Origin of the sequence: Shewanella sp. SM68, from assembly GCF_025653925.1 — a bacterium.
Taxonomy (GTDB): Bacteria; Pseudomonadota; Gammaproteobacteria; order Enterobacterales; family Shewanellaceae; genus Shewanella; species Shewanella oncorhynchi.
This window is the reverse complement of the sequence record NZ_JAKKRU010000003.1, coordinates 230,685-288,355: the sequence shown is the minus strand read 5'-3', so window position 1 is coordinate 288,355 and position 57,671 is coordinate 230,685. Positions and strand designations below refer to the sequence as shown.

Here is a 57,671-nt window from a genome sequence, read left to right as displayed (position 1 = left end):
AAATCAACTGCCTGTGCGCTACATACGCCACCTCGTCGATACCTACTTCTTTGAAGACTATAACGAGCTGCAGGAATTAAAGCGTGAGATCCAAACCGCACTCGAAAAGTCCCGCGCCTTTCTTAAACAAAATCTGCAAAAAAGATTACAGGAAGAAGCCGAAGCAAATCGCTAATCTTGCTAAGAGTTACTATTGAGAGCATTTTTAGCCGTTGCAGTGGCAAGAACTGAGGCCGGTAATGGATTATCTCATTGTGCAGAAATATTAATGCTATAAATGATTAACGACAGAAAACGGAAATAGTCTGTAAGCTAAAATATTGAATAATATAAATTGAGTAGATATATAGAAGTACAACGGAAATAAACAGAGGGACTGTTGAATTGGAGGTTCCCCTAGAGCCGACACCCCGGCACACGAGTCGCTTGCTGCGGTTGCTCCCTTCCGGGCCTGGCCGAGTTCACAAGTTATCATTGCGGGGGGACCCTAGGGTCACCATAACTTCGAACATTACTTTGAATGACATAAACCAAAGCATTGCTTGAACGCGGAGGATTATCCCCCATGGACCCTATGGGATCAAGCGCTAATCGATAAGATCTCTTAATATCCCACCTAACTGCACAATCTATAAGCAAATGGAGTGATTGAAATGATAAAAGCCTGCAAATGCAGACTTTTATATATGTTTTACTGAATCTCTTATCATAAAAATCAGCAGGCTACACCGCAATCATCGCCAAAGGTGGTTACAACTTGATCAAATGGCGATTTTGCTCAATTATCTTAGCCCCAACACCAGAGACATTGGCTAAGTCATCTATAGCATTGAACTTACCATTTTTAGTGCGATAGTCGACAATCGCTTGAGCCTTTGCGGCACCAATCCCTTTGAGTACGAGTAACTGCTCGGCTGAAGCGGTATTAATGTTGACTTGAGCGGCATCTGGCATAGCTTTCTTCACATCCGATGCCATTTCACCCGCTTCAGTTTTAGCCTGTACTTTCACGGCGGCCTTGGTTGGGGTTTCTGTTGCGATTGCTGGGCTTGCCAAAAAAGCCGTTAATGCTATGGCACTCATAAAAGCTGGTATACGATTTGTGGTTTTCATAACAATTCCTCTATTCCATGATTTGCGGCCTTTCGTCCTACTTCCGTGGCCTCAAATCAAAAATAGTCTAAGCTGTCCCGAAATACCAAATCGGCGTCATAAATATTCACTATCGCTAAACTTCTGTCTTCAGCTCAATGAGCCAGTGCTTGACTATGATAAAAAGATGCAAAAAGCATCCTTTTATCATTCAAATAGCTAACGGTCTTTAAAATAACAACATTCATTAAGCTAATCGAGCTAGCGCTTGGTTCAAGTCGGCGATGATGTCGTCACAATCTTCTAAACCAATAGAGATCCGCAGCAAATTATCACCAATCCCAGCCGCCGTTCTTGCCTCTGGCGTATAAGGTGAATGCGTCATCGATGCAGGATGTTGGATAAGGGATTCAGCGTCACCTAGACTCACCGCAATTGAGAACAACTTTAGATATCCGACAAAGGCCATAGCTTCTTCTAAATTTGCCGCCAGTTCAAACGCGATAACACCACCAGCACGTTTCATCTGCTGGCCAATGAATTTATGCCCTTGATGAGATTTAAGCCCGGGATAATACACACGTGTAATGCTTGGATGTTCCGCCAAAAACTCTGCCACGCGCTGGGCACTATCGCAATGGCGCTGCAAACGCACATCTAAGGTTTTAAGGCCGCGTAAGATCAGCCAAGCATCATGTGGCGATATCACAGCGCCAATATCCTTTAAAATTTCATACTTCACTTTATGGAGCTGTTCTTCACTGCCACACACTATCCCCGCAATCACATCGCCATGGCCATTCAGATATTTAGTCGCACTGTGGACCACCAAATCAATGCCAAAATCCAGCGGTCTCTGCAGTAATGGCGTCATGAAGGTATTGTCGACAATACTGACCAACTGATGACGTTTGGCAATATTCGCAATTGCAGCTAAATCAAATACCTGCAAATGCGGATTGACAGGGGTTTCACAGAAAATGACCTTAGTATTGGATTTGATCGCCGCTTCTATTTCTGTTACCGATGAAAAGTCCACTAGGGACACTTCAATACCAAAGCGAGCAAACTGAGTCGTCATTAGCGCATAAGTACAACCGTATACGGCATTCGACGCCACTAAGTGATCGCCCATCTGCAAATTAGCCAGCAATGCGGCGGATACTGCGCCCATACCAGAAGCAGTTGCGGCTGCGGCCTCTGCCCCTTCTAAAATCGCCATTTTACGTTCAAGCTCGGCAGTTGTCGGATTACCTAAACGCGTGTAAATATACCCCGACTCATTACCCGCAAATCGCTCACCACCTTGCTGTGCAGACTCAAACACAAAAGTCGCACTTTGGTAAAGCGGCGTCACTAAGGCACCAAAGGCCTCTCGCTCATGGCCGCCATGAATAACCTGTGTTGCCGCCTTCCACATCTTGCCTGACTCATCTTGCATACCTAGCTCCTTGTCATTGGCATTGAGCAGTTCCCGTTCTTGATTGATTGTTGGTGTGGAGCGCTCAATGCCCGCATTATGGATAATCTAATAGATAAGTTAATGAAACATTAGCCCTATCGAATAAGCCCTACCATAACGCGGCCAAGCACTTAAGCCAGTAGCATGACAAAAATAGCAGCGATCAAAGGTGTAATTAACTTGTTACATAGCACTTTTACGTCGCACTTCGTCATTCTCTTTATCTGCAAGAATCATAAAAAATGCGCCAAGGAACAAGTCCATTAGCGCATCTACTTTCGGCTATTTGAATCGTTTAATCATATGATATTCAATAGCATCTACTCTTTAGACTTATCTTTAGATGACCGCGATACCCTATCATCAACATCGGCGAACTGGCCTTTTAATGCGTCGCGGCCTTCCTTGGTAAACAGCTTGCCTGAAAACTGCTTAAGTTCGATCAACAATTCCTGATGCACTTTAGACAATTTAGGCCTTTGCTCCTCCCTAAACACAATCGGCCGACACAGCGCCATGGCTTGATATCCAAGGCGCGCCGTTAACATGCCGCCCCCTAAACCTTGGGCCAAGCGAGCAGATAATTTACCTGTCATTTCAACCGATAACAGCTGTGTCCCTAAATCAGTGACTAACTCACTAGTGCCCGCATAAATAATATTAATGATGATACTGCGGATAAGTTTAATCCGGCTCCAATAACCTAACTCAATGCCATAACAACGGGCCACATCGCGCAGCATACGTTGATTACGCCAGAGGATAATCGCCATATCGAGCACTGCTAACGGACTGGCCGCCAGTAGCACTGCCGACTCGGCAGCATATCTTCGCACGACTTTTTTGGCCAGTTCATCCCGCTCAGTCAGCACTAAGTCCTCGAATAACAATACTTTCTCAGCATCATTATGCTCATCTTTTAATGAACGGCGAAGTTGCTGCAACCCTTTGCTGTCGCCATAGTGGCAAACGATATTATCGATAAAGCTGTCTGCTTCACCCATTTGCATGCTCTGCGCTAGCCTTGCACCTGTTTCTTGAGTATCGGCGACCTGTTTGAGTCGCTTGAGCTTACGGTATTCACTGACTGCGCCCGCCAATGCCCACGCACTGACAACCCCAAGCACCACACCATAAAAACTGAACAACCAAGGGCTCTCAAGCCAAGCATCCCTCAGTCCTAATCCTGTTTGAACTACTACGAGCAGCAATAAACTCGCTACTGCCAGACGAGCGAGCCAAGACCAACGGCGTGATTTTACAAGTTGAGGCGATACCGATTTAGCATCGATCATTTTTGGATGGGATGACAGCGTTTCATCCATCAATTCCTCAATATCAGCAGCCACTTCTTGCACTGGCGTATGCGGATCAAAGGCTTTCGCCCCTTTGAGCTCCTCTTTGCTGGGTTTGAGCTCCACGACTTCTGGGTCAAACAGCTGCTGCTTTTTCAGCGGCTTATGTTCAACTGAGTGTGCAAATGAGTTCGCAGAAGAATTAGAAGCCTGCTCGTTAGCGTTATCCGATAGCTTTAGCGTCATTCCAACTTATCTCCCAGTAAGTACTGCAGCAAATGATCGAGACGAATATGGTCAAAGTGCACTTGAGATGGGTCAACATTGGCATTGCTCGGCGGTGCAAAGCCGACAAAGTTAAACCCTTGTTCACGCCAAAAATCGGGCTCAGGTAAGCGAGTGGGCACTTCGCCTGGAAACAAGGTCAGGGCTTTACCGTTGAGTCCCATCCCCTGCACGACTTCCACCTCGCCCTCTTGGGTCGTTACCATGCCATGGCGAGTCGCTTTAATGGCGCTAATCGCCATCGTCTCCACTTTACAACCATCGAAACTGGCAAAATGCTGGCTGTGTTTCAACATATCGGTCAGCAGGGACAAAACATGGCTCTGCTGATCGCGAGTCACATGGTCAACCTTGCTCGCGGCAAACAATAAACGGTCGATGCGGGGGGCAAATAAACGCCGTAAATAACTCGATTGGCCAAACTGAAAGCTTTCCATAATGGCATTGAGCGCCGCGCCCATATCCTCAAATTGCTTTTTACCGCGATTCAACGCACTAAAACAGTCAACGAGTACTAACTGCCGATCAAAACCGGCAAAGTGGTTTTTATAGAAAGGCTTAACCACTTTAGCCACGTATTCTTGATAGCGTTTTTCCAGTACATGGAATCCACTGTGTTTATCGCTTTGCGAAAGCTCAGCAAACTTTTCATCATTAACCAATAACAGGGGGAAAAAAGCCAATAAGGGAGCACCCTGCCATTCACCTGGCAATAACATGCGCCCAGGTTGCGCTTGGTAATAACCTTGCACGTGCACTAAATCATTGAGTAATAGCTGATATTGATCGGCAATTTGCTTTAATTGCTGTTCATCGGCGTTCGCGGCTAAATCCAATGATGTCAAAGATTGCTCAAACTCGGCATACAAGGGAGAGCTTTTAAGATTCTCGATGCGAACTTGTTGAGCACGGCACCAAGTAACGAAGTCTTGGCGCAACATAGGTAAATCGAGTAACCATTCGCCAGGATAATCGACTATGTCCAAATACAAGGTGGCGGTATCAGAAAACTTGGCCAGTAAGCCCTTCTTAGGTTGGTACTTAATCGCCAATCGTAACTCAGAAATAGTACGGGTAGAGGCTGGCCAGGTCGCAGGTTCGGAAGTGAGCGCTAACATGGCGCCTTGATAATCAAAACTGGCGATTTCAAGATCCGGCTGCATGGCACGCTTAACACCGAGCAAACGCTGATCGCGGCTCACCTGCCACAGTGGCAAAGCGCTGTTGTTGCGGGCGTGGGGTAAGGTTGAGACAGGTCCAGAATTGAGTAACTGATTGACTAACCCCGTGATAAATGCGGTTTTTCCCGCACCAGAAAGCCCAGTCACGGCCAAACGTAAATGCCGGTCTGCGGTGCGATGTAGCAGGGATTGGCCCTTTTGGGTTAATTTATGGAGCGAGGCATCAAGCATTCCCATAGAGACTTCCCTTATGTCGAATGATGTTAACTTATGTCAAGTGATGTTGACTATACACTGGAATGGAGCAGAGATTAAGCAACAAGGGCGGACATGGCCGCCCTTTAGAAGGGTTACAAACTATTGATTTGTCTTTTTAAATCAAAGTTGTCAGAGGTGACATGGCGTTCTAAATTTTGTAGCCTGACTTCCAGACTTCGAAATTGACGACTCACGTCGCTTAGCGCTTGCTTTGCGGGTTCTCCCGACTGCCACGGCTTCTTCTTCACCTCGATATCGTCTCTATCGTAATGCTTTTGCGGCTTGATGTCTAAAATCACCCACAAAGCGACATAGATGATAAATACCACACCTGAGCCGCCGAGTAAGAAGATAGACACAGTCAGCACTCGCACTAACCAAGTTTCAATCGCAAAGTACTCGGCAATCCCTGCACATACACCCGCTATTTTGCCTGACTGGGGAATGCGGTACAAAGTACGGCCATTAGATCCTCTCATGTTTCCCCCTCCATTCGGGCGATTCTGTATCCAGAATGGCCTCTAAGGTCTCGATACGCGCCGCCATTTTATCGGCCTTGGATATCAAATCATTGAGTTGTGAAAACTCTTCCTCAGTGAGTCCCTGGCTCACTTGTCGCTTACTGCGATAATGAAGAACTAACCATATTGGCGCGACTATCACCATGAAAATAATAATCGGCGCCATTAGCACGTCCATATCCATAACTCACCTCTGAATTGTTATTCTTTTGACTTAATTGGCGCTTTACCTTTTACCTTGGCTTTGAGCGCTGCCAGTTCTGCATTCACAGAATCTTCCGCTTCTAGCGCCGCAAACTCATCGGCTAAGGTCTTCTTGCTGCCAAGATCGTAAGATTCAACTTGGGCTTCTAAGCCTTCGACACGGCGCTCATATTGCTCAAACTTGAGCATAGCATTGTCGATCTTGCTTGAATCTAGCTGCTTTTTCACTTCTAAGCGTGATGACGCGGTTTGAGTGCGCAAAATAATGGTCTTTTGACGCGCTTTTGCATCGAGCAGCTTTTCTTGCAACATGCCCACTTCATCTTTCAAGCGTGCGATATGTTCATCGATGACGGCTAACTCTTGATTCAGCGTATCTGCTAAACCGGTCGCTTTTTGTTTTTCAACTAAAGCGGCTTTCGCTAAGTCTTCACGGTCTTTGGACAGTGCCAGTTCAGCCTTATCTTGCCAATCTTGCACTTGCTCTAACACGCGGTTGATACGACGTTGCAGCTCTTTCTTTTCAGCTAACACTTTAGCTGAGGTAGAACGCACTTCAACGAGTGTGTCTTCCATTTCTTGGATAATCAGTCGAACCATTTTTTCTGGGTCTTCGGCTTTATCCAGCAATGCGCTGATATTAGAGTTAATGATATCGGCGAAACGAGAGAAAATTCCCATAATCCTATCCTCAAATTGATGTTGGTCTCGTATAAGGTAATACACTAACCGTGCCAACTTTAACTTCTTATTTAAATACAGCAAGTTAAACAAAATATTAACTTTTACTTCCTTTTACGCTTCAAGCCACTTATTATCATTTTCACCAAATTTTAGCGCGAAAGACTAAAAAATATCGTGGATAATAAATTTCAGCAAGACAACCTTATCGGTCAATCCAACGCCCTACTCGAAGTGTTAGAACATGTGTCGCAAATAGCGCCTCTGTCTAAACCCGTACTGATTATTGGTGAACGTGGTACAGGTAAAGAGCTTATTGCCGAACGCTTACATTATCTGTCTAAGCGCTGGGATCAAAGTTTTATTAAGCTAAACTGTTCATCTTTGAGTGAAAATTTACTCGAGAGTGAATTATTTGGCCATGAGTCAGGAGCCTTTACTGGCGCCAAAGGCAAACACGAAGGCCGCTTTGAGCGCGCCGACGGGGGCACCTTATTCCTCGACGAATTAGCCAACACTTCAGGACTTATCCAAGAAAAGCTCCTACGCGTTATTGAATATGGCGAATTTGAGCGGGTCGGCGGCAGTAAAACCGTGCAGGCTGATGTTCGGTTAATCTGCGCCGCCAACGAAGATTTACCATCACTTGCTGACGCAGGCGAATTTCGTGCCGACTTGCTCGATAGACTCGCCTTCGATGTAATCACTCTGCCCCCACTGCGTTGCCGCCCAGAAGACATAATGACGCTGGCGGAATATTTCGCCGTTGGCATGGCGCGCCAATTAAAGCTGCAGCTGTTCAGCGGTTTCAGCGCCCATGCGGTCGAGCAATTAATGACCCACGACTGGCCGGGTAATATCCGTGAACTTAAAAACGTTGTAGAGCGCAGCGTTTACCGTAATGGCGGTGAAAATAGGCCCATCGATCATATTACCCTCGATCCCTTTGCTTCACCGTATCGGCCTAAAACGCGGATCAAGACCCGCGAACGTCAAATCACCTCAGTCGCGCCAACAACTATTGCCAGTACGCCACAATCTGCGCCGACATTTGAGGCTGAAGTGCAAGTCAATACTGAGTATTCAACGAATTGCTTTAATTTTCCGCTGGATTTTAAAGAGCAAACTGAGAAGTACGAAATGGATCTGATCCAGCAGGCACTCTCAAACAGCCAATATAACCAAAAGAAAACCGCCGACATGCTCGGATTAAGCTACCACCAACTGCGTGGCATCCTTAAAAAGTACAATTTACTTGATAAAGCATAAGCAGATTGCCCACGGGGGAGATGCACTGCTAAAATAGCCGTTCATAGTCGATAAAATAATGATTTATAAATGAGTGTGCTAATTAGACGCCTGTGCCTAACAACTGCAGTTTCTTGCATGAGTTGGTTGTTGGTCGCGTGTGGCCCCCAACGACTCCCTTCTGGTTTGGTGTATTGCTCCGAAGGGAACCCTGAGTCTTTTAATCCACAATTGGTGACATCTGGCACAACAATCGATGCCACCTCGCATCAAATTTATAGTCGCCTAGTGGATTATGACACCCAGTCAGGCAAGCTTGTCCCTGCCTTGGCGACGAGTTGGACCATGTCTGATGATGGCTTAAGCTATCGTTTCACTCTCAGGGAAAACGTTCAGTTCCAGCATTCGAAGCGTTTTTACCCAACTCGCCCCTTTAATGCCGACGATGTGTTGTTCTCCTTTAATCGTATTATCGATACCCAGCATCCTTATCATTTTGTCTCCCGCACGGGTTATCCCTTCTTCCAAAGTATTGGCTTTTCTCAGCAAGTTAAAGGGATAGAGAAGATAAACGATCATGAAGTGGTCTTTTACTTAACCCGCAAAGACGCTTCTTTTCTGTCGAATTTAGCCACCGACTTTGCGGTGATCTTATCAAACGAATACGCGCAGCAGCAGTTAGCTTTAGGTCATCCTGAAAACGTCGACCACTTTGCCATTGGTACAGGACCGTTCACCTTAGTGCAATACGCTAAAAACGAATATATCCGCTATCGCCGTAATCCCGATTTTTGGGGAGAGCCAGCAAAAATCGATATGCTGGTATTTGATATCACGCCCAAAAGTACAGTTAGGCTCGCTAAGCTTATCGCCGGGGATTGCAGCGTTTCTGCGCTGCCCAAAGCAGGTGAACTACCTGTTATCAAACAGCATCAAGAATTAAACATCGAATCACAACCAGGTCTTAACGTGGCATTTTGGGCCTTTAATACGCAAAAGCCACCGTTAGATGATGTTCGCGTACGTCGTGCACTGGCCTATGCTGTTGATAAACAAAATATCCTGCGAGCGGTTTATCAAAATACTGCCATTGAAGCCACCGGCGTTCTGCCGCCAGCATCATGGGCCTACGAAAATAACAAAGGACTTGTCGATTACAATCCGCAAAAAGCACGCGACCTATTAAAAGAAGCTGGTATAAAAAATCTCAGCATCAATATTTGGGCCATACCGGTTGCCCGCGCTTATAACCCCAATTCGTTGAAAACGGCCGAATTAATTCAATCCGATTTAGCAAACATCGGCGTAAAAGTGAATATCGTCAGTTACGATTGGAGCGTATTTAATCAGAGACTGAGCCGCGACGACTATGATTCTGTGCTGATTGGCTGGAATGCTGATAACAGCGATCCCGATAACTTTTTTAATCCGCTGCTGAGCTGCGCAGCAATGCAATCAAACAACAATCGTTCTCGCTGGTGTAACCCTGAGTTTGATGCCATCTTAAACAGCGCAAGGGAAGTATCAGATCAAGCGGAACGTAAAGTGATTTATCAACAAGCAGAAGCCTTTTTAGCTGAACAAGTACCTATGCTGAGTCTGGCCCATGCCAAACGTGTAGCGTTAACTCGCAGTGATATCAAGGATATGCAGCTTACGCCTTTTGGTGGGATTTCCTTCACCCATACTAGCCAAGCACCACAGGAGGCGAATTAATGTTTACATACCTACTGCGTCGCCTCAATTTATTTCTTGCTACTTCGTTAGTCATGGTGGGTGTCTTATTTTACGCTACAGGCTTGTTTCCAGTTGAGCGCACCTATGCACTCACTGGCATACATACACCGACGGCGACCCAACTGGTTCAAATAGAACAAGACTACAAATTAGATAAAAACCAAGCGTGGCAATTTATCGCTTACCTACAACAAAGGCTTAGCGGTAATTTAGGGATTTCAGTCACGTCACATCAAGAAGTCGCCGAAGAACTCAGTGCCGTCCTGCCCGCCTCCTTCGAACTTGCTGTGATGGCGGGCATTATCGCAATTTGCTTGGGCGTGCCCTTAGGCGTGCTCGCCTCCCAGAGTCAACATAAGCTCACCCAAAATACCATTATGGCGATTACCCTAACGGGCTACTCTGTACCCGTATTCTGGTTAGGTCTGTATCTTTCGCTTTGGTTTGGCGTCGATCTTGGTTGGTTACCAATTTCGGGACAAATCAATTTGCTCTATGAAATCAAGCCCGTCACTGGCTTTATGCTAGTGGATACCTTGTTGTCAGAGTCTGAATACGGCATGTCGGCATTTAAAGATGCCCTGCTGCATATCATTTTGCCTGCCACAACACTGGCCGTGTTACCTTTTACTGTAGTGGTTCGTAGCACCCGTTCGGCAATGGTGAATGTGATGAATCAAACCTTTATCCGCGCCGCCGAAGCCAGAGGCATGCATGCTGGCACGATTATACTGCGCCACGCCCTGCCCAATGCGTTAATTCCCGTACTTAAACATTTAGGGCTAATGCTTGGCTCATTTGCCAGTTATGCCATAGTGGTTGAAATGATTTTCTCTTGGCCTGGTGTAGGATCTTGGCTAGTTTCAGGGATTTACCAACGGGACTATACTGTTATCCAAGGTGGGATTTTGGCCGTGGCCCTATTGATTATCTTCCTAAGTATCTTGATTGAAGTGCTGCACACAGCCTTTAATCCACTGAGCAGAAAAGACCTTTATGCCACCAGTTAAAATTTATCAAGAAGATCAAATTGCCTCTCCGACTATGCGGGTTTGGATTAACTTTTCGGCTAATCCTTTCGCCTTAGCGGGTCTATGGACGATTGCATTTCTGCTCTTGCTAACCCTGTTTGGCCCTATGATTGCGCCCTTTCCGCCAGAGGCACAAGATCCAAGAGCCTTGCTATTGCCACCCTCTTGGGACCCTTCAGGGACAGTGGCGCACTTTTTAGGGACTGACGATCTCGGCCGCGATATTTTCAGCCGATTATTACACGGCGCGCACTTGACCTTTGGCATGGCGCTGCTGATCGTCGTTACTGCATTATTCACAGGCTTTATCATAGGGTCGTTGTCGGGCATGATGCGGGGCTTAAAATCCAGTATTCTTGGTCATTTGCTCGATGCGCTGTTATCAATTCCTTCATTATTAATGGCCATTTTAGTAGTTGCTGTAATGGGACCAGGGCTTGAAAATGTGTTCTGGGCCGTCGGGATAGCCTTAACCCCACAATTTGTGCGCTCCATACACCAGTCAGTGCATGAAGAATTACAAAAAGAATATGTCACAGCCGCGCGTTTAGATGGCGCGAACTCGATGCAAATTTTTTGGTATGTCATTATGCCAAACGTGTGGGAAGTGGTGATAATTCAAACCACACTTGCCATTTCAGCTGCTATTTTAGATATCGCTGCCCTAGGTTTTTTAAGCTTGGGCGCACAGGCGCCGAGTCCAGAATGGGGTGCTATGGTTGCCCAAGGGATGGATAATTTACTAACCGCGCCTTGGGCCGTAACTATCCCAGGCTTAGCGATTCTTTTCAGTGTGCTTTCCATTAACTTGGTTGGCGATGGCCTACGGTCGGCGCTTGCGCCCATCAGAAACTAACTTATGCCCTTACTCGACGTACGAAATCTAACGATTGAACTCGATACGCCCCACGGTAGAGTGCGGGCGCTAGAAAAAGTCAGCTTAACGCTCAATGCGGGCGAAATTCATGGGCTAGTAGGTGAATCTGGCTCAGGACGAAGTTTGTTAGCCAGAGCGATTTTAGGCATCCCCGGACCCAACTGGACTATTACTGCAGACCGCATGATGTGGGATGGCAATAACTTGATGGCCATGAGCTCAAAAGAGCGCCGTAACCTGATGGGGTCAGACATGGCGATGATCTTCCAAGATCCGTCTGGCAGCTTAGATCCAGCACAAACCGTCGGCAGTCAGTTAATGCAAGCTATGCCTAAAAATCCCAACGCCTATTTTTGGCAACGGCGCAGGCATGCACGGCTTACAGCACAGAAATGGCTGCATAAAGTCGGGATCAAGAATCCGCGGCAGGTGATGTCTAGCTACGCATGGGAATTATCCGAAGGCGAATGCCAAAAGGTGATGATTGCGATGGCGGTTGCTAACCAGCCTCGCCTCTTGATTGCAGACGAACCCACAAGCTCGATGGAGCTCAGCACTCAGGCGCAAATTTTCAGATTATTATCCCAATTAAATCAATTACAAAACGTATCGATTCTATTGATCAGCCACGAGCTGGAAACCTTAGCCCAATGGTGCGATCACTTATCCGTACTCTATTGCGGTCAAGTCATGGAATCTGGGCCGACGGACGAAGTGATTAAGCAGCCTTATCATCCTTACACTAAGGCGTTACTCGAAAATATGCCCGACTATTCAGGCTCAGGTGGTCACAAGGCGATTATGCCTACCCTACCGGGTTCTGCGCCCGCCTTACAGCATTTGCCAATTGGTTGTCGTTTAGGGCCACGCTGCCCTGAAGCACAAAAAAAATGCGTTAATCAGCCAAATTTGAGTCATATCAAAGACCGCTATTTTGCCTGTCATTTCCCTTATCACGGCGAAACCCATAATGACGACCCCACTGCTTAAAGTTAATGACCTTTATAAAAGATATGATACTGGTTATAAGGGCTTTTCCCGCCAATATAACGATGCATTAGCGCCCGTATCCTTTGAACTCGAACGCGGTGAAACCTTAGCGATAGTGGGTGAGGCGGGTTCAGGTAAAAGTACCCTCGCCCGCATTTTAGTCGGTGCAGAGCCCCGCAGCGGTGGTGAAATATTTTTCGAAGGTGAAGCCTTAGACAGCCGCAATGTGAAGCAAAGATGCCGCTTAATTCGGATGATTTTCCAAGATCCGAATACTTCACTGAACCCGCGCCTAACGATTGGTCAATTACTCGATGAGCCGCTGCGTTTCAACACCCAAATGTCAGCGCAATCGCGACACACCCAAGTGGTCGATACCTTACGAAAAGTAGGTTTATTACCCGAGCATGCGGAGTTTTATCCGCACATGATTTCCGAAGGGCAAAAACAACGAGTCGCAGTAGCACGAGCCTTAATGCTCAATCCTAAAATTATCATTGCCGATGAAGCCTTAACCGCATTGGACCTTTCGGTGCGTTCGCAAATTCTTAATTTGCTGTTAAAACTGCAAAAAGATCTCGGCTTGTCTTATATCTTCGTGTCCCATAATCTCAATATTATTCGCCATGTCAGCGATAAAATCATGGTACTGCACAAAGGTGTAATGGTTGAAAAAGCTGATACAGAACAAATATTTAACTCACCAAAACATGAATACACCCAGAGGTTGGTCCAAGAGCAGAGTCTGTTTGTTCACAAACGCTAAACTGCTCCAACCACTTAAATAATCAGGTGAATTGGCTAAAAATAGGTGCCATTTACCCGCCGAAATATTTATCCTATTGGTCATTTTGATAGAAGAAGCTTAAATATGATTATCAAACCAAAAATTCGTGGATTCATTTGTACCACTACACATCCTGTCGGTTGTGAAGTAAACGTTCAAGAACAAATCACCTTAACTAAAGCAAAAGGCAAGATCGCTAACGGCCCGAAAAAGGTATTAGTAGTCGGTTCATCAAGTGGTTATGGTCTGTCTTCACGTATCGCAGCCGCTTTTGGTAGCGATGCCGCAACGATTGGCGTGTTCTTCGAAAAGCCAGGTACTGAAGCGAAACCAGGTACTGCAGGTTGGTACAACTCTGCCGCTTTCGACAAATTTGCTAAAGCGGAAGGTTTATATTCTAAAAGCATTAACGGCGATGCCTTTAGCCATGAAGCTAAACAAAAAGTCATCGAGCTTATCAAGCAAGATCTTGGTGAAATTGACATGGTTGTTTACTCACTGGCATCACCAGTGCGCAAACTCCCTGATTCAGGTGAGCTTATCCGATCAGCTTTAAAACCTATTGGAGAAACTTACACAGCAACTGCCGTTGATACCAATAAAGACTGCATCATTGAAGCCACCGTTGAGCCAGCAACTGAGCAAGAAATTGCTGATACTGTAACCGTTATGGGCGGCGAAGATTGGGAACTGTGGATCAAAGCCTTATCTGAAGCCGGTGTATTAGCCGATAACTGCAAAACCGTAGCCTATAGCTATATAGGTACAGAACTGACGTGGCCAATTTACTGGCACGGCGCCCTTGGCAAGGCCAAGATGGATCTGGACCGCGCAGCAAAAGCGTTAAATGAACAACTGTCAGCCACTGGCGGCAGCGCAAATGTTGCAGTGCTAAAGAGCGTTGTGACTCAAGCGAGTTCGGCCATTCCTGTCATGCCTTTATATATCGCTATGGTATTCAAGAAAATGCGTCAGGAAGGTCTCCATGAAGGTTGTATGGAGCAAATCTATCGCTTATTCAGTGAGCGCCTATTCCGTGCCGATGGTGCAAAACCTGAGACCGACAGTGATAATCGCTTACGTTTAGATGACTGGGAACTGCGTGAAGATATTCAGCAACACTGCCGTAATTTGTGGCCACAAGTGACCACAGAAAACTTATCAGAATTGGCTGATTACCGTGAATACAAAGCTGAATTTATTAAGTTATTTGGTTTTGGTATCGAAGACATTGATTACGATGCCGACGTTAACCCATACGTTGAATTTGACGTTATCGAACTCTAATCAACTCGATAGCGAATCACTGCTTATCACAAACGTTAAACGCCACTTTTTAGTGGCGTTTTTATTTATAACTCCCAGATTAAGATGCGCTACACTAGCTGCAGTTGACCCCTAATAATCCCTCAATAAGGAAAATCAATGAAAATTAGCGCAAGAAACACCCTCAGCGGTACAATCAAATCCATAGAAATGGGCGCTGTAAACAATGAAGTGACAATAGAACTTGCACCCGGTGTCGTACTGACCTCTGTGGTGACTAAAGCTTCCTGTGAGCGCCTAGGGCTCAAAGTGGGTGATTCGGCTTATGCCCTCATCAAAGCCAGCAGCGTAATGATTGGCGTTGATGATTAACCATTCAATTCAGTAACGTGGCGATTGAAGTAATGGAATATGGAGTCTGACAGTGTTGCTATAGCGGATATCCTTCGAACTTCATTGGTAAACTTTATCGAATTAAAAAACAAAAAGGCCAAGTGAACTCACTTGGCCTTTTCTATTTAATCAGTCGGATAGCAAATTTAATTCACTATCCTCACTGAAATTATTCTTCTACAGGGTAAAGCACCTTGGCATTGGCTTTAAGCGAATCGATCAAGCCACGGTAGTCTGCTTCACTGTATTGTGCGTTCAGACGTTGTTTAAGTGCATTAACTAGCTCATCACTCACGCCTTCTGCAGCGTTGACTTTATCCAGTGCAACCACAGCATAACCGTTTGCTAAACCAACGGTATCGACAACAGGAGTTGTACTTGGTGTTGGCATTTGGAACGCTTTGCCTACAATCGCAGCATCAACATCTTGCGCGCCACGGCCTAGTTTCGCTTTAGACACTAAACCAAGATCAGTTGCACCCGCTTTAACTTGTGCCATCAGTTCCTGTGCTTTTGCACGGGCGGCTTCGTTTGCTTGATCTTGCTTCAAGCGCTCAGTGATGTTGGCTTTCACTTCAGCTAAGGCCAAAGTACCCGCATCGTGATGTTCTTTCACTCGGATAACAACCACATGGTTAGGTTCAAGCTCAATCACTTCACTGTTTAAACCTTTCAGCATCACAGTTTCAGAGAAGGCTGCTTTAACTAAGTCAGGCTTGTTTAGCTCAGCAGGTGCGTTATCGCGAGAAAACAGTGCTGTAGTCTTAACATCAACGCCAACAGCTTTTGAGGTTTCAGATAGTGTATCTGGCACTTCATAGCTGGTATCCGCTAATTTACTTTGTAAGCTATAGAACTGGTCAACCGCTTTCTTATCTTGCAATTGAGCCACTATCTTAGCTTTCACATCAGCAAACGGTACAGTCGCGCCAGATTGCACATCTAATAGTTTGATAATGTGGAAACCAAAGTCTGTTTTAACCACCGCAGAATGTTGGCCTTTATTTAATGCAAATAAAGCGGCATCAAATGCGGGGTCCATTACACCAGGTTCAAACCAATCCAGTTTACCGCCCTGCTCTGCACTCAAAGTATCATCAGAGTTAGCTTTAGCCAGATCAGCAAAATCGGCACCGCTATCTAATTGCTTAGCGAGATCTTCAGCCTTGGCTTTTGCTGCCGCTTCATCGTTACCTGGCATAACCAAAATATGCGCGGCAAGACGCTTCTCGTTAGAAACATATTGTGCTTTATGCTCTTCGTAATACGTTTGTGCTTCTTCATCAGAAACTGGATTATTTTTTGCAAAATCAGCAGCATTCAGTTCAACATATTCTAAGCTCACCATCTCAGGGCTCATAAACTGCCCTTGGTTTGCGTCATAATAGTTTTTCACTTGCTCGTCAGTCACAACCGCTGTCGCTAAGAATGGTGCAGAATCGACAATAACATAGCGCACATCACGGGTTTGGCCTTGTAACTCAGCCAATTGCTTAGCTTCGCCAGGTAACACAAATTCAGTACCCACAAGGGCTGCAGTTAACTGACGACGGGTCATATCGACACGCATCATGTCTCTGAAAGTCTGTGGCTGATAACCTAACTGACGCAGAATCGCCTGATAACGATCGTTATCAAATTTGCCATCAGTTTGAAATGCTGGTTCAGCTCTCATTGCAGCAACAATTTGCTCGTCAGATACACGTAGACCCATAGCCTTAGCAGCTTGATCTATCAACTTGTCAGCCACTAAGCGTTCTAATACGCTCTGCTTAATGCTTTGTAAGTATTTTTCGTCAGCAGATAACGCAGCAAACATTTCACCTAGCTGTTGCTCCATGCGAGAGCGCTCGCTCTGGTACGCCTGCTCTAGCTCGGCTTTAGTGATCTTGTCACCGTTCACTTCTGCCGCAGGCACATCAGTTGTTGAACCTAAGTAACTACTGACTCCTGCAAATGCAAAAGATAAAATCACAAGTACGAGAATGCCTTTAGCAATCACGCCTTGCGAACCATCGCGGATCTTTTCTAACATCAGATTTCTCGCTTGTTGCGATTAACAAAATAAAAAGGCGCATCAGGTTGAGATGCGCCTTTCTGTAATTTATGGGGAATATTCAGACGCTACCACTGGTAAATTCTAAAACCCCGAGTAATGGTAGAAATTAAGCTTCATATTCCATTACTTTCAATTCGTAAAAAGCACTGATAAACAGTGCTTGTCATTACGAACGCCTTACAAAGGCTACGATATTAATGATTAATTAACAGCGTCTTTCAGTGCTTTACCAGCTTTGAATGCAGGAATTTTAGCTGCTGCGATTTTGATTTCTTCACCCGTTTGTGGGTTGCGACCAGTACGCTCAGCGCGTTCACGCACTTCAAAAGTACCAAAACCAACAAGAGAAATTTTATCACCTTCTTTCAGACCTTCGGTCACAGCAGCGATAAAAGAATCCAGTGCTCGGCCAGCAGCGGCTTTAGAAATGTCAGCACCAGATGCGATTTTCTCGATTAGTTCAGATTTGTTCATGTCATCCCCTTGAATGTAATTTTTTTGCGCCGCAACCAAATCCGTCTCTAGAGCGGTCTGCGGAGGCTTTTATAACAAGCTTGAATTCAAAGTTCAAGCTGAGTTCGAAAACCAAAGAATTAAAACTGGATACAGCTCAAAGCCAGTTGCGCCAAGGGCTTGGAGCAGCTGGCTCTCCACAGACCTAGGCTACCACAGGTCTGCGCTTTGTTAAGCCCCTTTTTTCATTTTTTTTAACGTGATAGCGCAATTTCTTGCGTTATGCCAAGTTTTTAACCACTTCGAAGCCTTCAACTGGTCTTTCTAGGGCCAGTTTTAACACTTCATCGACCCAACGCACGGGACGAATTTCTAAATCGGCAATCACATTGGCAGGAATTTCTTCCAAATCGCGCTCATTTTCTTTTGGAATAAGCACCAATTTTATGCCGCCGCGGTGAGCTGCTAGCAGTTTTTCTTTCAAACCACCGATAGGTAACACTTCACCACGTAAGGTTATTTCACCAGTCATGGCCACATCGGCACGCACTGGGTTACCCGTTAAGCTGGATACTAACGCGGTACACATAGCCGCACCAGCAGATGGACCATCTTTGGGTGTCGCACCTTCTGGCACATGCACGTGGATATCACGCTTCTCGTAGAAATCCGCATTGATACCTAATTGTTCCGCACGGGCGCGAACAACTGTCATCGCTGCTTGAATCGACTCTTGCATCACGTCACCAAGAGAACCAGTATAGGTTAACTTCCCTTTACCTGGTACTGAGGTTGCTTCAATCGTCAGTAAGTCACCGCCCACTTGAGTCCAAGCTAAGCCAGTCACTTGACCGATTTGGTTCTTAGACTCGGCTTTGCCGTAATCAAAGCGCTGCACGCCAAGGAAAGACTTGAGATTCTCTTGGTTAACAGTCACAGACTTGACCGACTTATCGAGCAAAATCATTTTCACGACTTTACGGCAAATCTTAGACAATTCACGCTCGAGTGAACGCACACCCGCTTCACGGGTGTAATAACGGATAATGCCAACGATAGCACTATCATCGACTTTAATTTCAGTGGCTTTTAAACCATTGCGCTCGATTTGCTTATTCAGCAAATGTTGCTTAGCAATATTCAGCTTCTCGTCTTCGGTGTAACCCGATAAACGAATGACTTCCATACGGTCAAGTAGTGGCCCAGGAATATCCATGGAGTTTGACGTTGCAACAAACATCACATCGGATAGGTCGTAATCGACTTCGAGGTAATGATCGTTAAAGGTCGCATTTTGCTCAGGATCTAACACTTCTAATAAAGCAGAAGCCGGATCTCCGCGCATATCAGAACTCATCTTGTCGATTTCATCGAGCAAGAATAACGGGTTTTTCACGCCGACTTTAGCCATCTTTTGAATGACTTTACCCGGCATAGACCCAATGTAAGTACGGCGGTGACCACGGATTTCCGCTTCATCACGCACGCCACCGAGGGCAACACGCACATACTTACGACCGGTCGCCTTAGCGATCGATTGACCTAGCGAGGTTTTACCCACACCTGGTGGCCCCACTAAACACAGGATTGGCCCTTTAAGCTGACGCACTCGGCTTTGGACTGCCAAATATTCCAAGATACGTTCTTTGACTTTTTCAAGACCAAAATGATCGGTGTCGAGTACTTCTTGGGCTTTGGCTAAATCACGTTTGATTTTAGAGCGTTGGCTCCAAGGCACAGCCGTCATCCAATCGACATAACTGCGAACAACCGTCGCTTCAGCCGACATTGGTGACATCATGCGTAACTTGTTAAGTTCGGCGAGGGCTTTCTCTTTCGCCTCAGCGGGCATGTTAGCCTCTTCAATCTTACGATTTAAGGCTTCAAATTCGTCATGGCCTTCATCTAGGTCACCCAGTTCTTTCTGGATGGCTTTCATCTGTTCGTTCAGATAGTACTCACGCTGACTCTTTTCCATCTGTTTTTTAACGCGAGTCCGGATACGTTTCTCAACCTGTAATAGGTCGATCTCCGATTCCATCATCGCCATTAGATATTCCAGACGTTCGCCGACGTTGACCATCTCAAGCACAGATTGCTTATCTTCAAGCTTAAGTGGCATGTGTGCGGCCATAGTATCGGCCAGACGCGCCGCTTCATCGATACCCGATAAAGAGGTCAAGACTTCTGGCGGTATCTTTTTGTTCAGCTTGATATAACCTTCAAACTGACCAATTGCACTGCGCACTAACACTTCTTCTTCTTTGTCTTCCAGCGGTTCTGATTCCAGATACTTAGCCTTAGCCACAAAAAATTCTGTTTCTTGGGTATAACGGGTAATACGGGCGCGACGACCGCCTTCAACCAGCACTTTGACTGTACCGTCTGGCAGCTTAAGTAACTGTAAAATAGAGGCAACCGTACCCACTTCGAAGATGTCATCTTTTGATGGTTCATCGAGCTCGGCATCACGCTGCGCCACTAAAATAATTTGCTTATCCTGCGCCATTGCCGTTTCGAGACATCGAATAGATTTTTCTCGTCCGACAAATAACGGAATTACCATATGGGGATAGACCACCACATCTCGCAGTGGCAGCACGGGGAGTTCGATATGCGCTTCACGCTCTTGGGTCATAGTTCGATTCCGTTTTGGTGAAATGGATTAATACTGGAGTATATTGGGACGCTTTATGGAGTTTCAATGGCTAATACGAAAAAAGGAGTCCATTGGACTCCTTGTTTTTCAGTTTATTAGCGATCAGTACAATTATTGTTCGCCTGATGCCACTTGGGCCTCATTGTGCTCGTAAATCAAGATTGGGGCAGATTCCCCTTTCACGACTGATTCATCCACAACGGCCTTCACCACACCGTCAACGGATGGGATATCGTACATAGTATCCAGCAGAATACTTTCAACGATGGAGCGTAGGCCACGGGCACCTGTCTTGCGAGACATGGCTTTGTGAGCAATCGCTTTAAGCGCATCTTCGCGGAACTCAAGCTCAACCCCTTCCATCTCAAATAACGCACTGTATTGCTTAGTTAGGGCATTTTTAGGTTGAGATAGAATTTGTACTAAAGCTTCTTCATCCAGCTCAGTCAGAGTCGCAACCACTGGTAGACGACCGATAAACTCAGGGATTAAACCGTATTTGACTAAATCGCCAGGTTCTACTTGTGATAAGGTTTCAGAGATCGTCGCCTTCTCTTTCTCGCCTTTCACCTGTGCACCAAAACCAATACCCGAGCCAACGTGCGCACGTTGCTCAATCACTTTCTCAAGCCCTGCAAACGCACCACCACAGATAAACAGGATCTTAGAAGTATCGACTTGTAAGAATTCTTGCTGTGGATGCTTACGGCCACCTTGTGGTGGAACCGCGGCAACAGTACCTTCAATCAGCTTAAGCAGCGCTTGCTGTACACCCTCACCCGATACGTCACGGGTGATTGATGGATTGTCTGACTTACGGCTAATTTTATCGATTTCATCGATATAAACGATACCACGCTGCGCCTTCTCAACATCGTAGTCGCACTTTTGCAGCAACTTTTGAATGATGTTTTCAACGTCTTCACCCACATAACCCGCTTCAGTCAGCGTAGTAGCATCTGCCATAGTGAAAGGCACATTGAGTGAGCGCGCAAGGGTTTCAGCCAGTAGGGTTTTACCGCTACCCGTTGGACCGATAAGCAAAATATTACTCTTGCCCAGCTCGATACCATCTTTAGGCGATGCATTTTTTAAACGCTTATAGTGGTTATACACTGCCACAGAAAGCACTTTTTTCGCTCTGTCTTGGCCAATAACATAATCGTCTAAATGTGCACGCAACTCATGTGGTGTCGGTAATTTATCGCTATCACGCTTTGGAGAGATTTCTTTAATCTCTTCACGAATGATGTCGTTACATAACTCAACACATTCGTCGCATACATACACTGATGGGCCAGCAATGAGTTTTCTGACTTCATGCTGGCTCTTTCCGCAAAAAGAGCAGTACAGCAATTTACCGCTGTCACCATTATTTTTGTTGTCGCCCATTAATTACCTCATTTGCAGTCTGCTCTACTGCCTGTCTTAAATTTGCTTAACTTTTACAAAGCATAGCTCAGTCAAAAGCAAAAATCAGCCGCGTTTCGTCATCACAGAGTCAACTAAGCCATATTCGACGGCTTGAGTTGCACTCATGAAGTTGTCACGATCGGTATCGCGTTCAATCACTTCGAGTGGTTGACCTGTGTGTTCAGCGAGCATTAGGTTAAGCTTATTTTTAATGCCTAAGATTTCTTTGGCATGAATAGCAATATCTGATGCTTGACCTTGGAAACCACCCAGCGGTTGATGGATCATCACGCGAGAGTTTGGTAAACAGTGACGCTTACCCTTCTCACCACCGGCTAACAAGAAAGCGCCCATACTAGCGGCTTGGCCGATACAGACAGTGCTAACATTCGGTTTGATAAACTGCATGGTATCATAAATCGCCATGCCTGCGGTGACTGAGCCACCAGGAGAGTTAATGTATAAAAAGATATCTTTATCTGGGCTTTCTGATTCTAAGAATAATAATTGCGCCACGATAAGGTTTGCCATGTGTTCTTCAACTTGACCTACCAAAAAGATAATCCGCTCTTTCAACAAACGAGAATAAATATCGTATGAGCGTTCACCCTTAGCAGTCTGTTCGATCACCATAGGCACTAAAGCACTTTGTATGTCTGACGCATTATGCATTATTCACTTCCCTAAATAAAAATGGCTCGCATGAGGAGCCTCATACGAGCCATTATAAATGGCGAACAGCTAATCAAGTCAAGCTTAGCTTATGCGCGACCGGTAGCCTTGTTCATAAATTCTTCAAAAGCGACTTGTTTTTCGGTCACTTTGGCAGATTTCAACAGTGCTTCAACCGCTTGCTCTTCTAAAGCAACGTTGCGCATGTTTTGCATCAGCTCTTTGTTGCTGTTGTAATAAGCAACCACTTCACTTGGATCTTCGTAGGCAGACGCCATAGAAGCGATCAAGCCTTGTACGCGTTCATCTTCCGCTTTCAGTTCGTTAGTCTTGATGACTTCGCCTAATAGCAGACCGATTTTAACACGACGTGCAGCTTGTTCAGTGAACAATTCAGCTGGCAGTTCTGGCATGTTAGCCGATTGGCCGCCAAAACGTTGCATGGCTTGTTGACGCAGAACGTTAACTTCGCCATCGATCAATGCTTTTGGCAAAGTGATATCGTTGTTAGCTAACAGGCCATTGATCACTTGCTCTTTCACGTTAGCTTTTAACGCTTGCTCAAGTTCACGGTTCATGTTTTTACGGATTTCAGTCTTAAGGGCTTCTAAGCCACCTTCGCTGATACCGAACAGAGCAGCAAACTCATCGTTTACTTCTGGCAGGTTAGCCGCTTGCACTTCAGTCAGCGTAATCGCAAACTTAGCCGCTTTACCTTTCAGGTTTTCAGCGTGATATTCTTCAGGGAAGTTCACGTCGATAACAAATTCTTCGCCCGCTTTGTGACCTAAGATACCCGCTTCAAAACCAGGGATCATACGGCCGCTACCTAATTGCAGTTCGAAATCATCAGCTTTGCCGCCTTCAAATTCTTCACCGTCAACTGAGCCAACAAAGTTCATTTTCACTTTGTCGCCATCAGCAGCTTCACGCTCAACAGCAGCGAAAGTCGCGTGTTGTTTACGTAAGGTTTCAATCATAGTGTCAACGTCAGCGTCAGTCACTTCAGCTTTTGGCTGTTCAACTTCGATTGCATCTAAGCCTTTCAGCTCAACTTCTGGATAGATTTCAAAGGTAGCGATAAATTCGAATTTTTCGCCATCAGTAGAACCAGGAACAAAAGTCGGTGCACCCGCTGGGTTTAACTTCTCAGCAATAATTGCTTCGATGAAGTTACGTTGCATCACTTCACCCATGATGTCTTGACGAATCGCTGCGCCGTAACGTTTGTTTATAACAGTAACAGGCACTTTACCAGGACGGAAACCTGGGATACGAGCACGCTTAGCTTCACGTTGTAAACTGTCTTTAACCAGCTTTTCAATTTGTTCAGCAGGAACAGAAATGGTCAGGCGACGCTCTAGGCCTTGGGTTGCTTCAACAGAAACTTGCATTGTTTTACCTCGAAATTTGTCTAACGTCCTTTGTAATAGCCGATTCATCAACTATTCAGGTATTCGTTTCTTGATCATTAAATTTGACTACAATGCCCACCACAACTGGCTTTAGGCACAGGTCGCTCATAGTTGATATCTATCAAGACGCGACATTATAGCCACCGTTTTCTGCAGAGTCGAGCCTCAACAGCCGAATCTGGGGTATAAAAAAAGCGACACAAGGTCGCTTTTTTTAATTTGTACTCAAAGTACTAAAAATGGGGTGACTGATGGGGCTCGAACCCACGACAACCGGAATCACAATCCGGGACTCTACCAACTGAGCTACAATCACCACTGAAACTGGTACGCCCGGCAGGATTCGAACCTGCGACCACCCGCTTAGAAGGCGGGTGCTCTATCCAACTGAGCTACGGGCGCATGGTTTACAGAATTTTCTGTATCCTAACCGATTTGGAAAGCATTTATGCTAACCCTATCACTCGCCTATTTGAGTCCAAATTATCTTTGAATTCATTGAAGCAAACGATAATAAAGTGGTCGGTGATAGAGGATTCGAACCTCTGACCCTCTGGTCCCAAACCAGATGCGCTACCGGACTGCGCTAATCACCGAAGGTCTTACATTTTACTTGGTATCAACTCAGAGGGTTTCCTCTGGTCCACTCTCATCCAAAATCTGGATGCACTATCGGACTGCGCTAATTACCTAAGGTCTTACATGACAGTTTCAGCGCAAGATGAACACATCTGCCTGAGAACGGAGCGCATCTTATCCCCTCACTTTACACCCGTCAACGATTTTTTTATCGTTCGACTCTAGGTGCTGAATTATCAGGCTAATCTGGTTTTTTTTATCCACTTGGCAACGGCTTTAACCATGACACAGTAGCTGTGCCCTGTTAAAATAGCCACGATTGCCAATCTCTGTGTTAACTACTGTTTTCACCATCGCCCATATAAAGGATATCCTACACCCATGACAGCCCAAATAATCGACGGCAAGGCGATTGCTCAATCCATCCGCACTAAGCTCAGCGAAAAAGTCACCGCCCGCAAAGAGGCTGGACAACGCGTACCGGGTTTAGCCGTAATATTAGTGGGAGCCGATCCGGCATCACAAGTTTATGTTGGCAGTAAACGTAAGGCTTGTGAAGAAGTTGGATTTCTTTCTCGTTCATACGATTTAGAAACAAACTGCACTGAAGATGAATTACTCAACCTGATTGATAGTCTGAATGATGATCCGACCATCGATGGCATCTTAGTGCAACTGCCATTACCCACGCATATCGAAGACTCAAAAGTCATCGAGCGTATCCGCCCAGATAAAGATGTCGATGGATTTCACCCGTACAACGTCGGTCGTTTAGCCCAGCGTATTCCGGTGCTGCGCTCTTGTACCCCAATGGGAATAATGACACTCATCAAATCCACCGGCGTTGATACCTATGGTTTAGATGCTGTTGTGGTTGGCGCATCGAATATTGTCGGCCGCCCAATGACCTTAGAGTTGCTGCTGGCTGGCTGTACCACCACTACTTGCCACCGCTTCACTAAGAATCTCGAGCAAAAAATCCGTCAGGCAGATCTCGTGGTCGTTGCTGTGGGTAAACCTGGCTTTATTCCTGGCGAGTGGATCAAGCCCGGCGCTATCGTCATTGACGTAGGCATTAACCGTTTAGATAACGGCACCTTAGTCGGCGATGTGCAATATAACATTGCAGCGCAAAATGCCAGCTTTATCACTCCAGTCCCCGGCGGTGTTGGCCCGATGACGATTGCAAGCCTATTAGAAAACACCTTATATGCTGCCGAGCAGTATCATGACTAGGTTCTAGGTTCTAGGTTCTAGGTTCTAGGTTCTAGGTTCTAGGTTCTAGGTTCTAGGTTCTAGGTTCTAGCAAGCATAAAAAAACCTGCATGATGCAGGTTTTTTATTTACTGAAGATTTTCTTGAATTAAAAATATAGCGAATAAGCTTATTTCTTACGCCAAGTGGTGCCACTTGGACCATCTTCAAGCACAACGCCCAAAATATCTAAACGATTACGCGCCACATCCGCAGCAGCCCAATCCTTTTCGGTACGAGCACGGTTACGCTCAACGATTAAGGCTTCGATTTCGGCCACTTCATCGTCACTACCGCCGCCTTGAAAGAAGGCCTCTGGCTCTTGGCTTAATAGACCTAACACATCCGCTAATTGCTTCAAGGTGACCGCTAACGCAGATGCCTGTGCCATATCGGTCAGTTTTAAACGATTGATCTCACGCACCATGTCAAAAAGGACTGAATAGGCTTCAGGTGTATTAAAGTCATCATCCATCGCCGCTTTAAACTTAGCGACAAACTCTTCTGCAGGCGCCGCAACGACAGTTAAGTCGACATCTTTAATCGCCGTATACAAACGCTCTAAGGCTGAACGCGCTTGTTTCAAGTTATCTTCTGAATAGTTCAGTTGGCTACGATAATGGCCCGATAATAAGAAATAACGCACAGTTTCAGCATCATAGTGACCAAGCACATCTCGAATGGTGAAGAAGTTGCCTAAGGACTTAGACATCTTTTCACGGTCAACCATCACCATGCCAGTGTGCATCCAATAGTTGACGTATGGTGTGTCATGGGCACAGCAAGACTGGGCGATTTCATTCTCATGATGTGGGAACTGTAAGTCAGAGCCGCCGCCATGGATATCAAAATGCAAACCTAAATGTTTGCTGTTCATGGCCGAACATTCGATATGCCAGCCAGGACGACCCGGTCCCCATGGAGATTCCCACGTTGGTTCGCCAGGTTTAGACATTTTCCACAACACAAAATCCATTGGATTTTGCTTGGTTTCGTCCACTTCAACCCGAGCACCGGCTTGCAGTTGATCTAAATTCTGGCCCGATAAACGGCCATAATCAGGATATGAGGCCACGCTGAAAAGCACATCACCATCGCTCGCCACATAGGCATGACCACGGGCGAGTAATAACTCAACCATGTCGATGATTTCAGCAATGTGAAGGGTCGCGCGCGGTTCAAAATCGGGGCGCAACATATTTAAGGCATCGAAGTCTTGGTGCATTTCACCAATAAGACGCTCGGTTAAGGCTTCACAGCTTTCGTTATTCTCGTTAGCGCGCTTGATGATTTTGTCATCAACATCAGTAATATTGCGCTGAAAATTCACTTCATAACCCGCGTAACGCAGGTAGCGCACTATCATGTCGAAGGAAACAAAAGTACGGCCATGACCAATATGACAGAGATCGTATATGGTCACACCACACACGTACATCCCAATTTTCCCGGGATTAATTGGCTTAAATTCCTGTTTTTGGCGGGTAATACTGTTGTAAATCTTCAACATCGATATTCTCTTCAATGATACATTCAGGTGTAAAATCAAGGAGTCAGTCTATCACGGCCTGACAGGTTTTGAATACTGCACTTTGCGCGCAATCCGAGATAAGTTAGAATCGCGCCACTATTTACACTGAGTATGAAAACATGATCACATTACACACTAATTTGGGCGACATTAAACTGCAACTGAACGCTGAGAAAGCGCCGTTAACAGTAGCAAACTTCATGAAATATGTTGACGAAGGTTTCTTCGACGGCACTATCTTCCACCGTGTGATAGACGGTTTCATGATCCAAGGTGGTGGCTTCAACGAAGACATGAGCCAAAAGCGTTGTAACGAGCCAGTGAAGAACGAAGCCAATAACGGTTTATCAAACCGTACTGGTACTGTCGCTATGGCGCGTACTTCAGATCCACATTCAGCTACTGCGCAGTTCTTCATTAACGTGAACGACAACACTTTCCTCGATTTTAAATCAGAAACCTCACAGGGCTGGGGCTACTGCGTATTCGGCGAAATCGTTGAAGGCATGGACATTATCGAAAAAATCAAGGCCGTTAGCACTGGCAACCGTGGTATGCATCAAGATGTGCCATTAGAAGCCATTGTGATTGAAAAAGTCAGCGTCGCGGCATAATACGGCGAATGCGAACTCTATTTATAGGCGATCTGCACCTGAGTGCAGATCGCCTTGATATCACCCAAGCGTTCACTCGCTTTCTCGACACTGAACTCGATGATGCTGACGCCCTTTATATCCTAGGCGATTTGTTTGAAGTCTGGGTTGGTGATGATATTGCCTTGCCTTTTGCCCTAGACATCGCCGAAAAACTCAAGCAAGTATCACAAAAGTTACCCGTGTATTTTATCCATGGCAACCGTGACTTCATGCTAGGCAAACAATTTGCGCGCGCCGCAGGCATGCAAATTTTACCCGAAGTCACTCGCCTCAATTTATACGGTGTCGACACTGTAATTTTGCACGGCGACAGCTTATGTACTTTAGATAAGGCCTACCAACGCTTTCGAAAACTGCGCAGTTTATCGCTGTCTCGTTGGCTGTATGGTTGTTTATCCAAGAAAACCCGTCAGGGCATTGCTGATAAAATTCGCAGCAAGAGCAAGAACAGCAATAAGCAAAAAAGCTACACTATCATGGATGTAGAGCCCAATGCGGTCGATGTGTTATTTGCCAAGACACACACTAAGCATATGATCCACGGTCATACCCACAGACCAGCCATTCATCAACTTGCTAATGGCTGTAAGCGTATAGTGGTTGGCGATTGGTATGAACAAGGCAGTGTGCTCAGTGTGAGCGCTGAAGGGATTAATTTACAGTCCTTACCCTTCGACCCTATGATGACCTAAAGGCATTGGCTTAAGTAGGCCTCATTTAGTGTTACTTAAGCTTAAATAGCTTAAATTTTTAGCTTTAATAGCTTGAAAATACTGTGATTAACGGTTTTTTAGAACCGTTAATCGTTTCAGCTATATGGACTTAACTCTACTCGTTTGGGGAAGCAAAACCGTTCAAATTAATTTAATAGAGGCGACCCACTGTGGAAACGAAACTCATCATCCTGCGCCAAAATCAACTCCGCTTCTAACTCGCCAAAGTACTTCACTCGCTCACTAATATCCTCAGGTGAAACCAACTGAGCTAACGCAAGATAATCTTGATAATGTCGCGCTTCAGAGCGCAGCAGTGACACATAAAACTTACTCAGCTCACCGTCTAAATAAGGCGCGAGTTTAGCGAAGCGCTCGCACGAGCGAGCCTCAATATATGCCCCTACAATCAACTTATCCCGCAAAATATCTTTCTCATGGGTTGTCACATGACTCATCATCCCCTTGGCATAACGACCCGCGCGAATATTGCGGTAATCAATACTGCGCTTGTGCATTAAATCCAATACTTGTTCAAAATGATGAAACTCTTCTTTAATCAAGCGGATTAAAGGTGAAACTAAATTCGCAGCAAACTTAAAGTTGGGCTTAGGTATAAGGTCAGTTACCAACTCATTCTTTTTCACATCACGGGCTAAAAAACTTTCCACATCATGTTCTTGCGAATAAATAAACTCTTCATAGGGTTTAGCCCACGCCAACAGAGCTCGACCACTATCTTTATCTAACGCATATTTTCGTAGCAAAAAAATCGCTGTCTGAGCGGCTTTTAACTCACAGTTACAATGGTCGATCAGCAACTCATCCAAGGAATCTGATTTTATCGCAACATCAATCCAAGTTTGCGGTGTTTCACAGTGAAGAAATGCGTGGATGGGGGCAAGAAGTTGCAGCATGGACTCACTCAATATCATTCTGAATATCGCACTATTTTACGCATATTTACTCATAAGCTATAGCATTAGGCTTAAGTAAACTTGACGCGCTGAACTTTTTGTTCAATAAATAATCTACACTCTAAAGAACTGAGATCCTGATCACACAGCCTCTCACTTCTCTATGTGTAACCAATCGATGGATAAAGAGACAGGACACTATTTTAACCTCGATTGTAGAGCTGTTATCAGCTCGTCTGACGTTTGGCGAGCCATTCATCAATGCTGAACAAGGATAATTATAATGATACTGAATCACTTAATGGGGCTATACACTCATCCAAAACAAGAGTGGCAAACAATTGAAAAAAACCATGAGGCACTGAAAAGTAGCTTGAGCCATGTAGTACTTATCGCCTTAATTCCGGCGGTGTGCAGCTATATAGCTACAGCTTACATTGGCTGGAATCCTGGCGCTGGCGATCCTATTTACCTTACACCACAAAGCGCCCTGTTTATGTCCGCAGGCATGTATTTAGGCCTGATTGCAGGTGTATTCGCCCTTGCCTATTTAGCCTATTGGATGGCAAAAACCTTCGATGCTAACCCAACTTACACCCAAGCATTAGAGCTCGCGTCCTACACTGCAACCCCATTGTTTATGGTCGGTTTAGCCGCATTATATCCAGTGCTATGGTTTATCATGATAGTGGGGTTGATTGGTTTAGCCTACTCAGTGTATTTACTGTACGCGGGGGTGCCTATCATTATGAATATCCCTGAAGAGAAAGGTTTTATCTACGCCAGCTCTATGGTGACTGCAGGCTTAGTACTCTTGGTGGGGCTAATGGCAACTAGTGTCATTTTATGGAGCTTAGGCTTTGGTCCTATGTACCAATAACCATTTTAATTCATCACAAATTTAATCAACAGCAACTCAAGCTCTGCGTCGCAATTGATTTGTAGCAGAAAATAAAAAAGAAGGCCGTCAAGGCCTTCTTTTTTGAGTTGAATTAACGCTCTGAGCGATTTAGCAGATCTGTTTGACTCATTCAGTCAAACAGATCCACTTAAGCAAAATCACTCGAAAGAATCACGCAGCGCTACGGTTAAGTTAAACACTAAATTATCCGACGATGAATCTTTGCTGTCAGCGCAGAAATAGCCTTCACGCTCAAACTGATAGGCTTGTTCCGCAGGTGCATTCACTAAGCTTGCTTCTGCAAAACCTTGTACAACGATCAATGATTCAGGGTTTAACACTTCATCCACAGTCTCTGCCGCAGCAGGATTAGGATCGGTAAATAAACGCTGATAGAGACGGAATTCAGCAGGCTTGGCTGTAGATGCCTCAACCCAATGGATCACGCCTTTGACTTTACGGCCATCTGCAGGGTTTTTACCTAAAGTTTCAGGATCATAAGTACAGTAAACCGTCGTGATATTACCTTCGCTGTCTTTGTCACAACGTTCAGCTTTAATCACATAGGCATTACGTAAACGCACTTCTTTGCCTGTAACTAAGCGTTTGTATTGTTTGTTGGCTTCTTCTTTAAAGTCAGCCACATCGATCAATATTTCTCGGCCAAAGGCTAATTCACGCGTCCCCATGCTCTCATCATTTGGATGAGCGGCCGCTTGAATGTACTCAAGTTCACCTTCAGCATAGTTTTCAATGATGACTTTCAATGGACGTAATACGGCCATCGCACGCGGTGCATGTTCGTTCAATTCTTCACGAATACACGCATCTAACATGCCGACTTCAATCATATTCTCTTGCTTAGTCACGCCGATACGTTGGCAGAACTCACGAATTGAAGCCGGTGTGTAACCACGGCGACGTAAGCCTGCAATCGTTGGCATACGTGGGTCATCCCAACCTGACACGAGTTTACGGGTCACAAGGTCGTTCAGCTTACGTTTAGACATCAAGGTATATTCGAGATTTAAGCGGGAAAACTCGTATTGACGAGTACGATTCGGCGCTTGAAAATCGTTCAAATTATCCAACACCCAATCATATAAACGACGGTTGTCTTGGAACTCTAATGTACATAAAGAGTGGGTAATATGTTCTAACGCATCAGAAATACAGTGCGTGAAGTCGTACATTGGGTAAATGCACCACTTGTCACCTGTTTGATGATGATGGGCAAAACGAATACGGTAGATGATAGGATCGCGCATACACATGAATGGCGATGCCATATCAATTTTGGCACGCAATGCGCACTCGCCTTCTTTAAAACCACCGTCGCGCATCTTAGCGAATAAGGCGAGGTTTTCTTCGACAGATGTGTCGCGGAAAGGACTGTTTTTACCTGGCTCTTTTAACGTACCACGGTATTCGCGGGTTTCATCAGCATTTAAGAAACACACATAAGCCAAACCTTTATTGATCAGTTCAACCGCATATTGATGTAACTGATCAAAATAGTTTGATGAATAGCGAACATCCCCATCCCACTGGAATCCAAGCCAACGCACATCCGCCTGAATAGAATTTACATAATCAATGTCTTCTTTTTCAGGATTAGTATCGTCAAAACGTAAATTACACAGACCGTTATAGTCTCGCGCTATCCCAAAATTTAAGCAGATAGATTTAGCATGACCAATATGAAGATAGCCATTCGGTTCCGGCGGGAAACGAGTCTGTACACTCGTGTGCTTACCGCTTTGTAAATCTTCATCTATGATATTACGAATAAAGTTACTCGGACGTACTTCAGTGTCCACATGACTCATGGAATTCCTCTTTGCGAACAATGGCAATTTTAAGAAAACCAGCATGATCCTACAGATCACCACTAGTTACAATGCCTAGGGTTAAAAACTCTGGTTTTTGACTGTCTGGGGTTATAACCGCGATAGTAAAACAATAAAAGCAGCCATGAAAGCTGCTTTTATCTTTGACCTAACTAAGCTGACATTTATTATTCAGTCACGCCGACTCAGTAAATCTTACTCGGTGATAATGCGGATCCCAGGAATAATCTGCTGGCTTCTTTTACCTTTACGTTTCAACCACAGATAAAAAGCGGCTAATGCAAACAAGAAGAAACCAATCCACAGACTTGATTGAACTGGGTGCTGCGTAAAGGTAGCAGCTTGATAAACTACCGTTGCAGAACCATAAGCCAGTGAGAAAGTCCACGTTGCAGCAAACGTCGCCCACCGAGAACCAAACTCATGCACTAAGGCGCCCATTGCCGCAACACAAGGAGTATAAAGTAAGATAAACAGCAAGTAGGAGAAAGCCGCAACTTTACCACTAAAACCTGCTTGTAAAGCACCGAAAGTCGATGTCGCAACACCTTGTTCTTCAGCAACGGTTTCTTTATTGGTTAAATCACCGACCGACAGTTTAAGCGGATCTTCAAGATCTAAACCAAACAAGTTAGCTGGAATCGTTGCCAGAGCCGCATTAAAGCTTTCGCTCAATGGTGCAAGCTCTTCATCTGTCGGCGCCGCGCTGCTGTATAGACTATTTAAGGTACCAACAACCGCTTCTTTAGCGAAAATACCCGTGATAATACCGACGGTTGCAGGCCAGTTATCCTGCTCTATGCCCATAGGCGAGAAGATAGGCGTGATTTTTTGACTCGCGACACTCAGCAAAGATGCTTGGCTATCTTCATGGCCAAATGTACCATCAACACCAATAGCATTAATGAAGTTCAATAAGGTCACGACTAGAACAATCGTTTTACCTGCGCCTAATATAAAACTCTTAGTGCGTTTACCTGTACGAACCATAACAGCTTTCAGCTTAGGTAGTTCATAACTTGGTAGCTCCATCACCACTGCACTACTGCTGCCGGGTAATAAAGTGCTTCTGAGTAATAAACCCGTACCGATAGCGGCAAAGATACCAATAATATACAGCAAGAAGACTAAATTCTGACCTGAATCGGGGAAGAAAGCAGCCGCAAATAGTGCATAAACCGGAAGACGTGCACCACAGGACATAAATGGTGCCATCATCCCTGTCACAATACGCTCACGCTCACTGCCTAAGGTTCGCGTCGCCATAATTGCAGGCACAGAACAACCAAAACCGACAATCATAGGAACGAATGCTTTACCAGGCAGGCCAATACGACGCATTAAACCGTCAACCACAAATGCAGCGCGCGCCATGTAGCCAGAACTTTCGAGGATCGACAAACCGAGGAAAAGCGCCGCAATAACAGGAATAAAGGTTGATACGGTTTGAATGCCTTGGCCGACACCGCCCGCTAAGATAGTGACCAACCAAGCCGGAGAGCCCATGCTCGTCAAGAATGAACCGAAGTGATCGACAAACAATGCGCCAGCAAAAACATCAAAGAAATCAATAAAAGCACTGCCAATATTAATGCTGAACATAAACATCAAATACATCACAAACAAGAACACAGGAATGCCAAGCACAGGATGTAAAACGAGTTTATCTAATTTGTCACTGAGGGTGAGGAACCCTGACTCTTTCACTGAACCTTGAAAAACTTGTTCAACGAAATTAAAGCGCGTGGTCGCCACCATCACTTCAATATCATGGCCTTGCTGAGCGATAATCTGAGTACAGGAATTCACTTCATCCTGCAGTTCAGCATTTTTACAGCTACCACAACCTGAACCATTACCTAGCATAGCCAAAGCGCGGCCGCGACTTAATTGGGCATCTTTACTGCAGAGTAACTGCACGCCCGCTTCAATTTGTTCATCATAGTGAAGCACTAATGGGGCTTCTGAGACTCGGCCTTGAAGTAAATCGAGTACCTGTGCCTGCACTTTAGCGACATCGGCAGGATCTCGCGAACACACGCCAATCACAGGGCAACCCAGCTCTTGGCTCATTTTCTTTAAATCGACTTTAATCCCACGTTTGACAGCCGAATCAATTTTATTCAGCACCACTACCATAGGGATAGCGAGTTCACGTAATTGGGCTGTGAGATATAAGTGACGTTCGATATTAGTGGCATCGACTAAATTGATAATGCCATCGACACGTTGCTCGGCAAGGTATTGCTGCGCAATTTGCTCATCAAGTGAACAATCGCAACTATTACCCGCAGGAAGAAGGTCGTAAATACCCGGTAAGTCTGTCAGATAGACGTCAGCACCGTTTAAGGTGAAATGACCAGTCTTTTTTTCGACCGTAACACCAGACCAGTTACCCACTTGTTGATTTGCGCCTGTTAGCGCGTTAAAGAGTGTAGATTTACCCGCGTTAGGGTTTCCTACTGTGACGCAATGAAACTGCTTAGCCATTCGTCTTTTCCACCTCAATGATGTCTGCCAAATCTCTGCGCATACAAAGTTTACTACCACGAATATCCAGTTCGAGACCAGAGCCCATAGGTGCGTATCGGATCAATAAAAAACGCGTATTTGGCGTGATCCCCATGGACAACAACTTGCGCTTCACGGTTTGTGGCAGCGCCAAACGCCCCACTTCAGAAATAAGACCGCGATCGCCGGGACTGAGTTCGCTTAACTTCATTACGTATTCCACCTTGCAACAGGTTCAGCTCGAAAAACTGCGCCCATTGTAACCGAGCGATGACACTAATAACTTTACCTAGATCAAGATTTTTGATTGGTAACGATAATAGTTTTCAATTGTGTTGGGTATTATGTGATAAAAATTCCAATGAATAAACGACCAACCGAAAATAAAAATCCGCACCTTAGCATTAGTGACTATCAAGCGATGCACAGAAGTCAAAACGCTGTAAACAAATCCCACCCGAAGCAAGTGTGATCAAAATCACACTTAATCTATATCGCCTGTAAAATCATCCTTCTTTACAGTGAAAAGACCACGCAATGTTAAGCACGTGTCACACACTTGTTCTAATATTAACCAAGCTCAATAAGCTAAATTAGCAATGTCGAAAGCGTAAAAATAACAAATATAAATGCACTCGGGAAAACATAACCATGGAAATAGGGCTAAAGTTCAGAAGCATAGCTAAGGCTATGCTATGTATTTTGTTATCAATCGCGAGCGTTTCGGCCTCAGCGACCCCTTGGGATAACAAAAAACCAGAAGAAGTTGTTGCGACATTAGACAAAAAATTCGCCGAAGGTAAGTATTCCGCTAAAGGCGCTGATACTTGCCTGATGTGCCACAAAAAAAGTGCCATGGTGATGGCAATATTTGAGGGGGTTCATGGCAACCCCAATGTGAAAGATTCGCCTATGGCCGATTTGCAGTGCGAAGCCTGCCACGGCCCGTTAGGGAATCATAATAAAGGTGGCAAAGAGCCGATGATCACCTTTGGCGCAAACTCCCCTGTTCCCGCGCAAAAGCAAAACAGTGTCTGTATGAGTTGCCACAATGACAGTCAACGTACCGCATGGAAAGGCAATCACCACGATAACGCCGATGTCGCCTGTAGCAGCTGCCATCAAGTGCATACCGCAAAAGATCCTATCAGCGATAAAGCCAATGAAGTCACCATTTGTACCCAGTGCCATACCCAACAAAAAGCCGATATGCACAAGCGCTCGGCGCATCCATTACAGTGGCAACAAATGGTGTGCAGTGACTGCCATAATCCCCACGGCAGTTTAAACGATTCAAGCTTGAAGCAAATGAGTGTTAATGAAAATTGCTATAGCTGTCATGCCGAAAAACGCGGCCCTAAACTGTGGGAACATGCCCCCGTCACCGACAACTGCGCTAATTGCCATAATCCCCACGGCAGCGTGAACGAAGCCATGCTGATCAGCAAACCGCCACAACTGTGTCAGCAGTGCCACGCTTCGGATGGCCATAGCAGTAATGCCTATTTTGGCAATCAAACCAATGCCTTCACTTCTGGTAATTCCTGTATGAATTGTCATGGACAAGTGCATGGCTCTAACCATCCTTCTGGCAAATTACTACAGAGATAACAAGGGAATGATCATGCGAACAGCTAAAATGTCTCACCCTAGCGCTTATTTCTCCCTCACTTTGCTGACTTGGGCGATAAACGGTGTTTTGACTCAAGCACACGCCGAAGGTTATGAGCTGCAAGAAGCGAATCGAAGTAGCATAAAGACAGAGGCATGGAGCTGTAAGCAATGCCAACCTAAGACAGGGCATATTGGCAATGTCAGTGCCAGCCTCGCTTACAACGATAGTGAGGACAGCCGTTTCGGTAACAGTACTGGAACAGATAATGATGGTCTCGTTGGTGCCGTCGGTGCGGATATGGTGTACAAAACACCGTCGGGTTATCAAACCGAGCTGGTCGCGGATAAGTTAGGTTTTGATGCGGGCTCAGCCAAGCTCACAACAGGAAGGCCGGGAAACTATCAAATCAACTTAGGTTATAGAGGCTTAGCAAACTATAACCATAATCAACTCAAAAGCCCCTATACCTCAGTGCAAGATAAAATGTTATTGCCCGATAACTGGATAACAGGCGGCACAACGCAATCTATGCCTATGTTACAGAGCAGCCTTGTTAGCCAAGATTTAAGTATTCAACGTGATCGCTTTAGTATCGGTGGTTACTACGCTGGCAAAATATCACCTGAAGGTGACAATAACAGTCACTACAAAGCCTCGCTAAACTATCAGCATGAAGACCGCAGTGGCGCAAAAAAGACCAGTGCCAATATACTCACCAATAGCGTTATGCTAGCCCAACCAATTGATGACAGTACTGATGAAGTCGATGCGAGAGTTTATTTTAACGGTTCAGGCTGGCAAGCAGGCATCAATAGCCAAATCAGCCAATATAAAAATGATCACCAAGCCATGCTGTGGCAGTCTGCCTACACTCCCACCTTTGGTGCAGCATACCTAGGTCAGAATGCGGTCGACCCCGACAATAAAGCCTACCGAGTTGCCGCAGAAGCCTCAGGGGGGGCAAATGGTCAAAATGTATTGATGCACGCAGGCTTTAGCCGCATGACCCAAGATGACACCTTTATTCCTGCCACCATCAATGGCCCATCGCCCGTCCTGCCTGCGGATACCTTAAATGGCCAAGTCGATATTGTAGAGATGGACCTTAAATATTCAGGACGGATCAGCCAAGATTTAAGCATGCAGGCAAGTTACAACTATCAAGACAGAGATAACAAAACGGCTCAATTAGACTTTCCGCAGATCGTCACCGACAGTATTAATCAAGGCACAGCCCAAAATAGCCTTTATGATAAGCGCACCAAAAAACTCGAACTTAAAAGCAAATACCGTTTTACCTCAGCGGCTTATGCCGAAGCGGGTTACAGCCATAATGAAAACGATTATGCCGAACTCGACCGCCAATCCGTCGACGAGTCCGGCGTGTTTGCTAAACTAAGTTATCGCTATTCGCCCGCATGGTCAGCTTGGTTGAAAGGAGAAGCACTAGAGCGAGATGGCAGTGAATATCATCCCGTCGCAACCACTCAAAGTTCAAGTAATCCTTGGCTACGTAAATCCTACCTTGCCGATAGAAAAAGACAGAAAGTCACCTTACACACGGATTATCAGAGCGATATTGGTCTATCTCTTGGTGCCAGCTTACACAGTATTAATGACGACTATCATCATACCTTCGTTGGTCTAACTCAGATGTCCTATCTCGGTTACGACTTGTCAGCCCAATATGTGCTGAGCAGTGACCTCAATTTAACCGCCTTTGTTAACCAAGATTGGCGCGATTCAGACCAAGCGGGCAGTAATTCCTTCTCGACACCCGATTGGTACAGCACTGCCGAGGAAAAATCGACCTTGATTGGTGCAGGGCTTAGTTATCAAAACCTGTTCGATCATCACCTCGATATTGGTTTGGATTACAGCTATTCCGACGGACAGAGTGATACAGAAGTGACCTACGGCATCACCAGTCCCTATGGCGATTTTTACGCCCGCAAACACAATATTAATGCCTACGCCAAATATAAGTTTGCCGACAGTATGTCGCTGCGCGTCGATTGGTTATTCGAAAAATATCAAGATGCTAATTGGCAAAACCAAGGCACAAGCTGGGACACGATTCCCAACGTCCTCAGTTTTGGTGATATGGGCCACGACTACAACGCTCACTATTTAGGCTTAACCTTAAGCTACCAAATGTAACTTAGGGACTGACAGCGCATTCCAAGGATAGAAATATGAACAAGTTTGCAAAAATTCGCACTCAATTCAGTCTTATACTGGCCTTAGTTTCGCTATTAAGCGCCTGTGGCGGTGATAACGGCCAAGATGGTAATCCCGGTGAGCCTGCGAAACCGCCTGCATTAACGATAACTAACCTTAACATCATGGTCGATAAAGTCGCGATGACAGATGGCATTGCTCAAGTGGATTTTCAAGTAAGCAATCAAGATGATGAAGCCGTGATTGGTATCCCATCGGCGACATTTATTGCAGCGCAGCTTCTCCCCAAAGGTTATACAGGCGCGGGGAATAGCAGTGAATGGCAGCACTTTACCGCTGAAACCTGCGCGGCAACTTGCCCTGGCAGTCTCACAGATCATAAAAACGGTCACTACAGTTACACCTTCAGCGCCGCATTTAATGGCATGAATGGAGTGACGTTTATGCCAGAAGCGACCCAAAGAATGGTGGTCAAAATTGGCGGCGATAAACTTGCCGATAATACGCCCTTACCTATAACCAATCAGCATTATGACTGGCAATCTTCAGGTAGTAATGTCGCTTACACCCGCAACTTAGTCACAATAGAGACCTGTAATAGTTGCCACAGTAATCTAGCTTTCCATGGCAGTAGATATAATCAAATCGAAACCTGCGTCACCTGCCATAACAGCAAAAAAGTCAGTAACCCTGCGGATATTTTCCCACAAATGATCCACAGCAAACATTTAACTGGCTTCCCGCAACCCATTAGTGACTGCCAAACCTGTCACGTCGATAAGGCTGAGTTAACCGAACAGCAAAACTGGCGCAGAGTCCCGACCATGCAAGCCTGTGGTGCCTGTCATACACAGATCAATTTCCCCGCAGGCGAAGGACACCCAGTGCAAACAGATAACAGTAACTGCGTGGCGTGTCATAATGCCGACTGGACCGCAAGCGTACACAGTGATGAAGCTAAAAACGCGGCAGTGATGCAATTTAGCCCAAGCATCACCAGCGCCAGTATGGATGCCAATGGTACGGTCACTGTTGCGGTTAAGCTGATGAATCCAGCCACAGGAACTGTGTATAGCGAAAGTGCCGATAAACTAAAATTTATCAATGATTTAAGGGTATATGCCAACTGGGGAACCAGTTTTGATTATGCGACCCGTTCAGCTCGCTCGATTAAACTGCCGGAATCCACACCCATATCAGGCTCTAATGGCATTTATATCTATACGATAGCGGGCCTTACTGTGCCAGCAGGCACTGAAACGGATCATGGCGGACTTGCGATTCAAGGCAGAGTCTGTGCCAAAGATAAAGTACTGGTTGATTGCACGACTGAACTGGCGGAAGTGTTAGTGATTAAATCCAGCCACAGTTATTTTGATATGGCAGCATTGAGCAATGAAGGTCGCCGTAGCGTTGTGAGCAATGCAAGCTGCGGTAATTGCCATGGTGATCAAAAACTGAATATTCACGGCTCACGTAACGATCTCGATGGTCAATGCCAGCTATGCCATAACGCCAATATGCTGGCCGATGCGACGGCAGCCAATCCTTCAATCACGTCATTTGACTTTAAGCAGCTGATCCACGGTATTCACACCAGTCAATTCACGGGGTTTGAAAGCCTAAACTACCCAGGAAAAATCGGTAACTGTGCCCAATGTCACGTTAACGATACTGCGGGGATTTCTACCGTCGCCCTCCCCTTAAATTCAGCGGTACAACCCCTTGCCCTCGATAACGGCACTTTTACCAGCCCAATTGCCGCTGTGTGTAGCAACTGCCATTCAGATACCAGCACTCATAACCACATGGCTCAGCAAGGTGCTGTTTTTGCAGGTACAAAATCCGATGCAACCGCAGGAACTGAAACCTGTGCTTTCTGTCATGGACAGGGCGGAGTCGCGGACGTGTTGAAAGTGCATCCAATAAACTAACCCTATGATGCTGGCCTAAAAAGGCCAGCAACTGCAGATATAAAAGGAACTCATACGATGCAGTCATCTACTCCTAAAGAAATAGTCAGATCTCAGTCACATTACCCGCCTAAAGTGACTGATAAATACCAGTGACTTAGTTAGCCTTACAGATGGAAAACTAATTCCACACATCTTATGCGGGTAATGAGATTTATTCTTATTTGCCAGGCGTTTGATGATGATTACAACTATTGCAGGGAAATATCATGATGAAACGGTTCAATTTCAATACCGCAACAAAAGCGATGTTGGGTGCCGGTTTACTCTCTCTACTACTCGCCGGTTGCGGTGGTAGTGACGGTAAAGATGGTGAAGACGGAAAACCGGGTCCGGTAGGCTTAGACATAAGTCAAGCCACCACACTCAAAGCCACACTTGAAGATGTAAAAATTGACAACGGCACTGTCAGCGTAGACATAGTACTAACGAATGCGAATGGCGTTCCTGTGACGGGCCTAGAGCAATACGCTCAAATCAATGCTATCGGATTGGGTATTGCAAAACTTACCCCTGAAAGTGGCAAAGGTTACAAAACACCTCAATGGGTCAGCTATATCAACTCAGTGAAAGCAGCTGATCCTGCACGCAGTCTTGCAAATTATAGCTATACCGATGGTAAAGATAGCGCTGGCAATCCTATTACTAAAGAAATGAAATTTACACCTGGTGATGCTATTCAAGCGAACATCGAATCTAGTTGTAAAACCACTTGTTTAACAGTGGTTGATAGTGGCGTTTACCGCTATACCTTCCAAACCAATTTAAGTACTTTGCCCGCTATTGAAGGTCTCGATTTAACCTACGACCCAACATTAATACATCGCATTACTTTAGAACTTCAAACCGATGGCAGTAAAGATGCCAAGTTAGTCAACAGCCATATCGACTTCTTACCAAGCGATAACTTTAGAGTAGCTAAAGAGACGGAAACGCGTACGGTTGTCGATTTAGAAGCAAACTGTATCAAGTGTCACAGCACAAATTATAGCGATACATCTTCTACTGCTAAGCCATTAGCACTACATGGCGGAAGACGGATCGGAATAGCAAACTGTCAAGTTTGTCATACCAGCTACAGTAAAGATCCAGAAACAGGATCACCTTTGGATATGGGCGCCATGGTTCATGCCATTCACAAAGGTACTTACGCTATGGTGGGTTACAGCGGAACGGCTTATGACTTTAGCGGTACTATGGCTAAAGCTGCGGCTGAAAGTGGCTACCCACAATACCGTGAAGGTAAAGACGTTTCTGAACGAGTCACTCTGCCTGTCTCTATCGGGAACTGCCAGTCTTGCCATAGCACAGATGACAAAGGACCCGTTGATGCCGCGAGCTTTAAACATCACAAAGGTTTAGCCTGCGCATCTTGTCACATGTCAGGTTTTAATCCAGTAGATAACAGTGAATGGTTAACGCCACCTGAAGGTCAAAAAGACCGTGGTTTCGTTGGTAACTATTTCCATTACTATGCAACACCTGAAATTGACGGTATTCCAGGTGCAAACCTAGTCAATGTATTCCAAAATGGAGGCTGCGCTTCTTGTCACGCCGAACAAGGTGAAGAAGGCAGCGCTAAATATCACTTAGCAAAAGCTAATGCCACTAAGTTACTGCGAACTGAATATGCCTATAAGTTAGAAAATGGCACATTTGATGTGGCTAAAGGAGAGTTAACATTCACAGTCGATTGGCACAGTGATGTTGCTCCACATCAAGATCCTAAAGTGAAAGAGTTTTGGGTCAGCTTAACGGCATTCAATGGCACTGAATACACCATGGGCCCACGTCCATCTAATGGTACTTTAGGTCGTAGCGAAAACCGTATTTCTGTAAATTTGGCCAAAGTTGAGACTAACGCTAACTTAACAGCGGTACCAAATGGCTCAAAAGTAACATACACATTAACAGGCATTAAAGCTGTTATTGGCACAAGTTCTGTTCCATACAAACAAATTGTTAGTATTGGTAAAGGCTTCATGGACGGCAAATTGCTGATCTGTGCAAACTCTGCAGAACTCGATCCAACGATGGATGCTGCGATTGATTGTAGTAACACTGAAGCACCAATCTACGAAGTGATTGTTGGCAGTAATAAAGCTTCATTCTCTGCCGATGCAAGTAATGTTACCGCACGTAGCATAGTCATCTCTGAAGCAAAATGTGCTAACTGTCATGGTGAGAAAGCTGACTTTTCAGCCTCTCATGCGCTGACCCATGCGGCAGACAAGCCTGATAACAGCTGTGGTACTTGTCACTCTGCTGTACCTAATACCGCGGTAGCTTTAGCCGATGGTAGTTGTGTGGCTTGTCACAATGGCGCTCCTGCTCACAGTAAAAAGCCATTTGAACGTGGTTTTGACTTTAAAGTCATGATCCACCAAATTCACGCTGATACTCGCAGTGTTCGCCGTTTAACAACAGATGCAGCAACCTTCCCTGAAAACCCAGCGAACTGCGCGGCTTGTCATGATAAAGGTCAACTTAGCTTAGCTACACTAGGCGATAAACCTGCGTTCTTAGCAAGTACTGGTGAATACTCACCAACCGTTGCAGCTTGTGCATCTTGCCATGCAACGACCGCAACTGACAGCGCAGTGATAGGTCACTTCGAAACCAATGGTGGTGTATATAACGCTGCTGCTGGCACTTATACTCCTGGTAGCGAAACCTGTGCGACCTGCCATGGTGAAGGTAAATCATTTGGTGTGGATAAAGTTCACCCAGTGAAATACTAATATGGAACCGAGTAACGAATCGCAAATCAGTCGTTACTCACATTAAATTCAGCAAAATCCCTCGCACTGCGGGGGATTTTATTTACATAACAGCAATCCCATTCAAACCTTGCTTTTATAGTATAAAGTCAACGCACATTACCCAGATAAAATCCGCTGTTTTTTTGTTCTAGAATCATTTTTACCTCTCGCTTTAAATACCTCTTTAGAAATAGAAAGATCCAAGTCACACATTAGCAAAGGCCTTGGAGATTTTAAGGTCATGTTAGGTTAGCCTTTCCTTGGGGAATTCTATTTCCAGCATCCACTTAAGTCGCTTCTAGTGACCAAAAACACAGACATAGAATCTGTTGGCTCTAGAACATAGCGTTTAAGCAATGCCAAACCTATGCAGGGAAAAAAATGATGAACGCACAAACAACTAAAATCGCACTGCTGTTAGCAGCAAGTGCAGTCACTATGGCCTTAGCGGGCTGTGGTGGCAGCGATGGTAATGATGGTAATCCCGGTGAACCTGGTGGCGAACCTGCTCCAGCGATTCAAACCCTTAATTTCGCCTTTGACAAATCTGTCGTCACTAACGGTATTCCGAGTGTTGAGTTTACCGTCACTAACGAAAATGATTTACCCGTTGTTGGCCTACAAAAAATGCGTTTTGCCGCAGCACAATTAATCCCACAAGGCGCAACTGGTGCAGGTAATGCGTCACAATGGCAATACTTTGGTGATGAAACCTGTGATGTAGCTGCAACATGCCCAGGGACTTTCGTTGACAAGAAAAACGGTCACTACAGTTATACTTTTAGTATGAACCTGACCGCTAACACTAAAGTCACTTATAACGAACAGTTAGCTCAACGAGTATTAATCCGCGCTTATAACACTCCGCTTCCCGATGGTACTCAAGTACCAAACAGTAACGCCTTTGTCGACTTCACTGCCGATACTGGTGCACTGCCAACATACAGTCGCAAAATTGTCGCCACAGAAAGCTGTAATACTTGTCACCAAGATTTAGCCAATGTTAAACATGGCGGCGCGTATTCCGACGTTAATTACTGTGCAACTTGCCACACGGCCGGAAAAGTCGGTGTAGGTAAAGAGTTCAATGTTCTCGTTCACGCTAAACACAAAGACCTCACCTTAGGCTCATTAGAAAGCTGTCAAAGCTGTCACGCAGCAAATGAGGCTACGCCTGATTGGAGTAATTGGTCACGTATCCCAACTGCTGCCTCATGTGGAAGCTGCCATAGCGCAGTGGACTTTGCTGCTGGTAAAGGCCACTCACAACAACTAGATAACTCCAACTGTATCGCCTGTCATAACAGCGATTGGACTGCAGAACTGCACACAGGTAAGACTGCAGACAAAAAAGCCGTTATCGCTCAGTTAGGTATGTCAGCAGCACTTGCTGGTCAAGCTGATGATACTGCAGTATTAACCGTGTCTATCTTAGACAAAGATGGTAACGCAATTGATGCGGCAACCGTTCAAGATAAGATTAAACGTTTAGAGTCTGTTACCAACGTTGGCCCTAACTTCCCGATCATGGGCTACAATCCAAGTCCAGGTAGCGGTAAAGCGAAAATAGCGAAAGACTTAGTCAAAGATGGCGCACTGCAAGAAGGTGTAACCTTAGTTGACGGTAAATTGGTCTTTACAACACCCGCTCTACCTTTCGGTGCAGGCGATACTGATACCGCCTTTACCATTATCGGTTTAGAAGTGTGTAGCACTGGTACAAGCTTAACCGCATGTACCGCAGACAGCGCAACAACGAGCATGAAAGCTGAACTAGCTTTTGGCACTAAGTCTGGTAAAGCACCGAGCATGCGTCATGTTAACTCAGTTGAGTTTGGTACCTGTCAAGGTTGTCACGGTGATAGCTTCGAAATTCACAAAGGCCACCATGCGGGTTTTGTGATGACAGAACAGCTATCACATGCAAAAGATGCCAGCGGTAAGCCAATCGTCGGTGTGGATGCGTGTGTCGCTTGTCATACCCCTGATGGTACCTATGCAAGTGGTGCTAACAAAGGTGCGTTGGAGATGAAATTACACGTTGTTCATGGTAAACAAGGTGTCATCAAAGAATGTACCCAATGTCATAACGACTTCAACCTAGATGCATTCAAGGTCAAAGGCGCTCTGGCAACAACTGCTGGTAAATACACCACGCCAATCACTGCCACTTGTACTTCATGCCACGCGCCAGAATCTATTGGCCACGGCTTAGAAAATATGGGCGCGATTGTGAACGGTGATTATGTTCAAGCCAATCAAGCGGCGCAGTCAGAAACCTGTTTCTACTGTCACAAACCCACACCAACAGATCACACTCAGGTGAAGATGTAATTTGCCCAAGCAGGGGGAGTTCGCTCCCCCTTTCTTGAATTTTGTTGGGACAAATTGGGAAGCCTATTATGAAGAACAGCCTAAAAATGAAAAACCTACTGCCGGCACTTGTCATCTCCATGGCAATGTCTGCAGTGATGTCTTTATGCATCACACCGAGTGCACACGCCTCAAAGTGGGATGACAAAATGACTCCAGAACAAGTCGAAGCCACCTTAGATAAGAAGTTTGCCGAAGGCAGCTACTCCCCTAAAGGTGCCGATTCTTGTTTGATGTGCCACAAAAAATCTGAAAAAGTGATGGACCTTTTCAAAGGTGTCCATGGCGCCATTGATTCATCAAAGAGCCCAATGGCTGGCCTGCAATGTGAAGCCTGTCATGGTCCTATGGGTCAACACAATAAAGGCGGCAACGAGCCGATGATCACTTTTGGTAAGCAATCGACCTTAAGTGCAGAAAAACAAAACAGTGTCTGTATGAGCTGTCACCAAGATGATAAACGCGTATCTTGGAACGGTAGTCACCATGACAATGCCGATGTCGCTTGTGCCTCATGCCACCAAGTGCATGTCGCAAAAGATCCTGTGTTATCAAAAAACACCGAAATGGAAGTCTGTACTAGCTGTCACACGAAGCAAAAAGCAGATATGAATAAACGCTCGAGTCACCCACTAAAATGGGCTCAAATGACCTGTAGCGATTGTCATAATCCCCATGGGAGCATGACAGATTCCGATCTAAACAAGCCTAGCATTAACGAAACCTGTTACTCCTGCCACGCCGAGAAACGCGGCCCAAAACTGTGGGAACATGCACCCGTCACTGAGAACTGTGTGACTTGCCACAATCCTCATGGCAGTGTGAATGATGCCATGTTGAAAACCCGCGCACCGCAGCTGTGTCAGCAATGTCACGCCAGCGATGGCCACGCCAGCAATGCTTACTTAGGTAACACTGGTTTAGGTTCAAACGTCGGCGACAATGCCTTTACGGGTGGAAGAAGCTGTTTAAATTGCCACAGTCAGGTCCATGGTTCAAACCATCCATCTGGCAAGCTATTACAGCGCTAAGGAGACGAGAAAATGAAATTTAAACTCAATTTGATCACTCTGGCGTTACTAGCAAACACAGGTTTTGCAATAGCGGCCGACGGGTATGGCTTAGCCAATGCCAATACAGAAAAAGTCAAAATGTCCGCTTGGAGCTGTAAAGGCTGCGTTGTTGAAACGGGTACGTCTGGCACTGTGGGTGTGGGCGTGGGTTACAACAGCGAAGAGGATATTCGCTCGGCGAATGCCTTTGGGACTTCAAACGAAGTTGCGGGTAAATTTGATGCCGATGTCACCTTCCGTGGTGAGAAAGGCTATCAAGCCAGCGTTGAAGCTTATCAACTGGGCATGGATGGTGGCCGTTTAGATGTCAATGCGGGCAAACAGGGCCAGTATAATGTCAATGTAAACTATCGCCAAATCGCCACTTACAACAGTAATAGCGCCTTAACGCCCTACTCTGGTGTCGGCAGCGATAATTTAACCTTGCCAGACAACTGGGTAACTGCGGGTTCAAGCAACCAGATGCCGTTACTGATGGATAACCTAAATGCCTTAGAACTGTCGCTCAAACGTGAGCGCACAGGGTTAGGTTTTGACTATCAAGGTGAATCGCTGTGGAGTACGCATGTGAGCTACATGCGTGAAGAAAAAACCGGCTTGAAAAAAACATCAGGTGGATTCTTTAACCAATCCATGATGTTAGCTGAGCCAGTTGATTACACCACTGACTCCATTGAAGCCGGCATTAAACTCAAAGGCGATCGTTGGTTCACTGCACTTAACTACAATGGCTCAATTTTTAAGAACGAGTACAACCAGTTAAACTTCGACAGTGCCTTCAATCCAACTTTTGGTGCTCAAACCTCTGGCACACTCGCCCTTGACCCTGACAACCAGTCACACACAGTGTCGCTCATGGGTCAATACAACGACAATACCAATGTGTTGACAGGTCGTGTGCTTGCGGGACAAATGAGTCAAGACCAAGCATTAGTCACTTCAGGCTATGGCTATCAAGTGCCAACAGAGGCCGTTGATGCCAAAGTTGACCTCATAGGGTTGAACTTAAAAGTCGTCAGTAAAGTGACTAACTCACTGCGCTTAAGTGGTAGCTACGACTATAGCGACCGTGATAACAATACTCAAATTGAAGAGTGGACCCAAGTCAGCATCAACAATGTCAATGGTAAGGTGGCCTATAACACCCCTTACGATAACACTAGCCAACGCTTCAAAGTGGCGGCGGATTATCGTATTACCCATGGACTGAAGCTTGATGGCGGCTATGACTTCAAACGTGACGACCGTAATTATCAAGACCGTGAAACCACGGATGAAAATACTGTTTGGGCACGTTTGCGCGTTAACAGCTTTGAAACTTGGGATATGTGGGTTAAGGGCAGTTACGGTCAGCGTGATGGCTCGCAATATCAAGCTTCTGAATGGACATCTTCTGAAACCAACAGCCTGTTACGTAAGTACAATCTGGCTAACCGCGACAGAACCCAGATTGAAGCTCGAGTCACCCACTCGCCAATCGACAGCTTGACCATAGATTTCGGTGCCCGTTACGCATTAGATGACTACTCTGACACAGTTATTGGCTTAACTGAGTCAAAAGACACCAGCTATGATGCCAAAATCAGCTATATGATCACCGATGATTTACTGGCGACAGCCTTCTACAACTATCAAATCATTGAGTCTGAACAAGCGGGAAGCAGTAATTACAGCACCCCAACATGGACAGGATTCATTGAAGATAATGTAGATGTGGTCGGGGCGGGCCTGAGCTACAACAACTTGCTTGAGAACAAGTTACGCATGGGATTGGATTACACTTATTCAAACTCCGACAGTAACACTCAAGTCAGACAAGGTATCACAGGCGACTATGGCGATTATTTTGCCAAAGTGCACAACATTAACTTATATGCTCAATATCAAGCCACCGAGAAAATGGCGCTGCGCTTGGATTATAAAATTGAGAATTATAAAGACAATGATGCCGCCAATGATATCGCCGTCGATGGGATCTGGAACGTCGTAGGCTTTGGCAGCAATAGCCATGACTACACAGCGCAAATGATCATGCTGAGCATGAGTTACAAACTCTAATCGATACTGTTCATAACACGAAAAGCCCGCATGTTGCGGGCTTTTGTTTAAGCGAAGCAGGATCTTTTAAAGCGATAACATCATGGCAGATAACAGTAAAAATCTTGAATAAGATCAGACTCTGGCGCGAAAGTCCGCCCATAAAAACCTTAATCCTTGAGTTTTGGCTCACTTTAGCGGATCTTAATTCAATCTTTTAGTTAATCCTCTGAGCCCATGCGCCTTTATTCTTCAATCTCCCAATCTCAGTGGCTGTTATCACTTTCTGCACTATTGGGGCTAAGCCTATTACCCTTACCCGCTATGGCGTTCGACCCATCGGGTGGCGCAGCGAGCCTATTTATCATTTTAGGCCTCGGTGGTTTTACCTTAATCAATCTGTTTCTACAGGGCTTATTCTTTTTTGCGGGTCAGTATCACAGCGCCACTTTTGCTAAACGCCATGTATTAAGCGCACTAATAGTACCATTAATTGCCATTGCGTTAGCCATTTATGATCATAGAGGTTGGAGTGATTTCGCCCTTAACTTAGGTATTATCTGTGTCGGTATTGGACTGATTTTATTGCCACTACAGCTTTGCCAAATCGATAAACCCACCAATCGCAATGCAGATTGGATCATCAGCCTAGGGGCATTATTCATCTTAGCTTTGAGCTATGTGATTGCGCCATTAGCCCTCTTTACGATTGTGCTGGCCCACATTTGTTTGGCTTCAAGCACAAATCAAATTCCTAAGATATTAAGTTATATCGGTTTAATCCTTGGCTATTCTCTTTTTGGCTACTGGGTATATCAAACAGTGATGATGCTCCAATCCTGATTGAAAATGAATGAGCAACGATAAAATTAGCGATTAAATTGACTAAGACAAATCTCACTAAAGCGCCATCGCCACTGTGCGTAACTGTATCGCCATCATGCACGGCATCAATGGCCAAACTGCTGGCAAAAATCAGCGCCTGTACTTTATGTCAGGCCCATTTACCCTTAGCGCCCAAGCCGATATTACAGGCCAGTACCCAAGCGCGAATTTTGATTGCAGGCCAAGCTCCGGGCGTGAAAACCCACCATAAAGGCATACCTTTTGACGATGCCAGCGGTGAACGGCTGCGCACTTGGTTAAATGTCACGCGGGAGCAATTCTACGACCCCAATCTTTTTGCCATTATCCCTATGGGATTTTGTTTTCCGGGCAGTATCGAAAAAAACGGTAAAAAGCAGGGTGATAAACCACCGCGCCCCGAATGTGCTGCCACTTGGCATCAGGCCTTGCTCGCCCTAATGCCGCAAATAGAGCTAATTGTGATCCTCGGCCAATATGCCATCGACTATCATCTACCGCGCGAATCGTCCGAGGCCGTAAACCCCACTTCACCGATCACTGAGCCTCAAACAACCAGCAGTAAAATTTCGACCAGCGCTAAAGTAACAGCCATCCCCAAACTGAAACCAATAACAGTGACCCAAGCATGCGCGCAATGGCAGCAATATTGGCCTAAGTATCTTGTCTTGCCGCACCCAAGCCCGCGTAATAATCTTTGGCTTAAGCAGCATCCTGAGTTTGAACGCGATATGCTACCCAGATTAAGAATGCGTATTACATCCCTGTTAAACCTTCAACCCCACTAGGCGCCTGTATGTATCTACTTGACTCTGTCATCGCTAAGCAAATTGTGAGTCGCACAATGAAAATCATTGGCCACAATATCAATGTGATGAACGGCCAAGGGGTGATTTTAGGCTCAGGCGACCCTAAGCGTATAGGGTCAACCCACGAAGGCGCGCTGCTGGCGATAGCCCAAAATCGCAATGTGGAGATCAGTCAAGAAGTCGCCTCAGGGCTGCATGGCGTTAAGCCAGGCATCAATTTACCCTTGCATTATCAAGGACAAATTATCGGCGTTGTCGGCATTACCGGTGATCCACGTGAGCTCACCCATTATGGTGAGTTACTTAAAATGACTGCCGAAATGATTGTTGAACAAGCCAACCTGCAGGATAAATTGCAATGGGAGAATCGCCAGCGTGAAGAGTTTATTCTGCAACTGATAAAAGCTGAAACCGATGATGCACAGTTGCACCGCTGGGCAAAACAGCTCGACATTGATATCAGCCTGCCAAGAGTCGCGGCCATTATTGAGATCAGCGAGAAAAACATCCAGAAACACCATTTAAAAACCGACACCACCCCATCGACCTTGTTCTTAGCAGAGGCATCCACTCTGCCCGCCGATGAACGTAGCCCCAGAGTCAGTGAAACCCTCAAGCAAGTGCTACATCTATTGCAATACCCTGACCGTGGTAACTTGATTGCCATGACCTCAATGTCGCAGTTGGTGATCCTAAAGCCAGCTTTTTTAGATGGAAAACAATGGGATCCTGAGCTTGAAAATCAGCGCATCGATAAGCTATTGCAGCGCTTACCCGCCCAGATGGATTTAAACTTTAAGATTGCCCTCGGCCATTTCTTCCCGGAAAAAGGTGGGATAGCGCGCTCCTATCAAACGGCTCAAGAAACCTTGGCACTCGGTAAGCAGCTCAATGCAGAAGGGAATAAATACCTATTTGAAGATTATTCTCTACAAGTGTTACTTGCAGGGCTAAAACATGACTGGCGCGGTCAGGCGCTGGCAACGCCCTATCAGCAACTCGCCAAGGCGGATAAAAACGGCCAATTACGAAAAACCTTAGCGGCTTACATCACCCACTTTGGCGATGCACAGCAATGCGCGAATGCCCTGTTTATTCATCGCAATACACTGAGATATCGCCTTGATAAAATTCAGCAAATCACCCAAGCCGACATTCAATCCCTGCATGGATTATTAAGCCTGTATCTTGGGCAATTAATTGATACTTCGACTCGCTTAACTTAACGCTCAAATGACTGAGCAACTCAACAGATTAGCCAGGAAAAAGCCCGCAGATGACGGCGCCGACCTGATGACCAGATCAATTGAGTAAAACTTGGCCTGTACTAAAAAATTAATTGAAAGATTTATACCGTATCCCCTTTCCTATCCTTTCATATAGTATCGCGTCGATATGCTAGCGCTCTCTACTTAGTCCATTGAAAGGAATGATAATGACCTCAATCAAACTGACTTTACTCGCCAAAGCTTGTCTCATTAGCGGCTTAGCGCTGACTTCACCTTCGTTAATCGCGGCCGAGAAAACCATTCCCGAACTGGTCGATGCCGTGAACGGCACACCCGATGCGGTAAGTCGCGAGGCGGGTAAAAAAGTCAAACTGCGTAATCACACTAAGGGATTTTGTACCTCGGGCAGTTTTAAACCGAATCCACAATTACAACAAACGTTGGCAATTCCATTTTTTAATCAAGATAGTATCAAGGTCACAGCCCGCTTTTCCCTCGGCGGTACAAATCCGCAGATCTCAGATAAAACCGCTGGGCGCTTTATGTCACTCAAAATTGACGGCGATAAAGAAAATCTTAACTTTGTCACCACTAACGTTCCCGTTTTCTTTGCCAAAAATCTCGAAGAGTTTTTTAACTTTCAGACCAAAGTGAAACAAGGTCCTGAAGGTAAACAGTGGCTTATTGATAATCAACCCAGCGCCAAAGCTTTTTTCGACTATGTTAAACAGTTGCCTCCCAGCCCAAGTTTTGCCAACAGCCGCTACTTCGGTGTAAATAGTTTCCTGTTCAGCACGCCAAAAAACAGTGTTCAACAAGGTGAAACGGTCGCGGGTAAATGGATTTTTGAACCTGTCGCTGGTACTGCCGGGCTGTCAGCCAGTGAACTTGCCAATCTCAGTGATGATTTTTTAAAGGCGGAATTACTCGAGCGCATTAAAACCCAGCCAGCACAATGGAACCTTTATATTCAACTCGCCGAAATGGGGGATGAGATTAATGACCCAACTGTGATCTGGCCTGAAACTCGCCAGCGTTTACTGGTAGGCCAAGTGATGATTAACGGTGAGCGAGACAGCGATCCCCAAGTGCAACAGTGTGATAAAGGCATATTTAACCCACTGTTATTGCCTAAGGGCATTACTGCATCTGCTGATCCGATACTCAATGCCCGCACCGCAGCCTATGTAGAATCCTTTATTCGTCGTCAATAAAGAGTCGAGTTAAGTCCCTCCTGTTTAGGATTGGCAAATAGCCCTATTTGCCAATCCTTATCGACAAGCGCCTCCCTTACCGACAAAACGCCTCCTCCTGCATTCGAATTCACCTAAGCATTTTTGTGCATGAGCACAAAAATGGCGAAACATAACGCGGTAATTCCGTGGATTTAGCCAAAGCTATTCAAACATACCTGCACAATAATAGGATGACCTTAAAGCAGCCCTCATTTGGACTCAGGCCCAAATAAGCACTGCGCCCTACACTATAAGTCAAAAAACTTACTCAAAAACTTCAGCCAAGAACTGAACGGGACAAACTATGAACTTAGTGCTTATTCTCATCGGCGTGATTGCATTTATTGTTATCGCGACCTCAAAATTTAAACTCCACCCCTTTTTAACCTTAATTCTGGCCGCCTTTATCGCAGCCTTCGCCTATGGCTTGCCGAGCGGAGAAATCGCTAAAACCATTACTACAGGGTTTGGCAATATTTTAGGCTATATCGGCTTAGTGATCGTCTTAGGCACTATCATAGGGATTATTCTGGAAAAAAGCGGCGCCGCCATCACCATGGCCGATGTGGTGATCAAGATATTAGGTAAACGCTTCCCGACACTCACTATGTCAATTATCGGTTATCTCGTGTCTATTCCGGTCTTTTGTGACTCGGGTTTTGTGATCTTAAACTCACTGAAACAATCGATGGCGAACCGCATGAAGGTCTCTAGTGTCTCCATGAGCGTTGCCTTAGCCACAGGTCTGTACGCCACTCACACCTTTGTACCGCCAACGCCAGGCCCTATCGCCGCCGCAGGCAACTTAGGCTTAGAGTCCAACTTAGGCTTAGTGATCGGTGTGGGTCTCTTTGTGGCCGCCGTTGCGGCACTCGCGGGTATGTTATGGGCAAACCGCTTTGCCGATGTTGAGCCCGATGGTGAAGGCGCAGAAGAACTTAAAGCGCAGGCCAGTGACTATGAAACGCTGAAAAAAAGCTATGGCACGTTACCAAGTCCATTAAAAGCTTTCGCACCGATTTTTGTGCCTATCGTATTAATTTGTTTAGGTTCTATCGCTAACTTCCCTTCAGCGCCTTTGGGTAAAGAAGCTGTGTTTGATGCGCTCGTGTTCCTTGGTCAGCCTGTTAATGCCCTGATGATTGGCCTGTTTTTATCCCTGCTGCTGTTAAAGGGTGAGAATAAGATCAGCGAATTTAGCGAACGCATCAGCCAAGGGCTCGTCACTGCCGCGCCGATTATTTTAATCACAGGTGCAGGTGGTGCTTTTGGTGCGGTATTAAAAGCCACGCCTATAGGTGACTTTTTGGGCACATCACTGTCGGCACTGGGTATCGGTATCTTCATGCCATTTATCGTCGCTGCAGCGCTTAAGTCAGCGCAGGGTTCATCGACGGTAGCGTTAGTCGCAACCTCTGCACTGGTTGCGCCTATGCTTGGCGATATTGGTCTTGGTAGTGATATGGGCCGAGTGTTAACAGTAATGGCAATTGGCGCAGGTGCGATGACCGTTTCCCACGCCAATGACAGCTTCTTTTGGGTCGTCACCCAATTTAGCCGCATGAGCGTCAAACAAGCCTATAAAGCCCAAACTATGGCGACCCTAATCCAAGGTGTAACGTCCATGGTAACTGTGTATGTGCTAAGCCTAGTGTTGCTCTAATATTAATGAGTTCTTGATTCAATATTGTCCCTTGGGCACATACCGTGCCCAAGATATATCTCTGTTATACGCCCTAATAATTGCAACAGATTAATGTGCCAGTGATGGATATAAATGCCCTTATATCACCTCAGTTTTAGCACAGGGATGTTGTTGCGCCCAACGTAAGTGGCCTTGGGTTTAGTGTTCAACATTGAGCCCTGTTTTATCCCATTTAGCTGTAGGATTTTTAATGAAAATAGTTATCGCCCCCGACTCATTTAAAGAAAGCTTAAGCGCGCTCGAAGTGGCCAACGCAATCGAGCAAGGCTTAAGACAAGTGATCCCCGACTGCGACATAGTCAAAATACCCGTTGCCGATGGTGGCGAAGGCACAGTGCAATCTATGGTGGACGCCACGGGCGGCAGTATTGTCAGCTTAGAAGTCATGGGGCCACTGGGGCATAGAGTGCAAGCACACTATGGCATCCTTGGTGAAGGTATTCTCAGCGCTGCGATCAATACAAGTTCTGCTTCAATTTCACGTGCAGATCCAACGAACAAATCGCCACATCGAGGCGCGATTGCCGTGATTGAAATGGCCTCAGCCTCAGGTTTGCACCATGTGCCGAGGGAGCAACGTAACCCGCTGCTTACCACAAGTTATGGCACGGGCGAGCTGATTTGTGATGCGCTTAATCGGGGGATAAAGCACATCATTTTGGGCCTAGGCGGCAGTGCCACCAACGATGGCGGCGCGGGTATGGCCCAAGCGCTGGATATTTTATTGCTCGATGGCCAAGGTAAAACGCTACCTTCTGGCGGCGCAGCGCTGGCGAACCTTGCTCAAATCGATGTATCAAACGCTCATCCACTTTTACGTGAGTGCAGCTTCGAAGTTGCCTGCGATGTTGATAATCCACTGTGCGGTGAACGCGGTGCATCGGCAATTTTTGGTCCGCAAAAAGGTGCGACGCCCGAGATGGTTAAGCAGCTAGATGCCGCTCTTGCCCATTATGCCGATGTGATTGCCCGCAATGGCATTAGCGATCACCGCGATCATGCGGGGGCTGGCGCTGCTGGCGGTATGGGTCTTGGCGTGATGGCTTTTTTAAATGCCGAGCTTAAACCCGGGGTTGAGATTGTGATGCAAACCGTTGGCCTTGCGGACAAAATCCGTGGCGCCGATTTAGTGATCACAGGTGAAGGCCGCATCGATGGTCAAACCGTGTTTGGTAAAACCCCAATGGGCGTGTTAAAGCAAGCCAAACTGCAGGGCATTCCCACTATCGGTATCGCGGGCTGCCTCGGTGAAAACGCCAATGCCATATTGGATCACGGTATGGCGGCTATCTTCCCTATCATCCCGCACTTAAGTCCACTTGATGATGTGCTAGCCAATGCCAAGCTAAACCTTTGCAATACCGCTCGAAATATCGGCGCGGTACTCATGTTAGGCCAGCGCTAATACTGGAACTAATACTTAAGTAATTCCCTCTGTTTAATGATTTGAAGAAAGGCGCCATAACGGCGCCTTTGCTTATTTAGGCCGCAACGCTTTGGCAATACCAATCGTATTAAATATTTGTTCATTCAGCGGGAGTTCAACGCGTTTTAGACAAGGCGAAGGCTTGAAGGCATAGTGGTGTTCTGTCGAAAGCCTTGAACGCAGTATAAAGCGCGTTGCCATGTAGTGAACATCAGCCGCCCTTCGGGAACCACACAGGCATCCCACTCCGGTGTTGCATTGCCTTAAAAGGGAATAACCATTTCTGCGTCAATGCGCCTTGGATTGAGATGCCTATGAGGCTCTGAACTGATTAGATATTTAACGTGATTGGTATACACAAAATTTTAGTGCTTGATGCCTAAAAGGCCTTGCAGTAAAGTGAGCTCCCTTTTTGGTATTCCGCTGATTGAACATTTGAGAGTCACTGATCGCGCATCACTGGTCGAGAATCACTGGTCCGTTATACTCTTCGAGCTAATTTGCGGTTTCACTATAAAAATTAATAGACGGCAAGCCCCATGACCCAGAAACTCCCTCGCCAAGCCACCGCATCCGAAGCAAGTTTGCTCCGCATTTTTACTGCACCGGAAGATGCAAGCTCAACGCTGAGTATTATCGAGCAAAAGCTCTCCGAGGACTTAGCAGGCTTTTTGGGTGACAGTATCGCCGCGCTCGAAAAACCCTTGTCTGAAATCGAAACCGATTTTCAAGCCTTTGAGATCCCAACTCAGCCGCGTTTTGTCTCCGATTACACCGACGAAATTATGCAAAATCTGGTGGCGCATTCGGTACACACAGCGGCACCGAGTTTTATCGGCCACATGACTTCGGCACTGCCCTACTTTGTGTTGCCGCTGTCAAAAATGATGGTGGGACTCAATCAAAATCTGGTCAAAATCGAAACCTCAAAGGCATTTACGCCGCTTGAACGCCAAGTGCTCGGCATGATGCACCATTTGATTTATGCCCAAGATACGGATTTTTATCAAAGCTGGATGCACAGCGCCAATCATTCTCTCGGGGCATTTTGCTCTGGCGGCACGGTTGCCAACATCACGGCGCTGTGGATTGCCCGTAACCAATTATTGAAAGCCGAGGGTGAGTTTAAAGGCGTCAGCCGCGAAGGCTTATTCAAGGCGCTGCGCCACTATGGCTATGATGATTTAGCGATTTTAGTGTCGGAGCGAGGCCACTATTCGCTGGGTAAAGCCGTCGATCTGCTTGGTATCGGTCGCGACAATATCATCAGCATTCCCACTGGCAGCGATAACAAAGTCGATGTCGCGAAAATGCGCCAAGCCGCCCTTGAACTTGCCAATAAAAACATCAAAGTGTTGGCGATTGTTGGCGTGGCTGGCACCACAGAAACCGGTAATGTTGACCCACTGACAGAATTAGCTGCGCTGGCAAAAGAGTTAAACTGCCATTTCCATGTGGATGCTGCTTGGGGCGGCGCGAGTTTATTATCCAATAAATA

45 protein-coding genes, 3 tRNA genes and 1 other RNA gene (2 of these 49 cut by a window edge) are annotated in these 57,671 nt (G+C 45.8%); 27 read left to right on the top strand and 22 right to left on the bottom strand.

The genetic code is table 11. The features are described 5' to 3' along the window. Positions 1-175, top strand: partial view of a late competence development ComFB family protein gene (locus L5M40_RS06825; RefSeq protein ID WP_028760452.1) — the 3' portion only. It extends 116 nt beyond the left edge of the window; 175 of the gene's 291 nt are visible here — the last part of the coding sequence; the start codon falls outside the window, past its left edge; it ends in the stop codon at positions 173-175. A gap of 218 nt (positions 176-393) precedes the next feature. Here the strand turns inward: L5M40_RS06825 and ffs are convergent. From ffs to pspA, 8 genes are all read right to left on the bottom strand, one after another. Beyond that, positions 394-491: signal recognition particle sRNA small type (ffs, locus tag L5M40_RS06820), an RNA gene on the bottom strand. Between the two features lie 259 nt (positions 492-750). Continuing rightward, positions 751-1,113, bottom strand: a complete 363-nt coding sequence (locus tag L5M40_RS06815; RefSeq protein WP_173496509.1) for a ComEA family DNA-binding protein — start codon at positions 1,111-1,113, stop codon at positions 751-753. Between the two features lie 226 nt (positions 1,114-1,339). Further along, positions 1,340-2,533, bottom strand: a complete 1,194-nt coding sequence (megL, locus tag L5M40_RS06810; protein WP_263144440.1) for a methionine gamma-lyase — start codon at positions 2,531-2,533, stop codon at positions 1,340-1,342. Between the two features lie 341 nt (positions 2,534-2,874). After that, positions 2,875-4,095 (bottom strand): YcjF family protein, encoded by a 1,221-nt coding sequence (locus L5M40_RS06805; protein ID WP_263175956.1) that lies wholly within the window; start codon positions 4,093-4,095, stop codon positions 2,875-2,877. Then, positions 4,092-5,552, bottom strand: a complete 1,461-nt coding sequence (locus L5M40_RS06800) for a YcjX family protein (RefSeq protein WP_263144435.1) — start codon at positions 5,550-5,552, stop codon at positions 4,092-4,094. The genes L5M40_RS06805 and L5M40_RS06800 overlap by 4 nt, the downstream gene beginning before the upstream one ends. A 113-nt stretch (positions 5,553-5,665) precedes the next feature. After that, positions 5,666-6,052 (bottom strand): envelope stress response membrane protein PspC, encoded by a 387-nt coding sequence (gene pspC / locus L5M40_RS06795; protein ID WP_028760457.1) that lies wholly within the window; start codon positions 6,050-6,052, stop codon positions 5,666-5,668. Further along, positions 6,039-6,278 (bottom strand): envelope stress response membrane protein PspB, encoded by a 240-nt coding sequence (gene pspB / locus L5M40_RS06790; RefSeq protein WP_006081138.1) that lies wholly within the window; start codon positions 6,276-6,278, stop codon positions 6,039-6,041. The genes pspC and pspB overlap by 14 nt, the downstream gene beginning before the upstream one ends. A gap of 17 nt (positions 6,279-6,295) precedes the next feature. Then, complete coding sequence (gene pspA, locus L5M40_RS06785) at positions 6,296-6,979, bottom strand: phage shock protein PspA (RefSeq protein WP_028760458.1); 684 nt, start codon at positions 6,977-6,979, stop codon at positions 6,296-6,298. Between the two features lie 177 nt (positions 6,980-7,156). Here pspA and pspF point away from each other — a divergent pair, with 177 nt between their 5' ends. The 8 genes from pspF to L5M40_RS06745 all read left to right on the top strand — a co-directional run bounded on the left by pspF (position 7,157) and on the right by L5M40_RS06745 (position 15,287). Then, positions 7,157-8,248, top strand: a complete 1,092-nt coding sequence (gene pspF / locus L5M40_RS06780; RefSeq protein WP_263175957.1) for a phage shock protein operon transcriptional activator — start codon at positions 7,157-7,159, stop codon at positions 8,246-8,248. A 69-nt stretch (positions 8,249-8,317) separates the two neighbouring features. Further along, the gene (locus tag L5M40_RS06775) at positions 8,318-9,943 is read left to right on the top strand and encodes an ABC transporter substrate-binding protein (protein WP_263256441.1); all 1,626 of its coding nucleotides are present in this window, start codon (positions 8,318-8,320) and stop codon (positions 9,941-9,943) included. Next, complete coding sequence (locus tag L5M40_RS06770) at positions 9,943-10,974, top strand: ABC transporter permease (RefSeq protein ID WP_263256440.1); 1,032 nt, start codon at positions 9,943-9,945, stop codon at positions 10,972-10,974. The genes L5M40_RS06775 and L5M40_RS06770 overlap by 1 nt, the downstream gene beginning before the upstream one ends. Continuing rightward, positions 10,961-11,851, top strand: coding sequence for an ABC transporter permease subunit (locus tag L5M40_RS06765; RefSeq protein WP_105252931.1), 891 nt, complete (start codon positions 10,961-10,963; stop codon positions 11,849-11,851). The genes L5M40_RS06770 and L5M40_RS06765 overlap by 14 nt, the downstream gene beginning before the upstream one ends. 3 nt (positions 11,852-11,854) lie before the next feature. Further along, positions 11,855-12,862 (top strand): oligopeptide/dipeptide ABC transporter ATP-binding protein, encoded by a 1,008-nt coding sequence (locus tag L5M40_RS06760; protein WP_113938851.1) that lies wholly within the window; start codon positions 11,855-11,857, stop codon positions 12,860-12,862. Then, on the top strand, positions 12,843-13,628 hold the full coding sequence (locus L5M40_RS06755; RefSeq protein WP_105252932.1) for an ATP-binding cassette domain-containing protein: 786 nt from the start codon (positions 12,843-12,845) through the stop codon (positions 13,626-13,628). The genes L5M40_RS06760 and L5M40_RS06755 overlap by 20 nt, the downstream gene beginning before the upstream one ends. 105 nt (positions 13,629-13,733) lie before the next feature. Continuing rightward, positions 13,734-14,936, top strand: a complete 1,203-nt coding sequence (gene fabV / locus L5M40_RS06750) for an enoyl-ACP reductase FabV (RefSeq protein WP_263256439.1) — start codon at positions 13,734-13,736, stop codon at positions 14,934-14,936. 138 nt (positions 14,937-15,074) lie between these two features. After that, on the top strand, positions 15,075-15,287 hold the full coding sequence (locus L5M40_RS06745; RefSeq protein ID WP_006085368.1) for a molybdopterin-binding protein: 213 nt from the start codon (positions 15,075-15,077) through the stop codon (positions 15,285-15,287). 190 nt (positions 15,288-15,477) lie between these two features. Here L5M40_RS06745 and L5M40_RS06740 read toward each other — a convergent pair whose 3' ends face one another. From L5M40_RS06740 to L5M40_RS06700, 9 genes are all read right to left on the bottom strand, one after another. Further along, positions 15,478-17,343 (bottom strand): SurA N-terminal domain-containing protein, encoded by a 1,866-nt coding sequence (locus L5M40_RS06740; RefSeq protein WP_263256438.1) that lies wholly within the window; start codon positions 17,341-17,343, stop codon positions 15,478-15,480. Between the two features lie 225 nt (positions 17,344-17,568). Next, positions 17,569-17,841: a nucleoid-associated protein HU-beta gene (gene hupB / locus L5M40_RS06735; RefSeq protein WP_006081127.1), complete on the bottom strand. Its 273-nt coding sequence runs from the start codon at positions 17,839-17,841 to the stop codon at positions 17,569-17,571. A gap of 259 nt (positions 17,842-18,100) precedes the next feature. Beyond that, on the bottom strand, positions 18,101-20,458 hold the full coding sequence (gene lon, locus L5M40_RS06730; RefSeq protein WP_263175960.1) for an endopeptidase La: 2,358 nt from the start codon (positions 20,456-20,458) through the stop codon (positions 18,101-18,103). Positions 20,459-20,590: 132 nt separating this feature from the next. Further along, on the bottom strand, positions 20,591-21,871 hold the full coding sequence (gene clpX / locus L5M40_RS06725; protein WP_028760467.1) for an ATP-dependent protease ATP-binding subunit ClpX: 1,281 nt from the start codon (positions 21,869-21,871) through the stop codon (positions 20,591-20,593). An 84-nt stretch (positions 21,872-21,955) separates the two neighbouring features. Continuing rightward, positions 21,956-22,564, bottom strand: coding sequence for an ATP-dependent Clp endopeptidase proteolytic subunit ClpP (gene clpP, locus L5M40_RS06720; RefSeq protein ID WP_063883148.1), 609 nt, complete (start codon positions 22,562-22,564; stop codon positions 21,956-21,958). Positions 22,565-22,653: 89 nt separating this feature from the next. Beyond that, entirely contained in the window at positions 22,654-23,958 is a 1,305-nt protein-coding gene (gene tig, locus L5M40_RS06715; RefSeq protein ID WP_028760469.1) for a trigger factor, read from the bottom strand. Between the two features lie 261 nt (positions 23,959-24,219). Then, positions 24,220-24,295: transfer RNA gene (locus L5M40_RS06710), tRNA-His, on the bottom strand. 9 nt (positions 24,296-24,304) lie between these two features. Beyond that, positions 24,305-24,381: transfer RNA gene (locus tag L5M40_RS06705), tRNA-Arg, on the bottom strand. Between the two features lie 117 nt (positions 24,382-24,498). Further along, positions 24,499-24,575, bottom strand: a tRNA-Pro gene (locus L5M40_RS06700). A gap of 364 nt (positions 24,576-24,939) precedes the next feature. On the opposite strand from L5M40_RS06700, the gene folD reads away from it, so the two are divergent. Then, positions 24,940-25,794, top strand: a complete 855-nt coding sequence (gene folD, locus L5M40_RS06695) for a bifunctional methylenetetrahydrofolate dehydrogenase/methenyltetrahydrofolate cyclohydrolase FolD (protein WP_263175961.1) — start codon at positions 24,940-24,942, stop codon at positions 25,792-25,794. Between the two features lie 148 nt (positions 25,795-25,942). Here folD and cysS read toward each other — a convergent pair whose 3' ends face one another. Further along, entirely contained in the window at positions 25,943-27,322 is a 1,380-nt protein-coding gene (cysS, locus tag L5M40_RS06690) for a cysteine--tRNA ligase (protein WP_263138180.1), read from the bottom strand. A gap of 140 nt (positions 27,323-27,462) precedes the next feature. Between cysS and L5M40_RS06685 the strand changes: the two genes are divergently transcribed. Further along, a complete protein-coding gene (locus L5M40_RS06685; protein WP_198572192.1) occupies positions 27,463-27,957 on the top strand; it encodes a peptidylprolyl isomerase in 495 nt (164 codons plus the stop codon). Positions 27,958-27,965: 8 nt separating this feature from the next. Beyond that, on the top strand, positions 27,966-28,691 hold the full coding sequence (locus tag L5M40_RS06680; protein ID WP_105252938.1) for a UDP-2,3-diacylglucosamine diphosphatase: 726 nt from the start codon (positions 27,966-27,968) through the stop codon (positions 28,689-28,691). 167 nt (positions 28,692-28,858) lie between these two features. Here L5M40_RS06680 and miaE read toward each other — a convergent pair whose 3' ends face one another. Continuing rightward, on the bottom strand, positions 28,859-29,629 hold the full coding sequence (gene miaE / locus L5M40_RS06675) for a tRNA isopentenyl-2-thiomethyl-A-37 hydroxylase MiaE (protein WP_028760473.1): 771 nt from the start codon (positions 29,627-29,629) through the stop codon (positions 28,859-28,861). A 283-nt stretch (positions 29,630-29,912) separates the two neighbouring features. Here miaE and L5M40_RS06670 point away from each other — a divergent pair, with 283 nt between their 5' ends. Beyond that, the gene (locus L5M40_RS06670) at positions 29,913-30,509 is read left to right on the top strand and encodes a Yip1 family protein (RefSeq protein ID WP_105252940.1); all 597 of its coding nucleotides are present in this window, start codon (positions 29,913-29,915) and stop codon (positions 30,507-30,509) included. Positions 30,510-30,688: 179 nt separating this feature from the next. Here the strand turns inward: L5M40_RS06670 and glnS are convergent, their stop codons facing one another. The 3 genes from glnS to L5M40_RS06655 form a co-directional block, all read right to left on the bottom strand. Further along, positions 30,689-32,359 (bottom strand): glutamine--tRNA ligase, encoded by a 1,671-nt coding sequence (gene glnS / locus L5M40_RS06665; RefSeq protein ID WP_219252886.1) that lies wholly within the window; start codon positions 32,357-32,359, stop codon positions 30,689-30,691. 216 nt (positions 32,360-32,575) lie between these two features. Next, entirely contained in the window at positions 32,576-34,870 is a 2,295-nt protein-coding gene (gene feoB, locus L5M40_RS06660; RefSeq protein WP_105252942.1) for a Fe(2+) transporter permease subunit FeoB, read from the bottom strand. Next, complete coding sequence (locus tag L5M40_RS06655) at positions 34,863-35,102, bottom strand: ferrous iron transport protein A (protein WP_028760477.1); 240 nt, start codon at positions 35,100-35,102, stop codon at positions 34,863-34,865. The genes feoB and L5M40_RS06655 overlap by 8 nt, the downstream gene beginning before the upstream one ends. A 440-nt stretch (positions 35,103-35,542) precedes the next feature. Here L5M40_RS06655 and L5M40_RS06650 point away from each other — a divergent pair, with 440 nt between their 5' ends. The 14 genes from L5M40_RS06650 to panP all read left to right on the top strand — a co-directional run. Further along, on the top strand, positions 35,543-36,502 hold the full coding sequence (locus L5M40_RS06650) for a DmsE family decaheme c-type cytochrome (protein ID WP_263144397.1): 960 nt from the start codon (positions 35,543-35,545) through the stop codon (positions 36,500-36,502). 13 nt (positions 36,503-36,515) lie between these two features. Then, positions 36,516-38,666: an MtrB/PioB family decaheme-associated outer membrane protein gene (locus tag L5M40_RS06645; protein ID WP_263175964.1), complete on the top strand. Its 2,151-nt coding sequence runs from the start codon at positions 36,516-36,518 to the stop codon at positions 38,664-38,666. A gap of 35 nt (positions 38,667-38,701) precedes the next feature. After that, positions 38,702-40,621, top strand: a complete 1,920-nt coding sequence (locus L5M40_RS06640; protein ID WP_263256437.1) for an OmcA/MtrC family decaheme c-type cytochrome — start codon at positions 38,702-38,704, stop codon at positions 40,619-40,621. A 248-nt stretch (positions 40,622-40,869) separates the two neighbouring features. After that, complete coding sequence (locus tag L5M40_RS06635; RefSeq protein WP_173245650.1) at positions 40,870-43,401, top strand: OmcA/MtrC family decaheme c-type cytochrome; 2,532 nt, start codon at positions 40,870-40,872, stop codon at positions 43,399-43,401. Positions 43,402-43,803: 402 nt separating this feature from the next. After that, positions 43,804-45,756 (top strand): OmcA/MtrC family decaheme c-type cytochrome, encoded by a 1,953-nt coding sequence (locus L5M40_RS06630; protein WP_173245653.1) that lies wholly within the window; start codon positions 43,804-43,806, stop codon positions 45,754-45,756. Positions 45,757-45,824: 68 nt separating this feature from the next. Further along, entirely contained in the window at positions 45,825-46,826 is a 1,002-nt protein-coding gene (mtrA, locus tag L5M40_RS06625; RefSeq protein WP_028760483.1) for a decaheme c-type cytochrome MtrA, read from the top strand. A 12-nt stretch (positions 46,827-46,838) separates the two neighbouring features. Further along, complete coding sequence (locus tag L5M40_RS06620; protein ID WP_263256436.1) at positions 46,839-48,926, top strand: MtrB/PioB family decaheme-associated outer membrane protein; 2,088 nt, start codon at positions 46,839-46,841, stop codon at positions 48,924-48,926. A 216-nt stretch (positions 48,927-49,142) separates the two neighbouring features. Next, positions 49,143-49,748 carry a hypothetical protein gene (locus L5M40_RS06615; protein ID WP_263175967.1) on the top strand — a complete coding sequence of 202 codons (606 nt, stop codon included), beginning with the start codon at positions 49,143-49,145 and terminating at the stop codon, positions 49,746-49,748. 110 nt (positions 49,749-49,858) lie between these two features. After that, positions 49,859-50,557 (top strand): uracil-DNA glycosylase family protein, encoded by a 699-nt coding sequence (locus tag L5M40_RS06610; protein WP_263175976.1) that lies wholly within the window; start codon positions 49,859-49,861, stop codon positions 50,555-50,557. 8 nt (positions 50,558-50,565) lie between these two features. After that, positions 50,566-51,804, top strand: coding sequence for a sugar diacid recognition domain-containing protein (locus tag L5M40_RS06605; protein WP_263175969.1), 1,239 nt, complete (start codon positions 50,566-50,568; stop codon positions 51,802-51,804). Positions 51,805-52,013: 209 nt separating this feature from the next. Beyond that, entirely contained in the window at positions 52,014-53,021 is a 1,008-nt protein-coding gene (locus L5M40_RS06600) for a catalase family peroxidase (protein WP_212599872.1), read from the top strand. Between the two features lie 325 nt (positions 53,022-53,346). After that, positions 53,347-54,705 carry a GntP family permease gene (locus tag L5M40_RS06595; RefSeq protein ID WP_173245672.1) on the top strand — a complete coding sequence of 453 codons (1,359 nt, stop codon included), beginning with the start codon at positions 53,347-53,349 and terminating at the stop codon, positions 54,703-54,705. A 232-nt stretch (positions 54,706-54,937) separates the two neighbouring features. Next, the gene (locus L5M40_RS06590; protein ID WP_131525093.1) at positions 54,938-56,152 is read left to right on the top strand and encodes a glycerate kinase; all 1,215 of its coding nucleotides are present in this window, start codon (positions 54,938-54,940) and stop codon (positions 56,150-56,152) included. Between the two features lie 560 nt (positions 56,153-56,712). Continuing rightward, a protein-coding gene (gene panP, locus L5M40_RS06585; protein WP_263177652.1) for a pyridoxal-dependent aspartate 1-decarboxylase PanP crosses the window boundary here: on the top strand, positions 56,713-57,671 show its 5' portion. The gene runs 691 nt beyond the window's last position; the window shows 959 of its 1,650 coding nt (coding positions 1-959); it begins with the start codon at positions 56,713-56,715; its stop codon lies beyond the right edge, outside the window.

Bases quoted from the DNA above. Each gene is read 5' to 3' on its own strand.
- L5M40_RS06815 (WP_173496509.1), bottom strand. From the start codon at position 1,113: ATGAAAACCACAAATCGTATACCAGCTTTTATGAGTGCCATAGCATTA.
- megL (WP_263144440.1), bottom strand. From the start codon at position 2,533: ATGCAAGATGAGTCAGGCAAGATGTGGAAGGCGGCAACACAGGTTATT.
- L5M40_RS06805 (WP_263175956.1), bottom strand. From the start codon at position 4,095: ATGACGCTAAAGCTATCGGATAACGCTAACGAGCAGGCTTCTAATTCT.
- L5M40_RS06800 (WP_263144435.1), bottom strand. From the start codon at position 5,552: ATGGGAATGCTTGATGCCTCGCTCCATAAATTAACCCAAAAGGGCCAA.
- pspC (WP_028760457.1), bottom strand. From the start codon at position 6,052: ATGAGAGGATCTAATGGCCGTACTTTGTACCGCATTCCCCAGTCAGGC.
- pspB (WP_006081138.1), bottom strand. From the start codon at position 6,278: ATGGATATGGACGTGCTAATGGCGCCGATTATTATTTTCATGGTGATA.
- pspA (WP_028760458.1), bottom strand. From the start codon at position 6,979: ATGGGAATTTTCTCTCGTTTCGCCGATATCATTAACTCTAATATCAGC.
- L5M40_RS06775 (WP_263256441.1), top strand. From the start codon at position 8,318: ATGAGTGTGCTAATTAGACGCCTGTGCCTAACAACTGCAGTTTCTTGC.
- L5M40_RS06770 (WP_263256440.1), top strand. From the start codon at position 9,943: ATGTTTACATACCTACTGCGTCGCCTCAATTTATTTCTTGCTACTTCG.
- L5M40_RS06765 (WP_105252931.1), top strand. From the start codon at position 10,961: ATGCCACCAGTTAAAATTTATCAAGAAGATCAAATTGCCTCTCCGACT.
- L5M40_RS06760 (WP_113938851.1), top strand. From the start codon at position 11,855: ATGCCCTTACTCGACGTACGAAATCTAACGATTGAACTCGATACGCCC.
- L5M40_RS06755 (WP_105252932.1), top strand. From the start codon at position 12,843: ATGACGACCCCACTGCTTAAAGTTAATGACCTTTATAAAAGATATGAT.
- fabV (WP_263256439.1), top strand. From the start codon at position 13,734: ATGATTATCAAACCAAAAATTCGTGGATTCATTTGTACCACTACACAT.
- L5M40_RS06745 (WP_006085368.1), top strand. From the start codon at position 15,075: ATGAAAATTAGCGCAAGAAACACCCTCAGCGGTACAATCAAATCCATA.
- L5M40_RS06740 (WP_263256438.1), bottom strand. From the start codon at position 17,343: ATGTTAGAAAAGATCCGCGATGGTTCGCAAGGCGTGATTGCTAAAGGC.
- hupB (WP_006081127.1), bottom strand. From the start codon at position 17,841: ATGAACAAATCTGAACTAATCGAGAAAATCGCATCTGGTGCTGACATT.
- lon (WP_263175960.1), bottom strand. From the start codon at position 20,458: ATGACCCAAGAGCGTGAAGCGCATATCGAACTCCCCGTGCTGCCACTG.
- clpX (WP_028760467.1), bottom strand. From the start codon at position 21,871: ATGGGCGACAACAAAAATAATGGTGACAGCGGTAAATTGCTGTACTGC.
- clpP (WP_063883148.1), bottom strand. From the start codon at position 22,564: ATGCATAATGCGTCAGACATACAAAGTGCTTTAGTGCCTATGGTGATC.
- tig (WP_028760469.1), bottom strand. From the start codon at position 23,958: ATGCAAGTTTCTGTTGAAGCAACCCAAGGCCTAGAGCGTCGCCTGACC.
- folD (WP_263175961.1), top strand. From the start codon at position 24,940: ATGACAGCCCAAATAATCGACGGCAAGGCGATTGCTCAATCCATCCGC.
- cysS (WP_263138180.1), bottom strand. From the start codon at position 27,322: ATGTTGAAGATTTACAACAGTATTACCCGCCAAAAACAGGAATTTAAG.
- L5M40_RS06685 (WP_198572192.1), top strand. From the start codon at position 27,463: ATGATCACATTACACACTAATTTGGGCGACATTAAACTGCAACTGAAC.
- L5M40_RS06680 (WP_105252938.1), top strand. From the start codon at position 27,966: ATGCGAACTCTATTTATAGGCGATCTGCACCTGAGTGCAGATCGCCTT.
- miaE (WP_028760473.1), bottom strand. From the start codon at position 29,629: ATGCTGCAACTTCTTGCCCCCATCCACGCATTTCTTCACTGTGAAACA.
- L5M40_RS06670 (WP_105252940.1), top strand. From the start codon at position 29,913: ATGATACTGAATCACTTAATGGGGCTATACACTCATCCAAAACAAGAG.
- glnS (WP_219252886.1), bottom strand. From the start codon at position 32,359: ATGAGTCATGTGGACACTGAAGTACGTCCGAGTAACTTTATTCGTAAT.
- feoB (WP_105252942.1), bottom strand. From the start codon at position 34,870: ATGGCTAAGCAGTTTCATTGCGTCACAGTAGGAAACCCTAACGCGGGT.
- L5M40_RS06655 (WP_028760477.1), bottom strand. From the start codon at position 35,102: ATGAAGTTAAGCGAACTCAGTCCCGGCGATCGCGGTCTTATTTCTGAA.
- L5M40_RS06650 (WP_263144397.1), top strand. From the start codon at position 35,543: ATGGAAATAGGGCTAAAGTTCAGAAGCATAGCTAAGGCTATGCTATGT.
- L5M40_RS06645 (WP_263175964.1), top strand. From the start codon at position 36,516: ATGCGAACAGCTAAAATGTCTCACCCTAGCGCTTATTTCTCCCTCACT.
- L5M40_RS06640 (WP_263256437.1), top strand. From the start codon at position 38,702: ATGAACAAGTTTGCAAAAATTCGCACTCAATTCAGTCTTATACTGGCC.
- L5M40_RS06635 (WP_173245650.1), top strand. From the start codon at position 40,870: ATGATGAAACGGTTCAATTTCAATACCGCAACAAAAGCGATGTTGGGT.
- L5M40_RS06630 (WP_173245653.1), top strand. From the start codon at position 43,804: ATGATGAACGCACAAACAACTAAAATCGCACTGCTGTTAGCAGCAAGT.
- mtrA (WP_028760483.1), top strand. From the start codon at position 45,825: ATGAAGAACAGCCTAAAAATGAAAAACCTACTGCCGGCACTTGTCATC.
- L5M40_RS06620 (WP_263256436.1), top strand. From the start codon at position 46,839: ATGAAATTTAAACTCAATTTGATCACTCTGGCGTTACTAGCAAACACA.
- L5M40_RS06615 (WP_263175967.1), top strand. From the start codon at position 49,143: ATGCGCCTTTATTCTTCAATCTCCCAATCTCAGTGGCTGTTATCACTT.
- L5M40_RS06610 (WP_263175976.1), top strand. From the start codon at position 49,859: ATGGCCAAACTGCTGGCAAAAATCAGCGCCTGTACTTTATGTCAGGCC.
- L5M40_RS06605 (WP_263175969.1), top strand. From the start codon at position 50,566: ATGTATCTACTTGACTCTGTCATCGCTAAGCAAATTGTGAGTCGCACA.
- L5M40_RS06600 (WP_212599872.1), top strand. From the start codon at position 52,014: ATGACCTCAATCAAACTGACTTTACTCGCCAAAGCTTGTCTCATTAGC.
- L5M40_RS06595 (WP_173245672.1), top strand. From the start codon at position 53,347: ATGAACTTAGTGCTTATTCTCATCGGCGTGATTGCATTTATTGTTATC.
- L5M40_RS06590 (WP_131525093.1), top strand. From the start codon at position 54,938: ATGAAAATAGTTATCGCCCCCGACTCATTTAAAGAAAGCTTAAGCGCG.